Origin of the sequence: Streptosporangium sp. NPDC051022 (assembly GCF_040683035.1) — a bacterium.
Lineage (GTDB): Bacteria > Actinomycetota > Actinomycetes > Streptosporangiales > Streptosporangiaceae > Streptosporangium.
On sequence record NZ_JBFBCF010000003.1, the window covers coordinates 244,339 to 301,500 of the forward strand.

Genomic DNA, 57,162 nt, shown 5'->3' on the forward strand with positions numbered 1-57,162 from the left:
ACGCGGTGCCCTCCCAGCAACCGGACCCGTACGCCGTCTCCTCACAGCAGCCGGACCCCTACGCCGTGCCGTCCCAGCAGCCGGACCCCTACGGCGCGCCGCCCGCCAGGCAGCGGCCCGTCGATCCCTTCGCCCCGCACTCCGACCAGTTCCCGGCCCAGGGCCGCCAACCGGCCGCCGACCCCTACGCCTCCTCCGATCCCTACGCCACGCCGGGAAACTCGACCGACCCGGCCGGATTCCCCGCCTACGGCACGGGACAGGCCGCCGACCCCTACGGCTACCCCGCTCCCTCCCAGCCCGATCCCTACGCGTTCGGGGGCCGGCAGCCGGCTTCACAGGCCGGTCATCCGGCGGATCTGCGCGACCTGTACGGCTCGCCGCCCTCCTACCAGGAACCGCCCTCCTATCAGGAGCCGCCCTCCTACCAGGAGCAGGACGTGGACCCGTCGGACCCGCTGGGCATATTCGGGCAGTCCGACCAGAGGCGGCCGCGTCCCTACGTCCAGGACCCGCCGCACTCGACCGGCGAGCGGCTCCGTCCCGAGCGGGAGGAACGCCGCGACTGGTGAGACCGGTGAGGCGGCGTACCGGGGCCGACGCGGTGGCGGAGGTCCCGTAGTCTGATCTCCCAAAACCGGGCAGGAGTGGGATGAATCAGGCATCAGCCGTACAGCTTCTGGTCGTCCCGATCATCGCGATCGCGGTGGCCGCCGTGGCCAGGCGCAAGGGATGGCCCTCGCCGCTGCTGCTGGTGTCGGCGGGGCTGGTGCTGTCGCCGCTGGTTCCCGGCTACGAGCTGGACCCCGAGCTGGTCCTGCTGGTGTTCCTGCCGCCGCTGCTCTACTCCGCCGCCATCGACAGCTCCTACCTGAGGCTCAAGGCGGTGCGCCGCCCGGTCGCCCTGCTGTCGATCGGGCTGGTGCTGTTCACCACGCTGGTCATCGGCTGGGTCGTCCACCTGCTCCTTCCCTTCCTGCCGCTGGCGGCCGCGTTCGCGCTGGGCGCGATCGTGGCGCCCCCCGACGCGGTCGCCGCCGTCGCGGTGGCCCGCAGGCTCGGGCTGCCCCGCAAGGTGGTCGCCATCCTGGTGGGGGAGAGCCTCTTCAACGACGCCACCGCGCTCACCGCCTACCGGGTGGCCATCGCCGCCGCGCTGGGGGAGGGGATCAGCTGGCTGGACGCCGTGGGCCGTTTCCTCTACACGGCGGCGGGCGGCGTGGTGGCCGGACTCGCGCTCGCCTGGTGCCTGACCTGGATCCTGCTGAGGGTGCGGGACGCGCTGGTCGAGAACACCGTCATGCTGCTCATCCCGTTCGGCGTCTACCTGGCGGCCGAGGCCGTCCACGTGTCCGGCGTGATCGCCGTGGTGGTCGTCGGCCTCTACGTCGGCCACCACATGCCCAGCGCGGGCTTCGGCACCCGGCTGCTGTCCGACGCCGTCTGGCGGGTCGTGGACTTCTTCCTGGAGACGGTCGTCTTCGTACTGATCGGCCTGCAGCTATGGCCGATCATGGAGGCGCTGCGGGGAGCCGATCCCTGGAAACTCGCCGGGATGGCGCTGGCGGTCTTCGCCGCCGCGGTGCTCTCCCGGATCGTCTGGGTCGTGCCCGGCATCTACCTTCCCCGGATCCTGTCCGAGAGGATCCGCAGGCGCGAGCCGAACCCGCCGCCCTGGCAGTACGTGGCCGTCGTCAGCTGGGCGGGCATGCGCGGGGTGGTCTCCCTCGCCGCCGCCTTCGCCATCCCGCCGGACTTCCCCGGCCGGGCCACGCTGCTCTTCCTCACCTTCGTGGTGGTGATCGGCACCCTGCTGGTCCAGGGGATGTCGTTCCCGGCGCTCATCCGGCGGCTGAGGATCTCCAACCAGGAGGAACTCTTCAACGACAACCTCTCCGAGGCCGCGGCGCAGCAGGCGGCCGCCGCCGCCGAGCTGGCCCGGCTGGAGGAACTGGTCGCCGAGGGCGTCTCCGACGTGCACCAGGAGGTCGTCGAGCAGCTCAGATCACGGGCCGAACGCCGGGCGCTCACCGCCTGGGAGCGTCTGGGCGGCGGTACGGGGCCGCAGGGCGAGGAGACACCGAGCGCCCTCTACCGGCGGCTGCGCAGAGAGATGCTGGCGGCAGGGAGAGAGGTGTTCGTACGCCTCCGCGACGAGGGGCGCATCGACGACGAGGTGCTCACCAGGGTCATGCACGAGCTCGACTTCGAGGAGGCCACCCTGGAGCGCGACTGAGGAACGTCTCCCGCGACGCCCGGTGGCGTCGCGGGAGACGCGCCTCAGCCGATGACGTTGTCGACGTAGCACCAGCGCCAGTTCTCACCCGGTTCGAAGGAGGCGACGACCGGGTGGCCGATCTCCTTGAAGTGGGCGGTCGCGTGCTTGCTCGGTGAGGAGTCGCAGCAGCCGATGTGCCCGCACGACAGGCATCTGCGCAGGTGGACCCAGCTTCCGCCGGAGGCCAGGCACTCCTCGCACCCTTCGGGGGTGCGAGGGGACGGGTCCTGGGCTTGTGCGATGTGATCGCAAGTGGACATTTTTCCCCTTATATGGATCTTTGACGCTGATCGTACGACCGGAGGCGTCATCCCGCTCGGGTGCCCTCTATGCCGAATATAAACCCCCCAAAGCTCAACATAACGGGCTTCCGTTTCGCCGTGGGCCCTCCCGATGTCCCCTCGCCGTCCGTCCGCCGTCCGTCCGCCGTCCGTCCGGCCCCGCTCCCGGCTCCCGCTCCCGGCCGGGCGGCAGGTCCGCGCCTCCGGCCTGCGCGTCCGGCCTGCGGGTCCGGCCCGCGGACCCGGTTCGCGCACCCGGTGGAACGACGCGGTGGCCGTGTTTCCCCGATGTCCTCTCGGTGACCGTTCGCTGTCCCCTCGGTGCCTGCCCACTGCCCGCCCGGCGCGATCGCGCTCGCCGTACCGGTCCGTTGGGTAGGGTCTGACCATGCGCCCCCTTCCGCGACGAATTCCCGCTCTCGCCGCCTCCGCACTGGCCGCTGTTCTCGTCACCACCGGATGCTCGGAGCTCCAGCAGGTCTCCGACGGCGTCGACAAGGCCCAGCAGTGCCTGCAGGCCGCGGGCATCGTCACCGACACGGTGAAGAAGATCACCGGTCTGGCCGACGACCCGGCCGCGATGGAGAAGGCGCTGAACGACGGGGCCGCCAAGCTGGGCGACCTGGCGGACAAGGCATCCAACACCACGCTCAAGCAGGCCGCCGACGACATCGCCGGCACCCTGCAGGATCTGAACGTCACCGACGCCAACAGTGCCATCGACGCCCTGCAGAAGGCGGGGAACGAGTCGGTGAAGTGGGTCCAGCAGCTGACCGACGCCTGCTAGCCGGAGCTTCACGCATTCCCGGGTTCTCGATGGGAAATGGTGCTGAAATAGCGTCGGCGATATGGACGCATCTGGGAATGAACCAGACCCCCGCTTCACACTTGCGAACGAACGAACCTTCCTGACCTGGCTGAGCACGTCGCTCGCGCTGAGCGCGGGCGGCGTCGCCATGGCCGCCGTCTCCGCCGACGTCTTCGTCCCCTGGATGCGGAACGCGCTGGCGCTCACCCTGGTGTCGCTGTCGGCCCTGTGCGCCGCGATGGCCTACCCCCGCTGGCGCAGGGTCCAGCGTGCCCTGCGCCGTGCCGCGCCGCTGCCGGAGCCCGCCCTCGCCCCCCTCCTCGGGTACGGCGTGGCGGCCGTCGCCGTGCTCGCCATGGTCCTCATCCTCATGGGCCGATGATCCCCATCTGGGACGAGGGCCTGCAGAACGAGCGCACCCGGCTCGCCTGGGTCCGCACCGCCGCCGTGCTGGCGGTCGGCAGCCTGGGTGCGGGCGGCATCGTCCTGCGCGCCGGAGTCTCCCCGCTCGTCCTCATCCCCTTCGCCCTGGCCTCGGTGAGCGGCACGCTCCTGCTGACCCGTACCGGCGTCCGCTACCGGCGCGTCCAGCGCGCCCTGCACGAGGGCGATCCCCTCGACGACAGGGTCGACGCCGTCGTCGCCTGGCTCGGCACCCTCACCGTCGTCGTGGGGGCGGCCCTCTTCGTCGTCGTCCGGTAGATCCGCCCGCTGGGAGCTGGTCGGGAACAAGACAGGAGCGACACGTCCGGGCTCAGCCCGCTGCCGAAGGTCTTCGAGCAGGAGGGCCGGTTCCCCCGCCATGGCCGCACCACGCGCCACCGGGCACCTGTTCGTCGACCGCGACAAGCGGATCCGGCGGAGCTCATCAGCCGGCGGTACCTGGCAGGCGGCGCGGTCCAAGCGCCCTCTCCCTGTCCGCTCGGTCCTGGCGGCTCACGATGGCCGGGCGGATTCGGTTTCGGCGGCTCCTGCCCGGCCATCGCGTCTGCCCGGCCCCGTCAGGCGGCCTCGAAGTCGGCTCGGTGGTCGGCGGCCCACTCCGCCAGAGCGCGGCCCGGCCGCCCGGTCACTGCCGTAACGGGACGTGGGACGTCGGGGACGGTGAGGGTGTCGTGCCAGTAGTCGAGCAGCATCTTCATCACGGGCTCGGGGATGAACTGTGCGGTCTCGGCGCGGAACTCCCCGGGCGTGATCTCCACCAGCGGGATTTCCAGTCCCAGGGTCTCGCCGATGATCGCCACCTGCTCGGAGCGGGTCAGGGCTTCCGGGCCGGTGAGCGGGATCGCCTCCCCCAGATGATCGTCGGAGAGCAGGGTCCCGGCGGCGGCCTCGGCGACGTCGTACTCGTGGATCGGGGCCTGTGCCGATGCGAGGTACGGCGCCCGGATCGGTGCGCCGGAGCGGATCTGCCAGGCCCAGGAGAGCAGGTTGCTGGCGAAGGTGCCGGGCCGCAGGATCGTCCAGGCGTCGGTGCGGTCGGTCACGGCGGCCTCGACCGCGGTGTGGTGGAGCTGGCTCGCCGAGCCGTGGTCGCGCTGGAACTCCTTCGCGGCGGCGAGGGAGGACAGCACGGTGAAGCGGTGGACGCCGTGGGCGGTGGCCGCGGTGACGAACGCGTCGACGCCCTGGGCGGGGAAGACGAAGGCGCGATCGACATCGTCGAACACCTCCGACCCGAGCGTGGTGGCGTCGGCCAGGTCGCCGGTGACGACCTCGACCCCGGCTGGCAGATCCGCGTCATCGGGCTTGCGGGTCAGCGCACGTACGGCGGCGCCGCGGGCGAGCAGGGTCGTGACGAGGTGACGGCCGACAGCGCCGGTCGCGCCGGTGACGAGGATGGTCAAGATGGCTCACCTTAGGGAAGTGGTGCCGGTCCGTCCGGCTTGAACTCCAACCTAAGGAAGGTTTAGGACATTTTCTGTCCGTATTTCTACTAGCCTTGATGAGTATGTCGGAACAGAGCACGACCGAGCGGGCGCTGCGCCTGCTGGAGCTGCTGCAGGCCCGCCGGTCCTGGAGCGGTGGCGAGCTCGCCGACCGCCTCGGCGTCGACGGCCGCACACTCCGGCGGGACGTGGAGCGGCTACGGGGCCTCGGCTATCACATCGAGGCACGTCGCGGCCCCGACGGCGGCTACCGGCTGTCCACGGGCAGCGACCTGCCGCCGCTGGTGTTCACCCCGGACGAGGCACTCGCCGTGGCCGCCGCCCTCGCCTCGTCGGCTGCCAACGGCGCTGCCGGCGGGGGCGAGGTCGCGCTCACCGCTCTGGCCAAGATGGAGCAGGTGATGCCCCCGGCGGTGCGTCGGCGGGTGCGGGCGCTGCGTTCCTCGGTCGCCTTCGGCGGCACACCGAATGCGGTGGCCGGCGCGTATCCGGCTCCGATGAACGCCGACGTGCTGGCGGTCCTGGCGCTGGCGTGCCGGGATGCGGAGCGGGTCCAGCTGCGTGTGATGAGCACCGGGGGCGCCGACACCGGACGGGAGTCCCCGAGCCACGTCGAGCCTGCCGCCCTGGTGCCCCGGCAGACCCGGTGGTTCCTCGTGTGCCGCGACCTCGACCGTGGCTGGCGGGTGTTGCGCGTCGATCGGATCACGCGAGCGTCGGCGACGGGCGTGCGCTTCGAGCCGCGGGAGGTCCCCGGAGGCGATCCGGTCGCGTTCGTCACCAGCCGGCTCGGCGCTCCGCCTCGGAGACATACGGCGACGATCCTGATCCACGCCCCGATCGAACAGGTACAGGCGTACATGGGTGGCTTCGCCGCGGACTTCGCCCCGACGACAACGGCCACCGGTCAGGCGGCGACCCACTGGCGCATCGCCGACGTACGTCTCGAGGTGCTCGCCGGCGGCCTGCTCTGGGTGCGATGGCCCTTCGAGGTGATCGACTCTCCCGAGCTCGCCGCCCTGCTGCGGGACCGAGCCGCAGCCTTCGCCTTCGCCGCCGACCCGCGCTGAAGCCGACCCACGCTGGCCGATTCACCGGGCCGTCACGACCAAGGGTCTCTCGCGGGCAAGGGGACACGCGTTCGGAGCGGAGGGTCAGCGAGCACCGCTCGACCTACTTCGGGGCCGGGGACACGTTCGGGAGCGGAGGGCCGGCAGGGAGAGGACCGAATGGGAGCGGGCGAAAAAGGCGTAGATGTATGTACATATCCAGCCGATAGGACGTCCAGCGCGTCGTTATCGGGCCTGAGTGCTCCTGATCCGAGGAAAATGGGGCAGGATATCGCAGCATGTCACGCTTCGATGATCTGCCCGGTTACGCGGCGTCGATCGCTCCGCTGATCGACGCCGTCCACCTCGGCGTCCACATCGCGAGCCGGCCGCTCGGACGGGAGCTCGCCGAGCGCTGGGGACTTCAGACGGACCTGCTGGTCGATCTTCGATGCGTGCTTCCGCTCCGGCCGCTCACCCCCGGCGGGCTGACCGCGCTCTACCGCTACAACCCCTTCGACGGCACCGAGCTCGACATCCAGATCGCCCAGGGCGCGCTCGTCGCGGGTCACGGCGGAACGCTGCACGCGACGGACAGGGCGCTCGGCTTCATCGCGGAGCTGTACGAGCTGCACGCTACGGTGATCGGGGAGATGTGGGCGGCCCACGCCGACCGGCTGTCCGAGCTGGCCGGTCTCGCCGGACGGCTCGTCGCGGCCGCCGAGGGCAGTGCCGGTGCGGCCTTCACCCAGGCGGCGCCGCCCTACGAACCGGAGGGAACGCCCGGCGGAGTGCTGCTGTTCAACCGCCTGGCCGCGCTGCGCTACCACCGCGCCGACGCCCACGCCTCCGCCTGGCGGGACGCTGGTCTCACCGCCGGCCAGATCGTCGGCCTGCCCTCGGGGCCGCTCCGCGACGGGATCGAGGCGGAGACCAACCGCGGGGCGGCCGTGCCGTACGAGAGCCTGACCACGAGGGAACGCCAGGATCTGCTGGTGGGCCTGAGCGCCCTCGACCACTCCTAGTGTCCTGCGCCTGAAATTGTGTCCTGCGCCTGAAATTCGTCGGCGATATCGTGCGGCTGAACTTCAGGTGCAGGACACCGGCGTCTCTCCCCGGTCCCGCCCCGGCGACGGGCGGGGCAGACGCGTCTCAGCGGGCGGTCTCCCGCCCGGAGGGCCGCCCTTCCTGCTGTTTCCGGTACGCCTGGTCGCAGTTCTCCCAGTGGCTGAAGTCCCGGTTCTGGCTCCACAGGCGACGGGCCGCCTGGATGTTCCACTCGGGATCGAACGCCTTGAGGGGGGTGCCGCCGAGCTCTTCCAGCCGGTGGTCGGAGATCTGGAAGACGCCCCAGTTACGCGTGCCGTTGACGTTGGGCAGCGAGTAGAAGGGGTCCAGGAACGACATGCACCGGGCGATGCCGGCCGCGCGGTCGGGCTCCTCGGGGAAGACCTGCCTGATCCGCTGCTCGACCCTCTGCGGAGGCCATCTCCGCATTTTCACGCCCCCCGCGTAGAGCGCCTTCTTCGTGGTCTCGTCCACCAGCCCGTTCGGGCGCAGTCCCGCCACCACCTGGAAGGCCACCACGTTCCTGAGGGTGCCGGGGCCGAAGTCGGCGTCCGCCTCCAGCAGCCCGCCGGTCCCGATGAGGAGTCTCTGCAGTTCCCGGACGCACTCGTCGTGCTCCCCCAGCGCCATCGCCGGCGGGCAGGCGCGGGACAGCAGAAGGGGCTGCTCGCCCGACGGCTGCGCGACACCCTCCGTCGAGGTGGACGTCATGGCCGTGATCACCATCGCACCGGCGACGGCCACGGCACAGCCCACCGCGGCCACCAGGACGAGCCGCCACCGCGGGGAGAGGGCGCGGAGAAGGGCCTGAGCCGGACGGCCGGCCTTCTCCGTCTTCCTCCCCGCCTCCTCCGTTTTCCTCTCCGCGTCCGCGGAGCCCGGATCCCGCTCGTCGTCCCGGCTCTCGGGCTCCTCCTCCGGGGAACGCCCGCCCTTCGCGTCTTTCTGGCCCGAGGGCGTTCCGGCCGCCCTGAGCCGTGTCTGCGCGGTCTCGGCGCGAATCCATAGGCGGTGGAGTTCGAAAAGCTCTTCAGAGGTCGCTCCGCACGCCTTCGCTATGCGCTCGGCCGTGCCGAAGTCGGCCGGCACTCCTTTTCCTGAACAGTAACGATGCACGGCTGAGCCGCTTATTCCCGTGCGTTTGGCAAGCGCTTCGTAGGTGCGTCCCGCGTTTTCCTTCATGCGCCGCAGGCAGTCGGCAAACTCCTCAAGATCGCGCTCAGTCATCACACGCTCCTCGGGACCGGCAAATCGTCGACTTATCCCACCACGACATCCCATGGTCCGCCAAAACAGCAGCTCAAAGACCATTTCTCATCCCATCGTCCCAACTCGAAGATCCCCCTTGACCTCATGGGATGGCGATCACAAATCTGGTTGTCAATGCGACGGGCGCACCAGGAAGAAAGGATCCGGAACACAACGGGGGCGGATATCGCCAAGCAGGAAAGCGAGTCCGGCGCACAGCGACGCCCCTCTCCCCCCGTCGGCCTCCGGCCCCGGACTGAAACGGCGGTGATGGCCGCCGAAACCCGGAGAGGGCGACCTCCCTTTTCAGCCGGACACCTTCCCTGGCCGGAACACCCCGATCCCGTTCACGCGACCACCGGGCGTGCACAGAACGCCGCCCGGACCCACAAGAAGGGAAATTTCATGCGGAAAATCATCAGAATGCTCGCAGTAATCGCCTCCGCGTCGGCGGCTCTCGCCGTCCCGCTCACGGCGGGATCCGCGCACGCCGACCCGGTCGTCCCCCTGGCCGACCCCAGCTCGCCGGCTCCGGCCGCGGTGTCCGCCCCGCTCACCGTCGAGGACGTTCTGCGGCTGAACCCCGCCGCCAAGCCCGCCGGCCCCAACCGGGTCGAGATCGCCGACGGCCTCTTCCTGTTACTCCCCGTGAAACCCGGAAGCGACGCGGTCGGCGCCTCCCTCGCCGCCTCCTGCGCCTACAAGAACCTCTGTGCCTGGGAGCACTCGGACATGACGGGATATGGACTCGCCTGGGAGAAGTGTGGTGAGTACAACCTCGGCGGCGCGCGTTACCCCGACGGCGCCTGGGTCGGGACCGGAGCCTCCGGCCCCAAGTGGAACGACCGCCTCTCCTCCGAGATCAACAACCAGACGCCCGGGCGGCGGGCCGAGTTCTATAACTGGGAGGGGCACTGGCAGCAGGTCTTCTGGACGTACGCCTATGACAGAAGGGCGAACTTCGCCATCGACAAGCGCATGGACAACGGCGGGCAGCTCAACGACATCATTGACATGGTCAAGCCCTGCTGACCGTTCCCCGTGAAGGCTCCGGCCGCCCTCCGCGGCCGGAGTGTGGGAAAGCCAGCCTCTCGGCGCCGCCGGCCCCGGCTCCTCGCGGGTCCCGGCGGCGCCGCCGTACGGTGCGCGCCGCAGTCTCCTCCGCCGGGTCCGGCCCGCCGATCCCTCCTGCAGGCCCGCCTCGTCGAAGACGCCGACCGCGTTCCGCGGGTCAGGACACCAGGGACGGTGTGGCGGTCCACGTGTCGCAGGCGGCGGGGGAGAGCGCGCGGCGGCCGCGCTCGAACCAGCGGACCCGGTCGGCGCCGGTGCCGTGGGTACGGTACTCGCCCTCGTCGCCGCTGGCCCTGATCGCCTCGGACAGCTCCCGCCAGTCCTGCCCGGTCCGTGACAGGGAGTGCCGGACGCTGCCCAGGAACACCCCCGCCAGGCAGTCCGCCTGAAGCTCGTAGCGGCGGCCGAGCTCGGCCCGGCGGGTGCGATCGGAGCGGGCGCGGGTCTCGTAGTCGTCCCTGATGCCGGTGAGGCTCTGCAGGTGGTGGCCGTATTCGTGGGCCGCGACCTTGAGGGGATACAGGTCGGTCCGGTTCTCGATCCAGGCGCCGGTCAGCGGGAACACCAGCGTGCCCCGTTCCGTGCAGTAGAAGGCCGCGGCTCCGGTGGGCCAGGGCACTCCGCACACGCGCTCGGCGGGCTCCTCGTAGAAACGGACCGCGGGCCTGCGAAAGCGCAGCCCGGCCTGGGCGAAGTGGGCGGACCACGATCCGTTCAGGCACCTCACGGCCGCCGTCAGGTACTCGCGCGTCCGGGGGACGCCTCCGTCGACGATCGGCGGCTCCGGGCACGAGGTGGCCGCCAGCCTGCCGGTCTTCAGCAGCGGGCTCCTGAACGGGGCGGCCTGCGCGACCCCGGAGGGCAGGACGGCGAGGGCGAGGCAGGTGGTCGCCAGGGCGGTTCGCAAGGCGGGGGAGGCCGGGCGTCGGGCGGGCCGCCGGACACGGGCGCCGGACAGGAGGGAGCGCATGGTCGGACAGCTTAGAACTCCCGGGAGCGGGCCGGGAGGTGTCCGCCGGGGCCGCGGACGGCTCGGGCGGAGTGGGTGGTGACGCCCGGGACCCGGTGGTCCCGGGCGTCCGGGGAGTGCTCCCTTCCCCTGGACACTCCCCGTGCGGTCAGTACCAGTTGCTGGACCGGAAATGACCCCAGGCGCCGCACGGTGACCCGTAACGGCTCTTGATGTAGCGCAGACCCCAGTGGATCTGCGTGACCGGGTTGGACCGCCAGTCCCCGCCGCTGCCGCTCATCTTCGAGCCCGGCAGCGCCTGGGGAATGCCGTAGGCACCCGATGACGGGTTGTGCGCCTCGTGGTCCCAGTTGCTCTCCCTGGTCCAGAGACTGTCCAGGCACTGGAACTGGTTCTGGGACCACGAACGGCGGGCGACGAGGCGAAACGCGATCGCCTTGTTGCTGCTCCTCGAAGGAGCCGCCGCTCTTCTGACCTTCGGTTTCGCCCGGGTGACCCAGACGGCCCGGTGGATTCTCATGGCCGGGACTCTCGCGGGCGGCGCCGCGATCTCCTGGGCTTCGCTGATCTCCCCGGTCGTCGTGGCCTCTCCCGGCAGACCGGTTTCGCCGATCCGGCCGGTATTCCCGGCGGACCCGCTCTCCTCGGCCGCCTCGATCTCCTCGATCCGGCCGCTCTCCTCGGCCCGGCCCACCGCCGTGGATCCGACCACGGTCGAGGCGGCGAGAACGGTCAGAACGGTGTTGCGCAGAACGCGGTAGCTGTTCACATTCATCCTTGTCCGCTGGCCGCGTGCGGGAGGGCGTGGGAGACCTGGATCCCCCGCGCGCTTGACGATCCGGCGCCCGTGGCTCGGGCGGGGACGCCCGCGTGGTCTCGCCGGCCCGTTTCCGGCATGAGACACCGCGACGTGTTTCTCTAGGCGGCTTTCTAGTACGCCGGGGGAGCGGCGACGGGTGCCTGTGACACGCGGAGAGAAGGTGTTTGCCCGATCTTCGCGGACTACGAGTGGTTCGGCGGGGAGCGCCTGACGGTGAGCGGTTCACCGAGGGAACAGGAGGATGTGAAAATCACCCCGTCTTGGGGTTTGGATCTAGTACCAGCCGCGTGACTGGAAATGCGCCCACGCTCCGCACGGCGAGCCGTAGCGCTGTTTGATGTATCCCAGACCCCATCTGATCTGCGTCCTGGGGTTGGTGCGCCAGTCACGGCCGGCGCTGGCCATCTTCCCGCCGGGCAGGGCCTGGGGGATGCCGTAGGCGCCGGAGGAGCGGTTGTGCGCCCGGTGGTTCCAGTTGCTCTCCCGGGCCCACAGCCTGCTGAGACAGCCGAACTGGCCCTTGCTCCAGCCTCGGGCGGACACCATGGGCGCGGCGATGGCCCGGTTGCTCAGCTGGGCGGAGGACGCCGCCGAGGCGGCCTGCGTGAACGTGACGCCGGTGCTGACGGCGAGCGCCGAGGTGACCAGCAGCGCGCTGGTGCGGCGTAGCGTCGGCATAGGAAAGTGACCTTTCGCCGGGTTCGGGGGACGTCGTCACGATGCCTCAGCGACTCCCGGCGGGCCAGCCGACAGGGTTTGTCAATGCTCTTGTCAAAGATTGGTTAGAAAACGATCAGTTCGCTGGTGAGGGGCTCGGCGTCTCACCTGTGGCGTCCATCACATTTCACTTTTTGGACTACATAACTCTCAAACGTGACAGCGGGATTAGGCTGCAGATCATGAGCATCCGTGATATTCCAATCCGCACTCTCGCCGACGCGCCCACCACGCTCGCCGAGCTGGCGGGGGACAAGAGCGTCCTCGTCGTGAATGTGGCCTCCCGGTGCGGCCTTACCCCGCAGTACACCGGCCTGGTCGAGCTCCAGCGGACCTACGGCGAGGCGGGGTTCACCGTCGTCGGAGTCCCCTGCAACCAGTTCATGGGGCAGGAGCCGGGCAGCGCCGAGGAGATCCAGGAGTTCTGTTCGACCACCTACGGCGTGGACTTCCCGCTGCTCGCCAAGACCGACGTCAACGGCGACGAACGGCATCCGCTCTACGCCTCGCTCACCGAGACGTCCGACGCCGACGGCGAGGCCGGGGACGTCCAGTGGAACTTCGAGAAGTTCCTGGTCTCGCGGGACGGAGAGGTGCTGGCCCGCTTCCGCCCGCGCGTCGAGCCGGGAGACCCCGCCGTCATCGCGGCGATCGAGAAGTCCCTCTAGGTCCGCAGCTGCCCCTGACGATCAGCTCGGTGGGCAGCAGCACGCCGCGCGGGCGCCTGGCGCCCGCGCGCAGGACCAGCTCGGCCGCGCGGTAGCCGATGTCCCGCGCCGGCTGGGCGATCACCGTCAGCGGGGGAGAGCACAGCTCGGCCCAGGGCACGTCGTCGAACATGATCAGTGACAGGTCCCTGGGCACCCGCAGGTCCAGTTCCCTGGCGGCGAGCACGGCCGCCTCGCCCAGCAGGTTGCCTCCGGCCAGCATGGCGGTCAGGTCGGGCCGGTGCTGGAACAGCCCGGCCGCGGCCGCGTACGCGGAGTCCCTGGTGCCGCGCGCGAGCACGATGAGATCCTCGTCCACCAGGGGGCCCAGCGCCCGGCGGAACGCCGACAGCCGCTGCTCCTGCCCCGGACCGCCGAGATAGGCGATGCGGCGGTGGCCCAGCCCCGTCAGGTAGTCCACCGCGGTCAGCACGCCGGCGCGGTCGTCGGCCAGCACCGAGGGCACGTCGTCACGCCCGGCCGCGGCCCGGTTGGCGAACACCGTGGTGATTCCCGCGCGCAGGGTGGGAGCCCAGCTCTCGCCGTCGCCGGAGGGCACCGCGATCACCCGGTCCACGCCCTGCTCCAGCAACATGCCGATCAGCTCGGCCTCGCGCTCCTCGTCGTCGCCGGTCGCGCCCAGGATCACCGGCTCGCCCGCCGAGCGCGCGCAGGCGAGCACGCCGTCCGCCAGCCGGCCGTAGAAGGTGTCGGTGATGTCGGGCAGCAGCAGCCCGATCCCGCCCGAGCGCTGCTGGCGCAGATTACGGCCGAGCGCGCTGGGGCGGTAGTCGAGCTGGGTCGCGACGTTCAGCACCCGCTCCCTGGTCTCGGGGCTGGCGGAGCCGCCGGACAGGACCCGCGACACCGTCGCCACCCCGACCCCCGCCGCCTCGGCGACATCCTTGATGGTGGTACGACGTATGTTCATGGAAACGATTCCAGCATATTTTCCGTGATCGTTCCAGCGCGGAGAGGTAACAGGTGCGCCGTTGACTAGGCTGTACCGGGGAAAGTCTTGACACGGATGTCCCTTTCCGGTGAGATGCATGAAAACGTATCCACATCGGGTGAACGCGGGGTTGGCCCGAGGCGCTAAGGACTGTCATGGCATCCATCGTTCTCAGCAAAGTCGACAAGATCTACGCAGGCGGTGTGAAAGCCGTGAACGGCCTTGACCTTGAGATCAAGGACGGCGAGTTCATGGTGCTGGTCGGCCCGTCCGGCTGTGGCAAGTCCACCGCGCTGCGCATGATCGCCGGCCTTGAGGACATCAGCGGCGGAGAGATCTCCATCGGTGGCCGGGTGGTCAACCACCTGCCCCCGAAGGACCGTGACATCGCCATGGTCTTCCAGAACTACGCGCTCTACCCGCACATGACGGTCGAGGAGAACCTGGCCTTCGGCCTCAAGCTCCGCAAGATGCCCAAGGCGGAGATCTCCAAGCGGGTCAACGAGGCCGCCAAGATGCTCGGCCTGGAGCAGTACCTCAAGCGCAAGCCCGCCGCCCTGTCCGGCGGTCAGCGCCAGCGTGTCGCGATGGGCCGCGCCATCGTGCGCGAGCCGCAGGCCTTCCTCATGGACGAGCCGCTGTCCAACCTGGACGCCAAGCTCCGCGTCTCCATGCGCGCCTCCCTCAACACCCTGCACGACCGTCTCGGCGTGACCACCGTCTACGTCACCCACGACCAGGTCGAGGCCATGACCCTCGGCGACCGCGTCTGCGTCCTGCGCGACGGCCTGCTCCAGCAGGTCGACACCCCGCAGAACCTCTTCGACAACCCGGTCAACCTGTTCGTCGCGGGCTTCATGGGCTCCCCGTCGATGAACTTCGTCAACGCCGAGCTGGTCCGCGGCGACGGCGGCGCCTTCGTCTCCTTCGCCGGCCTCAAGCTGCCGGTGCCCAACGAGACCTTCGCCGAGAAGATCGGCCTCGACCAGTGGATCGGCAGGAAGATCATCCTGGGCATCCGCCCCTCCGACTTCGACGACGCCACCGCCGCCAACGGCGCCGCCGGAAGCTGGAGCCGCCTGCAGGTCCGCGCCGAGGTCACCGAGGAGCTCGGCTCCGAGATCAACGTCCTGTTCCTGATCGACGCCCCGCCGGTCCAGCACCAGGACACCGTCGCGGCGGCCGACGCCGGTGACGAGGAGGAGGCGACGCTGCCGCTGGTCGGCGACAAGTCGCTGTGGACCGCCCGCGTCAACTCCCGCAGCCACGTCCGCCCCGGCCAGAACGTCGAGCTGGTCGTCGACACCCGCAACCTGCACTTCTTCGACCCGGTCTCCGGCCTGGCGATCGGCCACCCGGCCAACATCCACATCTGACCGATCCCGCGGACCGGAAGGGCCCGCGCCGCGACCCCCTCCCGCGGCACGGGCCCTTTCGCCGGTCGCGGGCCCGTGCACGGACGGCGGCCTCGCCGGCCGCGGGCGTCATCGGCCGCGGGCACCTCCGGGAGGGACGCATTCCCTCCCGGCCCGGGTCACCGTGCGGGAGGACGGCCCGGTGGCGTCACTTACGGCCGAGACGGCGGGAGATCCGGCCCGCCAGGTTGCGGGGGACGAGCCTCCCCGCCCCGACGATCACCTTGTAACGCAGGTCCGGTACGCTCACCCGCTTGCCGAGGGCCAGGTCCCGCATGGCCTCGTTCACCACGTCGTCGGCCGACAGCCAGAGGAAGTCCGGTATGCCGGAGGTGTCCATCGAGGCGCGGGAGTGGAACTCGGTCCGGACGAATCCCGGGCACAGGGCCATCACCCGTACGCGGGTGCCCGCCAGCTCCGCGGCCGTGGACTCGCTGTAGTTGACCACCCACGCCTTGGACGCGCTGTAGGTGCCCCGGGTGAAGAACGCCGCGACCGACGCGACATTGATCACCGCGCCCCGGTCGCGCTGCCGCATGCCGGGCAGCGCGGCCATCGTCAGCCGCAGCACCGCCTCGCAGTGCACCTTCAGCATCCGCAGCTCGTCGGAGACGGGGACGTCGAGGAACGAGCCGTGATGGCCGAAACCCGCGTTGTTGACCAGCAGGTCGACTCCCTGGCGGAGCCGCTTCTCCACCTTCTCCAGCCCCTCCTCCGCCGCCAGGTCCGCGGCGAGCACCTCGGCCTCCACCCCGTAGCGCAGGCGCAGGTTCTCGGCGGAGGCCGTCAGGCGGTCCTCGTCGCGGGCGACCAGGACGAGGGAGAATCCGTCGGCGGCCAGGCGGCGGGCGAACGCGGCACCGATGCCGGCCGTCGCGCCCGTGATCAGTGCTGAGGGCATGCCCGAAGTGTAGAGACCGCGGACCCCGGTCCGGCAACTCGCCCGGCCGGTGGGGGAGGCCGCCGCGCTCCCTCCGGGTCGTGGCGGATCCGATCCGCGTCCGGCTCCGGAAGCGTTCATGATGGGGGCATGAGGAACGTGTCGATCTCCCGCCGGACCGGGATGGGAGCGGCCGCGCTGTGCGCGGTCCTGGCGGCCGGCGCGGTGGCCTGTTCCCCGTCAGGCCCCGCCACGTCCACCGGATCCGCCGCGCGGTCCCCGGCCGCCCCGCAGGCCGTGACCCCGGTGCGGTTCACCGAGATCGCGCGGCTCGACATGCCGGTGGCGATGGCCGTGCGCAAGGGCGACCGGACCCTCTACGTGGCCGAGCAGAGCGGACGGCTGCGCGCGGTGACGGACGGCAGGGTCGCCCCGGAACCGGTCGTCGACCTCTCGGCGGAGGTGAGCAGGGGAAACGAGCAGGGACTGCTCGGCGTCGCCTTCCACCCCGGAGGCGACTTCCTCTACCTCGACTGGACCGACGCCGAGGGACACACCCACGTCACCGAGTGGGCCTTCGCCGGCGGCAAGGCCACCGGGCGTAGGGACGTGCTCTTCCAGCGGCAGCCGTACGCCAACCACAACGGCGGGCAGCTCGCCTTCGGGCCCGACGGCCACCTCTACGTCGCCTTCGGCGACGGCGGCAGCGGGGGAGACCCGGACGGCAACGGCCAGAACACCGGCACCTGGCTGGGGAAGATCCTCAGGATCGATCCGCGCGGCACGCCGTACCGGGTGCCCGACGGTAACCCGTTCGCCGGCAGGCAGGGCGCCAGGCCCGAGATCTGGGCGTACGGCCTGCGCAACCCCTGGCGGTTCAGCTTCGACCGGAAAACGGGGGACATGTGGATCGGCGACGTCGGCCAGGACTCCTGGGAGGAGGTCGATTTCGCGCCGCGGGGAAAGGGCGGCCAGAACTACGGCTGGAATCGCAGGGAGGGTAATCACCCGTTCCGCGGTGAGGCGCCCGCGGAAACGGTCGCTCCGGTCATCGAGTATCCCTTGCGTGAGGGCGGGAACTGTTCGGTGATCGCCGGATATGTGTACCGTGGAGAGCGCATTTCCGAACTCGCTGGACATTTCCTTTATGGCGATTTCTGTGCCGGATGGGTGAGATCCGTCGCCGCCGACCGTCCCGGGCCGGGAATGGAGATCGGTCGCGTCGAGCAGCTGTCGTCCTTCGGCGAGGACAACGAGGGCGAGCTGTACGCCCTCAGCCTGACGGGTCCGCTCTACCGGCTGGACGCACGCTGATCCTCGGCCCCGCCTGACGTCTCACGGGGCGTCCCCCGTGCCGCCCCTCCCGTGCCGCGCGCCGTTCCGCGTGATGTTCCGCGTGCGGTGGGCCCGATCCGTATGACGTCCCGCGCCGGTTCCGCGCGCCGCCGCTCCGGCGTGCGCAGCGTTTCATGTCGCGTTTCGTGCGGCGCGCGGTGTGCCTCCGGTGGAGGCCGGTTCGCCCAGTGTCAACGGACGTAGAACAGTCGGCGATCCTTCGGTAAGGCCCGCAGGTTGCGGGGACCGCCCTTTGTGGTGGTCGATATAACGGGTTCCGTGGAGATGCCACTCATATTACGGATGTCATCTTCCGGAGCCTGAATTCAACGCTGGCGGGGAGTTTGAAATGGCTGGAAAACGCACGATACCTGTTCTGCTCGGGGTGGCCCTGGGAACCGCCGGGCTCGTACCCCTGACCGCGGGAACGGCGGTCGCCGAAATACACGTGTCCGCCTCGGCGGCCGCCACGGACATGAAACCGCCGCCGCCCTACCCGCCACGTCCACGCCACCGCCACCATCACGATCACGATCGCGGTGGTGACGGAGGCAACGGCGGTAACGGCGGCAATGGCCATGGCGGCCGTGGCGGTCGCGGTGGCGGCGGCGGTGGTGGCGGCGGTGGTGGCGGTCGCGCTGGCGGTGGCGGTGGCGGTGGCGGCGGTGGCGGCGGTGGCGGGTTCCGCCTCGTAACGCCCAAGCACGGGTTCGCCGACCGAGACTTCACCGACAACCTCAAGAGGTTTGCCCGCAGCCACCTTTCCAGTGCCGACTAGGAACAGACGAAGAGTCCTCGCGGCCGGTCTGCTGGTCCCCGTCTCCGTCTTCGCGCTGGCCGGGGGCTGGTCGGTCCATTTGGGGCTGAGCGTGCGCGATCGTCTGGAGGAGACCAGGACCGCGCTGCTCCGGCTCCGTGCCCTGGCGGACGCGGGCGACCTCGGCGCGCTGGCCGGGGCGCTCGCGGACGCGCGCCGGCCCGCGGCCGAGGCGCGGCGGCTCACCGGCGGCCTGGACTGGACGATGCTCGCACATGCGCCCCTGGTGGGAGCGGGCGCGACCACCGTGCGCGGGCTGGCCGAGACCGCGGCCGAGTTGACCGACGTGCTGGCCGGCGTTCAGACGGCCGGGGCGGCGCTCACGGCGGCGAGGACACGCTCCCTGGGCGACATACGGCGGACGCTGGCCGATCTCGCCGCCGCGGCGCCGGTCCTGGACGCCGCGACCGTCCGGCTCACCCGGGCGGGTTCCCGGCTGGCGGACACCCCGGCGCGGACCGGGCTGGAGCCGCTGGACCGGGCGCGCGAGACCGCGCTGCGCGAGACGGACAGGCTGCGCGAACGACTCGGCGACGCGGCCGTCGCCGCCGCCCTGCTGCCTCCGATGCTCGGCCACGACGGCCCGCGCCGCTACTTCCTGGCCTTCCAGACCAACGCCGAGGCCCGGGGCACGGGAGGGCTGGTCGGCGCGTTCGGCGTGCTGGAGGCCGACCACGGCCGGATCGGCGTCCACGGGCTGGCCGCCAACACCGGCCTCGCCGAGAGCGCGACCCCCGTCACCGACTACGGCCCGGACTACCGCGCCCGCTACGGGCCGAGCGCGACCAGGCTGCTGTCCGTCTCCAACCTCTCCCCGCACTTCCCCTACGCCGCGGGCACCTGGGCCGAGCTGTGGGAACGGCAGAACCGGGGGCGGCTGGACGGCGCCGTCGCGACCGACCCGGTCGGCCTGTCCTACCTGCTGGAGCTCATCGGGCCGGTCACCCTCCCCGGCGGGGAGACGCTGACCGCGCAGAACGTCGTCGACCTCACCGAACGCGCGGCCTACGCCCGCTATCCCGACCCGGGGGAGCGCAAGCGGTTCCTTGTCGGCGTCGCCGGCGCCGTCGCCGACGCGCTGCCCGAGTCCTCCGCCGGGCCGACCAGGCTGTTGTCCGTGCTGTCCCGCATGGTGGGCGAGCGGAGGATCCAGATCTGGAGCCGCAGGCCGGCCGAGCAGCGGCTGCTGTCGGCGACCCCGCTCGCCGGTGTACTGCCGCGGCGCCCCGGCCCGTTCGCGGGACTGGTGGTCAACAACTCGGCGGGCGGCAAACTCGACTACTACCTGGATCGCTCCCTCGACTACGAGCTGGGCCCCTGCCAGGCGGGCCTGCGTCCCGCCCGGGTGCGCGTCCGGCTCGCCAACGACGTGCCGGGCGGCGAACTGCCCTCCTACGTCACCGACCGCCTCGACTCCCCGGGGCGCGAGCACGTGACCGGATCCAACCTGCTGTGGGTGTCGCTGTACGCCGGAGTCGGCGCCAAGCTCGACGCCGCGCGTCTCGACGGCCGCCGCGTGCGGGTCATCAGCGAGGTCGAGCGTTCCCACCCCGTCTACTCCGTGCTGCTGGAGCTCGATCCCCGGAAGTCGAGGACACTCGAGCTCGACCTGACCGAACCCGCGACATCCGCGGACGCCGTGCAGCCGCTGACCCCCGTGCAGCCGCTGGTCCGTCCCCAGCGCACCACGGTCACCCAGGACCCGCGGGGCTGCGCGCCGGCCGGCGCCGCCGTCCCCACCGCCGTGCCCACTGTCACCCCCGCCGTGCCCACTGTCACCCCCGCCGTCCCGGGCGGCGCTTCCGGCACCCGCTGAGGTCTCCGGCGGACGCCGCGCCGCCGTCCTCGCCACCTGGGCGGACCGTCCCCGGTGGAGGCTGCGCGGACGAGGCACGCGGACGAGGCACGCGGGCGAGGCGCGGCAGGAAAACGTAAAGCCCGGCGTGCCGTGGGCGGCGGCCGGGGCCGGGCGATCTACCGTCGCGCTCGCCGGTGTGCGGCGGGTCTCCCGCCCCGGCGGGCACGCTCCCGCGCCGCCGGGAAGCGGGAGACAAGGCCGGAGACAAGGCCGGAGACCGGAGAGACCGAGGAGAACCGAGGAGAGAGGTGAGCGATGCCGACTTCGGAGGACGACGCCGGTTTCCACATCCTGTTCGTGTGCACCGGCAACCTCTGCCGCTCTCCGCTGGCCGAACGGCTGGCCGCGGCGGCGCTCGGACGGTATCCCGCGTTCCGGGTGAGCAGCGCGGGCACCCGCGCGGAACCGGGAAGACAGATGGCCGAACACACGCGGCGGGTCCTGGTCCGTCTCGGCGGAGACCCCGAGGGGTTCGTCTCCAGGCCGCTGACCACGGAACTCGTCGCCGCCGCCGACCTCGTGCTGACCGCGACCACCGGTCACCGGGCCGAGTCGGTGGCCGGGCACCTGCCGGCCGCGGGGCGGGCCTTCACCGTCGCCGAGTTCGGCGCGCTCGCCCGGGCCGTACCGCCCGAGGCGGTCGTCGGCCACGACGACCCCGTACGGCGCGCCCGCGCCCTGCTCGACGAGGTGCGGGCGCTGCGAGGGCTGGTCAGGGTGGAGCGGCCCGACATCCCCGACCCCTACGGACGTTCCCGGTGGGCCCACCGGAGGGCGGGACGGACGATCGAGTTCTCGCTGGCCGTCCCGCTCCGGTTGCTCACGCGTTCGTGAGCACCTTGACCTGGGGTTCGTAGCCGTAGTCGTAGCCGTAGCGCCGGCTGTTCCTGGACGGGGTGAAGTTCAGCACGCTCCCCACCACGCGGCCGTTGACCGACGAGAGCGTCTCCACCGCGCGGGCCAGGTGCTCGCGCCGGGTCCTGCCGTACCGCGCGACCAGCAGCGTGCCGTCGGTGATCGCCGCGAGCGTCGCGGCGTCGGTGACGGGCAGCAGGGGCGGCGCGTCGATGATCACCATGTCGTACGTCTCCGTGAGACTGCCGAGCACCTGGCGCATTCCCTGGGAGCCGAGCAGCTCGCTCGGGTTCGGCGGGATCCGGCCGCTGGGCAGGATCGACAGGTTCGGCTCGTGCCAGGTCTGGATGACGTCCCGCAGCCGGGCCTTGTCGATCAGCACGTCCGTCAGGCCGACCGCCCCCTCGATCCCGAGGTAGCCGGGGATGCTCGGGCGGCGGAGGTCGCCGTCCACCAGGACCACCCGCCAGCCGGCCTGCGCCAGCGTGATCGCCAGGTTCGCCGAGGTGGAGGACTTGCCCTCGGCGGGCAGGCAGCTGCTGATCACGAGGGAGCGCGGCTGCCGGTCGACGCCGATGAACTGCAGGTTGGTGCGGAGCGAGCGGAACGCCTCGGAGCGGGAGGACCTGCCCCGCTCCCGGACGATCAGGGGGTGGCGCCGCGCGTCCCGCTCGTAGTCGATGATTCCGAGCACCGAGCTCTGCGACGCCCGCTGCAGTGCCTCGCTCGTCTTGATGGTCGTGTCCAGGCGGTCGCGCAGGACGAGCGAGCCGACGGCGACGAACAGCGCGATCGCGACGGCGAGCGCGATGTTGACCAGCGGCCGGGGGCTGACCGGCGCCACGGGCGTCTCCGCCCCGTCGACGATCGTCACCTTGACGGTGGCCCGGCTGTTCGGGGTCGGCCGTTCGATCTGGTCGATCAGCCGGGTGAACGTGTCCCCCAGTGAGTTGGCCAGCTGCGCGGCGCGCGAGGGATCGGTGTCGGTGACCGTGGCCCGCAGCAGCACGGTCTCGGGGACCGCCTCCGCGGTGATGTTCCGCTGGAGACGCTCGACGTCCTCGGCGCCGGTGATCTGGCTGACGACCCTGCGGCTGGTCAGCAGGTTGGCGTAGGACTTCACCCGCTGCGCCGACAACATCCCCGCCTGGTAGGCGGTGGACAGGCTGCCCTCCCTGTCCTGGCCCGAGACCAGCATGGAGATCGTCGAGACGTACTTGGGCGGCGTGTTGGCGGTGACGACGAGTGCCGCGGTCACCGCGATGACCAGCGCCAGCAGGATGAGCAGCCAGTTCCTGCACGCGAGCCGTATGTAGGAGAGCACGTCCACCGATCTATCGCCGCCTTTCGTGGATGATGGTCGGAGGGTTCCCGGGCTGGGCCTGCGGGCGGGCTCGCACGCGCTGCGGCAGGTCGATGAGGATGAGCGCCGGTCCGGCGGCGGCGATCGTCGCGATGAGCGGCGAGACCCAGCCCAGCGCCACGGTCAGGCCGAGCGCGCCGGCGACGGCCGCGGCCGCGGCGAGCAGGGCGGCGGTCAGCCTCGTGCCGAGGCCGAGGTCGCACAATCGGTGGGAGACGTGGTCCCTGCCGCCCCGCAGCAGTGGCCGACCGGCCCTCTTGCGCGACAGGAGCACGACCCCGGTGTCGACGGTCGCCACGAAGGTCGGCAGCAGCAGGCCCGAGACCACGGTGGTCGTGTCCCGGCCGGTGATCAGCAGGGCGGCCGTGCAGGAGAGGACGAACCCGATGAACAGTGACCCGGCGTCCCCCATGAACACCTTCGCCGGTGCCCAGTTGAACAGCAGGAAACCCACGCTCGCGTGGGCCAGGGTCAGCAGGAGCAGGCCGGCGACCGGCTGGCCGTACACGAAGGCCGTGCCCGCCAGGAAGGCTGCGGTGACCGCCGTGACGGACCCGAGGGCGCCGTCCATGTTGTCGAGCAGGTTGAACGAGTTGGTGACCACGACGATCCACAGGAGGGTGAGCGGAGCGTCCAGCCACGTTCCGGTCACCGACGCCTGGACCCCGCTCAGCACGACCCCGCACGCGGCCACCGCCTCGACGGCCAGGCGGGTCAGCGGGGACAGCGGGGCGAGGTCGTCGACCAGGCCCAGCAGACAGACCGCGACGGCGGCGATGACGATGGCGGTGACCTGGTCGTCGACCAGGCCCAGGAGCCCGAGCGGAGGGGCGACGGTGCCGAGCATGATCGCGACGCCGCCCAGGTAGGGGATGGGGCGCGCGTGTGCCTTGTAGCCGCCCGGCCGGTCGGTGAAGCCCCAGCGCAGCGCGAGGCGCCCGAGCTCCCTGGTGGCCCCGGCGCTCAGCAGGCAGCCGGCCGCTCCCGCGATGAGGACGGTGGCGCCGTTCACCGCTGCGACGCCGCCAGATCGGCGCGGGCCTCGGCGACGGTCTCGGTGAGGATGTCGTGGAGCGAGAGCCTCGGCACCCATCCGGTGAGCTCGCGCAGCTTCGTGGTGTCGGGCACCCTGCGCGTCATGTCCTCGAACCCCCGCTCGTAGGCGTCGGCGTAGGAGATGAGGTCGATTCCCGAGGTGGTGCCGGTGAGCTCGATGATCTGCTTGGCGAGATCCAGGATGCTCACCTCGTGATTGGAGCCCACGTTGAAGGTCTGGCCGATCGCGTCGGGGTGGTCGAGGAGCCGCAACAGCGCGTCGATCACGTCCCTGACGTGGGCGAAGCACCGGGTCTGCATGCCGTCGCCGAAGACGGTGAGCGGGGTGCCGTCGAGCGCCTGCCGGATGAGACGGGGGATGACCATGCCGTAGGCCGGGCTCTGGCGCGGTCCCACCGTGTTGAAGAGCCTGACGACGATCGTCGGCAGGCCGCGCTCCTTGTGGTAGGCGTTGGCCAGGATCTCGTCGACGGCCTTGGCCGTGCTGTAGGCCCACCTGACCACCGCGGGGCTGCCCAGGATGCGGTCGGAGGACTCGGTGAGCGGCCCGCCCGAGTTCTTGCCGTAGATCTCGCTCGTGCTGGTCAGGAGGATCTTCCGCCGGTAGCGGTGCGCCGCCTCGATGACGATCTCCGAGCCGCGGATGTTCGTCGTCAGGGAGCGCAGCGGCTGCTCGACGATCAGCTTGACCCCGACGGCGGCCGCCAGATGGACGACCACGTCGCACTGGTGGACCAGCTCGTCGACCATGAGCTCGTCGAGGACGGAGCCCTGGACGACGCGCAGGCGGGGGTCGGTCGCCGACCGGTGCAGGTTGGCCGCGCGTCCGGTCGACAGGTTGTCCAGGACCACCACCGAGTCACCGCGCGCGAGCAGCGCGTCGGTCAGGTGGGATCCGACGAAACCACTTCCCCCTGTTATCAGGTAGGTATTTGCTGTTGAGGTGCTCACCGAACTTCTCCCGATTCATGTGCGGTAGGTGGGGCTGGGTACTTGCGGATGGCGAGGACGCGGCGTCAGACGCGCGCGCCCGGTCCCTGCTCGTGGCCGGGACGTGACTCCACGGCCTTCTCGAACCACGTCACGGTCATGCGGAGCCCCTCGTCCAGGGACAGGGGGCGGACACCGGGGAACAACTCGGCGAGCAGGTGAGGAGAGGCCTGGGACTCCCGGATGTCGCCCCTGCGCGGCGGCAGGAAGGCCGCCTCGATCGGCCTGCCGAGGACCGCGGCGAGGGCGTCCTTCAGGGAGAGCAGGGAGACGCGGGTGCCGAAGGCGAGGTTCACCGGTTTGCGGCTCGTCACCCGCCGCACGGCCGCGTCGACCAGGACGCCGGTCACCGAGCCGACGTAGGTGAAGTCGCGCGACTGCCTGCCGTCGCCGTGGATCGGCACCGGCAGTCCCCGGGTGGCCGCGGACACGAACATCGGGATGACGGCCGCGTAGGCGTGGTCGGCGCCCTGCAGCGGGCCGTAGACGTTGAAGAAGCGGAACGGCAGGACCGGCAGGCCGTAGCTCTCCGCGTACGCCAGGGCGTAGGCCTCGGTGGCGAGCTTGCTGGCGCCGTACGGGCTGAGCGGACGGGTGGGCAGGTCCTCGTGCTTGTGCGGCTCCGGGCAGTCGCCGTACACCGAGGAGGAGGACGCGAGGATCAGGTGCGGCACGGTCCTGCGGCAGGCCTCCAGGACGTGCAGGGTGCCCGTGGCGTTGACGGTGTGGGAGGCCAGCGGGTCGGCCAGGGAGCGGGGCACGGAGGGCAGCGCGGCGAGGTGGACCACGTGGGTGGCGTCGGCCACCAGCTCCGCCAGGAGGTCCCGCTCCAGGATGCTGCCCTTCACGACGTTCACCCCGAGGCCGTCGAGGTTGTGCGGATCCCCGCTGCTCATGTCGTCCAGCACCGTGACGCTCTCGGTCTCGGGCCTGTTCGTGAGCGCCTGGCAGAGGTTGGCGCCGATGAATCCGGCGCCGCCGGTGACGAGGATTCTCATCGGGGTGTTCCTTCCGGGATCGGGCCGCGCCGCGCGCCGCGCGCCGCGCCGGACAGTGACCGGTAGAGGGACTCGGTGTCCGCGACGAGGCGTTCGACGCCGAACGAGGTGGTCGTCCAGTCGAGGGCCGACTCGCCCATCCGGCGCGCGAACGCCGGGTCGGACAGCAGCCGCACGGTGTGCGCGGCCAGTTCCCCGACGTCGGGCGCGGAGAGCAGCCCGGTGTGGCCGTCCCTGACGATCTCGGCGACGCTTCCCACCCGGGTGGAGACGACCGGGGTCCCGGCCATCCCCGCCTCGATGAGCGTCAGGGGCGTGCCCTCGTTGTCGGAGGTCAGCAGGACCACGTCGGCCGCGGCGTAGACCGTCTCCACGTCCCTCCTCCACCCCAGCAGGTGGAAGGAGTCGCGGACGGGCTCGATGCTCCGCTCGACCTCCCCGGACAGCTCGCCGCCGCCGCAGACGACGAAGTGGCATCCCGGTATGCGCCGCAGTACGGCGCTCGCGACCGACAGGAAGCGGTCGGGGCGCTTGATCCGGGTGAGGCGTCCCACGTACGCCACGATGGGCGCGTCCATCGGAAGCCCCAGAGCGGCGCGGGCCGCCGCGCGGTCGGGGACCGGGCCCAGCCGGACGCCCGGCGGGATCACGGTGTACTGCCCGGGACGGCCGATCCCGGCCGCGAGCAGGTCGTCGCGGACCCTGGAGCCGACGGTCACCAGGCGGTCGGACATGGTGGCCAGGAGTCGCTCCGCCCGCACGTAGAGATAGCGCTTGGGCGGTGAGAAGTATCCGTACAGGAGATGGCCGTGGAAGACGTGTGCCCTGGCCGAGCCGACGCCCGCCAGCCGGACCGCGGTGCGGCCGAGGGCGCCCGCCTTCGCCGTCTGGGTGTGGACGACGTGCGGGCGGAACTCACGCATGACGCCGACCAGGTGCTTCAGGGCCCGCAGGTCGTCGGTGGGCCTGACCGCCCGGCCGAGGCCGGGGACACGGTGGATCGGCACGTCGGCGTCTCGCAGCCGCAGATGGTCACCCTCCCCGGAGTCGACGTCCCCGGTGTAGAGCCGGTGGTCGAACTCCTCGCGGTTCAGTCGCTCGTACACCTCCAGGACCTGGTTGGCCGGGCCGCCGACATTCATGCGTGCGATGATTTCCATGACACGAATCCGTCTATCCGGCTTCATTGCTGGCTCCTCAGTGATGGGCCTGGTCACCTCGGAGAAGCTAGCTGGCCGTTTGACCTGTTCGCCGTCACCGTCACGGTGGCGGCGAAATGTTTTCCCGCTCCCTACCTACGCATGATCGAGCCGTTCCGCTCGGCGCGCGCACCCGCCCGGATACGGTCGTGGTCCCGACAAACCGCGATACCTCGTCGCCGCCGGATCGGCGTTTCATGGGATTGACGAATGATTGGCGGATGAACCGCCGGGTTCGGGTATTTCGCTGGTTTATCGGTGACATGTGACGGCCGTCGGCCTTTGCGGAGGCGGCCGGACCGCCGCCGGGCGGGAGGGGAGCGGAAAGAATCCGTATGCGCCGGTAATCGGCAGGCCATGGGCGGCCGCACGGAACGATCTCCCGCGCTCCCGGCGCTAGCGTCGCCGTTGCGAAATCGCCTGCCGGTGATCCGGTGAACCGGGCCGGGCGCCGGTCCCCGGGGCGTGATGAGAGAGCGGCTGAAGGTGACTGCCAGTGGAATATCTCGTCGTTGTCGTCGCCGCGATGGTGCTCGTCCTCGTCGTTCACGCGAGCCTGGAGACGAGGGTCGCCCGGCGGGTGCTCGTGGTGCTGCTCGCCGCGTTCGCCGTCCGCCTGGTCGTCCACGTCCTGGTGCTGCGGGGCGCCATGATCGGGTACGGCGGGGACAACCTCGGCTACGAGGCCAGGGCCATCGAGGTCGTCGGATACTGGCGGCACGCCGGGATCCAGTACGTCACCTCCGAGCAACTCGGCACCGTCTACGGCGCGAGCCTGCCCTGTAACGTCTTCGCGCTCGTCATCTACCTGTGCGGCGGGCCGGCGCCCCTGGCCTGCACGGCCGTGATCGCCCTCCTCGCCTGTGCGCTCTGCGTGGTCATGTACAGGTTCGCCAGGCTCGTCGGCGCCGATGAGGACGCGGCGGTCCGGCTGCTGCACATCACCGCGTTCATGCCCGGGTTCCTGCTGCACACCTCCGACACCTTCAAGGACGGCTTCAACGCCCTCCTGGTCGTCGGCTGCCTCGGCCTGGCCGCCTCCAGCGCGCGGCGTTTCTCCGTCGGCAAGCTGCTCGTGCTCGGGGTCATGCTCTGGGCCCTGTGGTACGTGCGCCCGTACATGGTCTTCATGTGCGCGGTGCCGATGATCATCGGCATCGTCAACCCCAGGCGCGTCTTCTCCGTGCGCGGCCTCCTCATCCTCGCCGCGCTGCTGGCCTCCGTCTCGACGTTCGCCGGAGGTGGTGAGGAGACGGCCGCCGGAAGCATTCAGGAACAGCTGGAGCAGGGCCAGTCCGGGATGGTCATCAGGTCCAACAACGACGGCGGCTCGGGCGTCGTCTTCGACGACGGCGGAAACCCGTGGAACGCGCTCGGCAGCAAGCTCCTGTACACCCTGCTTTCCCCGTTCCCGTGGACCGGGGGAAGCATGGCCCTGCAACTCGGCAAGGTCGACGTGCTCGTCTGGTACTACCTTCTCTGGAGCGCCGTCCGCGGCACCCGGAGACTCTGGGCCACCGACCGGGTGATGCTGGGCGCCCTCGTGCTGTTCATCGTCCCCAGCGCGGTCGCCTACGCGACCACCATGGCCAACATTGGGCTGATCTTTCGCCAGCGCATGCCGATCGTCATGATTACCAGCCTGCTGGCGGCAGTAGCCTGGAACAGAATTCCACAGGAAAGCCGGGAGCCTGAGAATTCGCCTCCGGAAGGACGGCCGGTCCCGCTTTCCGCCGTGAACGAATGAGGCTCCCGGTCCAGGACTTCCATTCACACCTTCTGTCCTGCGCGGGACGCCTTGCCATCTTTCGTGCATTCTCCAGAATCGGAGTCAAGCCGTGACGATGAGTCGGATGGAGACGGTCTCCCGTGATCGCTTCGCCTTCGGCGACAACTGGCTTAAATTCATTGAACTCATGGACGACCGGCGGATCGACCAGGCCGTCTCCTCCCTGAGGGAGGCGCTCGGCGTCGCCGACCTGGCCGGCCGTACGTTCCTCGACATCGGCTGCGGCAGCGGCCTGTTCTCGCTCGCGGCCCTCCGCCTGGGCGCGAGGGTCCACTCGTTCGACTACGACCCCGACTCGGTCGCCGCGTGCGGAAGGCTCAGGGAGAGGTACGCCGGGGACCGGCAGGGCGAGTGGACGGTGGAGCAGGGGTCGATCCTCGACGACGCCTACGTCCAGGCGCTGGGCACCTTCGACGTCGTCTACTCGTGGGGGGTCCTGCACCACACCGGTGAGATGTGGCGCGCGATCGCGAACGCCTCGGTCCTGGCCGCCCCCGGCGGGACGCTGTTCATCTCCATCTACAACGACCAGGGCGCGGCCAGCCGCCTGTGGTGGAAGGTGAAGCGACGCTACGTCCAGGGCGGGCCGCTGACCAGGCGCGCGCTCGTCATGGCCGGTGAGGCGTACTTCGGCGCCCGGAACACCGGGGGGAGGCTGGTGAAGGCGGCGTGCGGGATCGGCGGGCCGCGGGGCGACCGCCTCCCCCCGAGGGGGATGTCGCTCCGGCACGACCTGGTCGACTGGATCGGCGGCTTCCCGTTCGAGGTCGCCACGCCCGAGCGGATCTTCTCATTCCTCAGGGAACGCGGCTTCGCGCTGAGCTTCCTGAAGACCTGCGGGGGCGGCATCGGCTGCAACGAGTACGTGTTCACCGCGCCCCCGCGCGCCTGAGGAGACCTCGCCGGTCCGGGCCCGGCCGGTCACGGCCCCGCCGTCCCCGGCGCGGCCCGCCGGCCGGAGCACCCGGCCCGCTCCGGGCAGCAGCGAGAGCAGCGAGAACAGCGAACGCAGATCCTCGGCCCGGGGCAGCAGCGCCCGCGTCCCGATCCCGGCCGTCCGCGCGAACCACAGGACCTCGGCCGCCGCCAGCGCCGCGTAGCTCAGGCTGGACGACGTGGCCGCCCCCGAGGCGCCCCAGCGAGGGATCAGCACCGCGTTCAGCGCGAGGTTCAGGAGGAGGGCGCCGGCGGGGAGGGCGGTCATGCTCATCGGGCGGCCGAGCCGTACGAGGTACTGCTCGGCCGGCCGGATCAGCGCCAGCGCGACCGCCCCGGGGGCCAGCAGCAGCAGCGGCCTGATGCTGCCGGTGTAGGCGGTGCCGTACAGGAGCGGGATCAGCACGGGCGACGCGACCGCCAGCGCGGCGGTGACGGCCGACGACAGCAGCAGGCTGAAGCGGATCGCGCGGGCGGTCGCCTCCTGGGCGGCCTCCTCGTCCCCGGCGGCCTGGCGCCCCATGACGACCTGCGCTATCGCGTCCGTCGGCACCCACGCCAGGGCCATGAACGCCCCGGCGGCGGCGTACAGGCCCACCTCGGCCGTTGAGACGAAGATCTTCAGCAGGAACGTGTCCGCGGTCAGCAGCAGGTGCTGGGCCACCAGTCCGATGTGGTAGCGCCCGGACAGGGAGAGCTGCCCGCGGGCGAGCGCCACGTCACCCCGCAGCGCGGCGGGGCCGAGCGACCACGCGAACAGCACGAGCGGCGCCGTCGTCGAGGCCGCCCAGCAGACGACGGCCGAGGAGACGGTCAGGTGCCCGGTGACGGCCATGGTCAGCACGGGCAGCGACAGCACCAGGGCGGACAGGACGACCCCCTGGCTGGCCAGGCCGGTGCGCGACTGCAGTGACAGGATCCCGGTGAGGTTGATCGCCGCCACCCCGAACGGTACGGCCAGCAGCGCCGTCCCCAGCGCGCCCGGCGCCGTTCCGGGGGCGAACAGCGTCGTGCCCACGAAGGTGAGCAGGGCGGAGACGCCGCCGGTGAGCAGCCCGAGGATCAGCCCGTTGCCGGTCAGGGCGCGGTGCCGGGAGGTGTCCTGCCAGAGCGCGATCTGCGACTTCGTCACCGACAGGTGGCCTGCGACGATCGAGATCGTCGCGGTGGCCACGATCATCGCGTACAGGCCCCGCCCCTCCGGCTGCAGGGTGCGCGCGATGAGGACGGTCGTCACGGCGGCCAGCCCCAGCCGCAGCCCGTTGCCGACCGTCGCCTGAAGGACCCTGGCGGCGGTCAGGTTCATGGCAGGGGCGCGGGGCACGCGGCCGCCGCCACGGTGGCGCCGCCGGCGACCGCGTGCGCCCTGTGCCAGAGCTCGAACTGCAGCAGCGTCCACAGCCGGCCGCTGTGGTCGGCGCCCTCGATGTGCCGTCTGAGCAGGCCGCGGACCGCGGCCGGCCGGAACACGCCCCTGTTCCTGGCGGTGTCGTCGGTGAGCACGTCGTGGGCCAGCTCCCGCAGCTCGCCGCGGAGCCACGAGGCCAGCGGCACGCCGAACCCCTGCTTGGGGTAGCGCAGCAGCTCCGCCGGCAGCCAGGGGGCGACCGCCCGCTTCAGCAGCAGCTTGGTCTGGCCGCGGCGGAGGTTCAGCGCCGTGGGAAGGCCGGCCGCCCACTCCATCAGGTGGTGGTCGAGGAAGGGGGAGCGGGCCTCCAGGGAGTTGGCCATCGTGCTGATGTCGACCTTCACCAGCAGGTCGCCCGGCAGGTAGGTGACGGTGTCGACGTCCATGATGCGGCCGAGGTGGGTGTCGGCCGTCGAGCTCTCGAAGACCGTCTCCAGCAGCGCGTAGCTGTCCACCTCCGCCAGCCGTTCACGGAAGGAGTCGGTGTAGACCTCGAGCTTCTGCTCCTGCGTGAAGCAGGACATCAGGTCGGGGTAGCGCCGTGCCGGTCGCTCCGCGGCGAACCGCAGCAGCCTGCCGAGCCGCCGGGGCACCGACCCCGAGTCGTTCCGCTCGGTCAGCAGGGTGCCGATCCGGGCGGACAGGGCCGCCAGGGCGGGGGGCAGGGCCGGGATCCGGCCGGCCAGGTTCATCAGCGCGTAGCGCTGGTAGCCGCCGAAGCACTCGTCGCCGCCGTCGCCGTTGAGCGCGACGGTGACGTGGCCGCGGCTCAGCTTCGCCACGTAGAAGCTGGGGACCGCGGAGGAGTCGGCGAACGGCTCGTCGAAGTGCCAGGCGAGCCGGGGCAGGATGTCCAGCAGGTTGGTCGTCACGACGAGCTCGTGATGGTCGGTGCCGTACCGTTCGGCGACCATCCGCGCCTTGTGCCGCTCGTCGTAGCGGCTCTCCTCGAAGCCTATGCAGAACGTCTTGACCTGCTCGCGGCTCTGCATGGCCATGGCGGCCACGACCGCGGAGGAGTCGATCCCGCCCGACAGGAACGCCCCGATGGGCCGCTCGCTCACCATGCGGATCCGGGTCGACTCCAGCAGCAGTTCGCGCAGCCTCTCCTCCTCCTGCCGCTCGTCGGTCACCTTGCGCGGGGTGCGGTCCAGCTCCCAGTAGCGGCGCACCTCGATCCGGCCCCGCTCCCAGACGAGCAGGTGGCCGGGGGGAAGCTTGTGCACGTCCTGGTAGATCGACCACGGCGCCGGGACGTACTGGTAGCTCAGGTAGTGGTGCAGGGCGACCGGGTCGAGCTCGCGGTGCATCCCGGGGTCCCGCGTCAGGGATTTCAGCTCGGAGGCGAACCAGATGGAGGTGTGGTCGGCGCGCCAGTAGAGCGGTTTCTTGCCCACCCGGTCCCTGGCCAGCACCAGCCGCTGCCGGTCGCGGTCCCAGACGGCGAAGGCGAACATCCCGCGCAGCCGCTGGACCATGTCGGCGCCGTGCTCCTCGTAGAGGTGGACGAGGCAGTCGGAGTCGCCGGCCGCGCGCAGCCGGTGCCCCCGCAGCGCCAGGTCCCGCCGGAGCTCGGCGAAGTTGTAGATCTCCCCGTTGAAGACGGCGACGATCCGCTCGTCCTCGTTGTAGACGGGCTGGTCGCCCGTGGCCACGTCGATGATCGCCAGCCGGCGCATGCCGAGCGCGGCGTGCTCGTCGTCGTGGAAACCGTCACCGTCCGGGCCGCGGTGCGCGATGACGTCGCACATGCGCCGGACGAGCGCCGGATCGGGGTGCAGCGTCGACACCATTCCGGCTATCCCGCACATCTGGTCTCCAGGAGTCGTCGGTACAGAGCGATGTGCTCTTCGACCATGAGGGTCACATCGAGGTTCTTGGCGGCCCAGGCGCGGGCGGCGGATCCCAGGTGGGCGCCGAGCTCCGGGTCGCCGAGCAGGCGCAGGAGCGCGTCGGCCAGCGCCTCCGGGTCCGCGGCGGGGACGAGGAGACCCCGCTCGTCGAGCAGCTCGGGGGTGCCGCCGACCGCGGTGGCGACGATCGGCCTGCCCGCGGCCATCGCCTCCATGACGGAGTTGCTCAGGCCCTCGGAGAGCGAGGGGAGGACGACCACGTCGGCCCGGGCCAGCAGGCCCCGGACGTCGGTGACGCATCCGGCGAAGCGGACGTCGAGGCCGAGGGCCGCCGCCCGCGCGGTCAGCGGGCCGCGCTCCGGCCCCTCACCGGCCAGGACGAGCGTGCACGGGCGGCCCCGCCGGGAGAGCGAGGCGGCGGCCTCCAGCAGGAAGCGGTGTCCCTTGACCGGGTTGAGGTTGGCCACGCAGACGACCACGGGCAGGCGCGTCTCGATCGGCTCGGGCTCGATCGGCTCGAACGCCGTCCCCGGCAGGCCGTTGTAGATCACGCTCAGCTTGTCCGCCGGCATCCCCTCCAGCGTGCGGGCGTCCTGCGCGACGGCGACCGCGTTGGCCACGACGTGGTCGGTGAGGCGGGTCACGGCCCGCTCCACGGCGAAGACCCACCGCCGCTCCCGCTTGAAGTAGCTCAGGCTGCGCCGGCCGGCCACGACGACCGGGACCCGCGCCAGCCGGGCGGCGACGGCGCCCAGGACGTAGTCGACGTAGAGGAACGCGTGCAGCACCTGCGGCCTCAGCCGTCGCAGCAGACGGACCAGGCGGACGCCCGCCCGGAGGTTGTGGACGAGCACCCGAGGCGACGGCGACGGGACGAGCCCGATCTCGTGAATCCCGACCCCCGCCGCGCGCAGGGCCGCCGCGTGCGGCCCGCCCCCGCAGGTCAGGACCACGTGCGTCTCGACGCCCCTCGCGCGCAGCCCGCGCGCCAGCAGGGACAGCTGCGCCTCCGCGCCGCCCCTGCCCAGCTGGTTGATGACGAGCACGACGCGCCGGAGCGTCGTCCGCTCTTCCACCGCCATGGCCGCACCCCCTCTCGGCGATCACTTTAGGTGATTGCCATCTAACCAAGGGTGTTGACGCGCCTTCGAGGTCAAGGGCGGGGCCGGGCGTGTCGCGCGGTCCCGGCGGGGAGCGGCGGGAGTCGGCAGGAGTGGGGAGGAGCGGGGAGGGGGGCGGGCGAGGGTGAGAAGACCGGGCGGGGAAGGCCGGGGAAGGCCGGGAAGTCCGTCTTGGTCAAGGTCGGGCCATCGGCCAGTGGCAGCCCCCGGTCCCGGGGAAAGGACGGGCAAAACATCGCGGAACGTGATCGTCCCAGCACGGCTGGGATGCTCGGATCGCCAGACTTGCGATCATGATCAAGTCTTCGCTCCGTCATGACCCCGCGGCGGGTCCGTCCAGGCCCGGTACCGACACCGGGACGGCCGCACCTCCGGGAGGACGGGCGCCCGCCCCGCCCCATCCGGGACCGTGGCGCGCCCGCGTCTCCGGATGGGCGCCCGCGGCGGCCGTGGGCGCGTTCGTCCTGGCGGTGCTGGGCCGCTACGGCGTCTCCGCCGCCGACGTGGCACTCTTCGCCGCCTACGTCGCGCTGGGCCTGACACTTCCCGGGCTGCTGTTGCTGCGGGCCCTGTACGGCGGCTCGCGCACCGCGGCCGAGGAGGTCGCGCTGGGCACGACGCTCGGCTACGCCGTCGAGGTGCTCGCCTACGTCGCGGCCAGGGCCGCCGGGGCGCCGCTGCTCGTGCTCGCCTGGCCGGTCGCCGTCTACGCGGTCTTCCTCGCCGTTCCCCGGCTGCGCCGGCACTGGAGAGGGACACACCGCCCGCGGCGGTCCCCCCTGTGGTACTCGTGGTCCCTGGCGCTGGTCGTCGCGTTCCTGGTGGCCTGGAGCGCCCTCGCCGTCTTCGGCAGGCAGGGCCTCGCCTGGCCCGCGCTGGGGGTCTCCACCGTCGACATGCCCTTCCACCTGGCCCTGGTCGGTGAGCTGCGCAACCACGTGCCGCCCTCGGTGCCCTGGATCGACGGCGAACCGCTCCTGTACCACTGGTTCGTCTACGCGCACCTGGCGGCGGCGAGCTGGGTGACCGGGGTGGAACCGGAGGTGCTGCTGCTCAGGCTGGGGATGCTGCCCATGCTGGCGGCGTTCGTCGTCCTGGTGGGAATGACGGGACGGCGTGTCACGAACTCGTGGCCGGCCGCGTCCGCGGCCGTCTTGTGCGCCGTCCTCGTCGCGGCGCCGAACCTGTACCTGGGGGCCAACCCCAACTTCACCTGGGGAGGCATCCAGGAGACCGCCTGGCTGAGCCCCACCCAGACGTTCGGGGCACTGCTGTTCGCCCCGGTCGTCGTCATCCTCCTCGATCTCTTCGAACGGCGCTCGCACGGCGCGGGCACGTGGGTCCTGCTGGGGGTCCTGCTCGTCGCGGTCATGGGCGCCAAGGCCACCTACCTGCCCATGCTCGCCGCGGGCCTGCTGGCCGTGACGGTGCTGGAGGCGCTCAAGTGGGGCAGGCCGCACCGGTCCTCGCTCGTCGCGCTGGGGATGACCGCGGCCTGCCTGCTGTTCGCGCAGTTCGTGCTCTTCGGCCATGTACGCCAGGGAACGGTCGTCCAGCCCCTGGACCTCATGCGCCTGACGTGGGCGGAGCTGACCGGCCGGGACCAGGCGGCGGAACCGCCCACGGCCTCGCTGCTCGGCCTCACCCTGGTCTACCTGTCGTGCTGGGCCGTCGCGTGGGGCGGAGCCCTGGGGCTGCTGAGCCGGCTGCGGCTGCTCGTCCGGCCCGCGGTCGTCCTCATGCTCGGCATCGGCGCGGCGGGCCTGGGCGCGGCGCTCTTGCTGGCCCATCCCGGCCTCAGCCAGCTCTACTTCCTGCGGGGGGCCTATCCCTACCCGGTGATCGTCGCCGTGTACGGGCTCCTCGTCGTGCTGCGCCGGGCGCGGGTGTCACACCGGGCGACGCTGCTCGCCGCCGGTGCCGGTGCCGCCGTCGCCCAGCTGATCCCCTTCGCCTGCGGCGTCCGGGTTCCGCTCGCCCCGGGGCAGGGGGACACCGCCCTGTACCGGCCCTACCTCGTCCTGGCGGTCGTGGCCGTCGTGGTCTACGCGGTCCTGGTCCGCGCCGGGCGGCGGAGCGGGGACGATCCCGCCGGAGATCCCATCGGAGGGGGCCGGCTGCGCGCCCGCGCCCTCGTGCTCGTCATGCTCGCGGCCGTCGGCCTGCCCGCCGCGGCGCACGCGCGTGTCCTCTCCCTCGTCCACGGCGGCTCGCTCGCCTACCAGGGAGGCGGCGAGGCCGCCCAGGGAGGAGGCGCGGACCTGGTCCCCGCCGGGGCCCTGGACGCGGGGCGGTGGCTGCGTGACCACTCGGATCCGGACGACCTGATCGCCACCAACGTGCACTGCCGCTGGGGACACGAGAGTCCCTGCGACAGCAGCCAGTTCTGGGCCTCGGCGCTGACCGAGCGGCACGTGCTGGTCGAGGGCTGGGCCTACACCTCGACGAACATGGACCGCTGGCGGCCGGGGGAGCTGCCCCAGCATCGCCCGTTCTGGGACGGCGAGCGGATGCGGGCGAACGAGGCGGTCTTCGACGCGCCGTCGGTGGCCTCGGCCGGGCTGCTGCGGGACCGCTACGGCGTGCGCTGGCTGCTGGCCGACGAACGCCGTCTGCGTCCGGGCACGCGGATCGGCGAGGTCGCCGACCTGCGCTTCCGCTCCGGTGACTACGCCGTCTACCGGCTGCCCGAGGGAGCCTGAGAGCCTGGCTCCCCGCGCGGGGAGCCAGGCTCGGGTCAAGGCCCGGACGGGCGGACGTCCGTGTCTCTCGGAGACGGGCGCCTCTCGGAGACGGCCGAATCAGAGGACGGCCGGATCAGAGATAGTCGAACACCACGTCCACCCAGTAGTTGGCCGACAGGCTGTCGCCGGTGGGGAAGGAGGACGTGGAGCCGTATGTGTAGACCCCGTTGTTCCCCTGGATGCCGTTGGCGAACGCGGTGAGCGGTCCGTTGACGCGCGACGAGATGAAGTACGGCCTCGACAGCGAGTAGTACCCGGAGGAGGTGTAGTAGGAGGCGACGTAGGTGGTGCCCGCGGTGACCTGGACGGGTGTCGAGAAACTCACCTGTTGCCAGCCGGACGGGGTCTCGTTGGTGAAGGTGGCCGTGGCCAGGAGCTGACCGCCGGAGGTCCACAGGCTGCCGACGTGCGTGCCGGTGTTCTGGGGCCCCTTGAAGAACCGGATCCCCCTGACGATGCCGGTGGTGGACGAGGTGAACTTCACCCCCAGCGTGACCGGCTGCGGGTCGTTGTTGGAGGCGATCGCCGGTGTGTCCAGGTTGCTCCACAGGGTGGCCGACGGCGCGAAGACGACGTCGACCCAGTAGTTGGTGGCGTCGAAGCTGTTGGTGGGGAAGGTGCTCGAGTCACCGTAGCCATAGACGCCGTTGCCCCCGCTCGTGCCGTCGGCGAGCGCGGTGAGCGGCCCGTTCGACAGGGGCGTCGTGAAGTACGGTCTCGACACCGAGTAGAAGCCGGAGGGGGTGTAGTAGGAGGCGACGTAGGTGGTGCCCGCGGTGATGGGCACGTTGCTGGAGAAGTTCACCTGCTGCCAGCCGGAGACGGTCTCGTTGGTGAACGTGGCCGAGGCCAGGAGCTGGCCGTCGGAGGTCCACAGGCTGCCGACGTGGGTGCCGGTGTTGAGCTCCCCCTTGTAGAACCGGATCCCCCTGATCGTGCCGGTCTGGTTCGCGGTGAACTTCACCCCCAGCGCGGCCGCCTGGGAGTCGTCGTGGGACGCGTCGTCCGGGACCGCGGTGTTGTCCCAGAGGCTGTTCGACAGCTCGAAGACCACGTCGACCCAGTAGTTGGTTGCGTCGAAGGAGCCGGTGGGGAAGGTGGTGTTCGCGGCGTAGGCGTAGACGCCGTTGCCTCCGCTCGTGCCGTCGGCGAGCGCGGTGATCGGTCCGTTCGACAGGGCGGTCGTGAAGTACGGTCTCGACACCGAGTAGAAGCCGGAGGTGGTGTGGTAGGAGGCGACGTACGTGGTGCCCGCGACGATCTGGACGGGTGCCGAGAACTCCACCTGCTGCCAGCCCGAGGCGGTCTCGTTGGTGAAGGTGGCCGTGGCCAGGAGTTGCCCGTCGATGGTCCACAGGCTGCCGACGTGCGTGCCGGTGTTGAGCTCTCCCTTGTAGAACCTGATCGAGGTGACGAAGCCCGAGCTCGCCGTCGTGAACTTCACCCCGCCCTCGACCGGGGTGGGGTCGTCGTGCGAGTCCTCGTCCGGCGTGGCGGTCGGCGACCAGAGGCTGCACGGGCATCCCACGGTGACGTTCACGGTCGACGTCGTCAGGGGCGACTGGATGTTGCCGCTGTCGTCGACCGCCCGCACCGTGATCGTCGCCGGTCCCGGGACGGTCGGCGTCCAGCCGTAGCTCCAGCTGGAGCGGCCCGTCGCCTGGAACCACGTGGTGCCGTTGTCGAAGGACACCTCGACGCCGCCCACGACGCCGCCGCCGGTGTCGGTCGCCGTTCCGGTGACCGCGACCTCCGTCCCGGTCGGCACCGACGCTCCGTTCACCGGGGTGGTGACGGCCGAGGTCGGGGGAGTGGTGTCCGTCGACGGGGTCGCCGGCACCAGGCCCGCCTGCAGGGTGACGGGCTGGGTGTTCATGTCGGCGAGCAGGTTGACCGTCGCCTGCTGCATGTTGATGTCGGTGGGTGAGCCGGCCCTGTCGTGGTTGGCGTCGAGTCCCCACGCCCACTGGGTGGTGCCGGCGCCGAAGACGAGGGCTCCGCTCGGCTCCTTGTACAGCGTCAGGTGGTGCACCGCGGAGCCGCTGCCGTAGGTGCCGCCGAAGTCCAGCAGGTAGGTCGAGACGCTCAGCGGGGTCTGGGAGTACCTCACCAGCCCCGGCGGGGTGGTGGCGTTCTCCGGCGCCTCGTCCCATTCGTAGCCGAGCGTTCCCGCGGGGAAGGACGCGATCTGGCCCGCGGGGAGCGTCGCGATGGACGTGTTGCGCCACAGCCGCATGTCACCGTATTCGGCGGGTACGGTCATCGTGTCGTTGACGACGCCGTTGACCTGGAAAAACGTCCCCGTCACGGCGTTCTCCGGGCGGCCGCCGTCCGACGGCGGGGAGAAACGCGGGTCGCGCCAGGTCCCGGTCCACTGGCTGCTCGGGTCAATCTTGGCGTTGGCCAGCGTCTCCTTGTAGCAGACGATTGTCCGGTACGGCGTGCTCGTCCCGTCGATGCTGTTTTCCCATCTGGTCTTCCAGAAAGTCTCGTTCCCGGACAGGAAGATGACGTTGATCCCGTTGGCCTGGGCGTTCTGGACGTTGGCCCGCATCTCGTTCGACCAGTACTCGTCGTGCCCGGAGGAGATGAAGATCTTGTGCTCCAGCAGCTCCGCCGGTTGCGAGGCGGTGTCGATGCTGCTGGTGTAGCTCACGTCGTAGCCGTTGGCCTCCATCCACCTGACCAGCGGGTACTCGGAGTTGAAGAACCAGCTTTCGACCGAGCCGTTGCAGCAGCTACTGCCGCGCGTGGTGAACGGGCGGTTGTAGCTGACCTTGAAGGCGCGTCCCGGTGAGGCGCTGCTCTGGTACAGGCTGCTGCCGCCGTAGGTGTTGTAGGCCTGCCAGGTGGCGTCGGAGGTCTGGATGAGGACGTCGGCTCCCCGGCTGTCGTCCCGGACCACGAAGACCATCTGGCTGGCGCCGGTGGTTCCGTCCTGCCGGATCAGGTTGGCGATGTAGACGCCGGACACGGCGGTGGCGGGCACCGCCCAGGAGGCGGACACCGCCCAGTTGCCGCAGTCGACCAGCTGGGTCGCCGAGTCGGTCACGCACGCCGGCTGGGTCTGGGGTAGGGAGGCGGAGGGCAGGATCGTCGTGATCTGCCGCGCGCCCATCCCGCCGTAATATCCGATGCGGTAGATGTCGATGCGGTAGTTGGTGGAGTTGGTCTTCACCTTGAACTGGACGGTCTGCCCTATGTTGACGCTCATCTGCGTCGTGTATCCCTGAATGTTGCTGCTGCCCGCTCCCGGGATGTCCCACTGGCTGGACGGGTTACCGGGGAGGCTGTTCTCCAGGCATATGACGGAGGTCGGCGGGCAGGCGAGCCGGAGCCCTCTTTTTATGACCTCCGCTGTTCCTTTCTCCGTTTCCGGAGAAAAGGGGGTGGGGGTCGGGGCCTTCTCACCGGAAGGCGTGTCGCCGGCCGGTGCCTCCTGCGGGGCGGGCGCGGACGGTTCGGGGACGGTGGCCGCCGGTGGCGTCTGGGCCGGTTCTGCGGCCGGTTCCGTGGCGGGTTCCGAGGGAAGGGCGGTTTCGGGGGCGGGGGATCCCTGCGAGGGCTGTTCCTCCCGTGTCTCCCGCGAGGCCGGGGCGTCGTCCGTGGGGTCGTCATCCCGTGGGCCGTCGCTCTTGCGCGCGTCGCTCCTCCCGCCGTTCTCCGAGGTGGCGGCGCCCGTCGCGGGGGATGCGCCCTCAAGCCGGAGTGGATTGCCCGGAGGCGAGGGGCCGTCCGTCGTGATCGTGGTGACCGGTCCGGGTATGTCGTCCAGTCGTTTCTCTCCGGCGGGCCGGACGGCCCCCGGATCGCTCCGGCCTCCCGGGGGAAGGGGCGTCAGCCCCCATGCGGCCCCCGGGACGCCGGTCGCGGCGACCGTGCAGATTCCCAGGGTGAGTACCGCGATCCGGAACATCCGCCGTCTCATCGACCTCTCCTCGCTGTGTGCCACGTGAAAACGCTGATCGTGGCCTTCCGGCCAGCCCGTGGGCCGAGCCGGAACAGGGGCGGGCGAAAGGCGGTGATCTTGGGGTTCCGGCCAACATTACTGAGCGGGAAGGGGAATTCCCCGGGGTGCGGACGCCCGCGCCGTTTCTCGTCTCCGAAGATCATTCATGGCGGGGCGATGCCGTTCCCGTAGGGTTCGGGACATTGATGGTCTGCCATTTCCGACAATCGATGTTTTGCCGGGCGCCGGATGGCTCGCCATTATGCAAGGCTTACGTAATTGTTCGCCAGGAATAAGGGCGTCATGCGTGTCGGCCGTTCCCCCGGGTGTTCACTGCGGCCGTGAGCGCAACCGATCTGAAGAGCATTCCATTCAACCGGACGCACGTCGCGGAGAACGAGCTCGACTACCTGGTCGAGGCTCTGCACCAGGGATCCACCTGCGGAGACGGGCCCTTCACCCGGCGGGCGACCGCGCTGCTGAGAGAGCTGACCGGCGCGGGAGGGGCACTGCTGACCACCTCGTGCACGCACGCGCTGGAGATGTCGGCGCTTCTGCTCGGCCTGCGGCCCGGCGACGAGGTGATCGTGCCCTCCTTCACCTTCATGTCGACGGCCAACGCCTACGCCCTGCGCGGGGCGGTACCGGTGTTCGCCGACTGCAGGCCCGACACCCTGAACGTGGACGAGCACCTGCTGGAGGCCGCGGTCACCGACCGCACGCGGGCCGTCGTGGTCGTGCACTACGCGGGCGTGGCGTGCGCGATGGAGGAGATCGGCGCGCTCTGCGAGCGGCACGGCCTGACGCTGATCGAGGACAACGCCCACGGTCTGGGGGGCTCCTACCGGGGCAGGCCCCTGGGGTCGTTCGGACGGATGGCCACCCAGAGCTTCCACGCGACCAAGAACGCGCAGTGCGGGGAGGGGGGCGCGCTGCTCGTGAACGACCCCGGCCTGGTGGCCCGCGCCGAGATCGTCAGGGAGAAGGGCACCGACCGGGGCCGCTTCTTCCGGGGCCAGGTCGACAAGTACCGATGGGTCGACATCGGTTCGAGCTACCTGCCCTCCGACGTCCTCGCCGCGCAGCTGACCGCCCAGCTGGAGTCGTTCGGCCGGATCCAGCTCCGGCGCCACGCCGTGTGGAACGCCTACCACGAGCGGCTGGCGGACTGGGCCGCCGGCAACGGGGTCGCCCAGCCGATGGTCCCGGACGGCTGCGCCCACCCGGCGCACCTGTACTACCTGCTGCTGCCCGACCTGGACAACCGGCAGGCGTTCATCGGGCACCTCGCGGAACGGGGCGTGCAGGCGGTCTTCCACTACCAGCCGCTGCACACCGCGCCCGCCGGGACCCGGTACGGCCGGCCGGCCCCCGGCGGATGCCCGGTGACCGAGGAGGTCGCCGACCGCCTGGTACGGCTGCCGCTCTTCGCCGACCTGGACGAGGACGCCGTGACACGGGTGGTCGAGGCCGTCCAGAGCTACCGGGTCCGCTGATGGGGTGGGACGACGTGATGGAGGCGGAGGCCGTACGGGCGCTCCCCTCCCCGCTGGAGTCGGCGAGGTTCGGCCGCTCCGTGGAACGCCTGACCGTCTCAGCGGCGGCGGGTTCCCTCCTCCCCGCGGTCCGCGAGGCCGTGCTGGGGTCGGCCGCCGACGTCATCGTGCTGCGCTACCCGGCCGAGCACGTCGGCTGGTTCGCGGAGCTGACCTCGCTCGGCCGGACCGCCCTGTTCGCCGACTCCCTGGTGTACTGGCGCCTGCGCGCGGGACGGGGCCGGGCCCCCGAGCCGTCGCGGAGCCTGCGGGCGGCCGGGCCGCCGGGGCCGGAGGCGGTCAGGGAACTGGTCTCCGCCATCTTCGCCGCCTACGGCAACCACTACCGCGCCAACCCCCTGTTCGCCGCCGCCGACGTGCTCGCGGGATACCAGGAGTGGGCGACGGCCTCGGCCGCGGGGGGAGGGTGCCTGGCGCTGCGCGACCAGGACACCGAGGAGGTCCTCGGGCTGGCCACGCTGGAGGAGGAGGCGGCCCGGACGGAGATCCTGCTCGCCGGGGTCGTCCCCGAGGCGCGGGGGCGCGGCGTCTACGCCCACCTGCTGAAGGCCGTCGAGGACCGCGCGCTGACCCGCGGCGCCGCCGAGGTCGTCATCTCCACCCAGGGGCACAACACGCGGGTGCAGCGGGCGTGGGCGAGGTACGGGTTCGAGCCCGCGCAGACCATGCTCACCGTTCATCTGCTCCGGAGCCGACTCCCGCGTGCGCGGGCACACTAGGACCGTCGGACTGCCGGGGAACGTCGAGGGCGCCCGGCAGCCCGACGCGTTCGCACACCACGTAGGCGGGCCGTCCCATCCCGCTCGCGTGCACCCGGCCGACGTACTCGCCGAGGACGCCGACGGCCATCAGCTGGGCGGAGGAGAAGAGCGCGACCATCGAGGCGATGGTCGTGAACCCGGCGACCGTGGTGTCCCCGGCGGCGAAACGCCACAGTACGGCGCAGCCCAGCAGCAGGCCGACGACGCCGGCGACGAACCCGAGGTAGCTGGCCGCGCGCAGCGGGGCGGTGCTGTAGCCCAGGAGCATGTTCGCCGTGTGCCTGACCAGCAGGCGCGGGGTGTAGTTGGACCGGCCGTCGCGGCGCTCGTTCATGTGCACGTTGACCGAGCCCACCTTCGCGGTGCCCCACGACAGGGCCACGTCGATCGACACGTGCGGCCCCGACAACCCCTCGAACCCGTCGCGCAGCCGCGTGCGGAAGGCCCGGAAGGCACTGATCGTCCGGGCGCCGTGGACTCCCAGTGCGCCGGCCAGCGCCGCCTTCACCGACCGGGAGGCCAGGCTGCGCAGCATTCCGTGTTCCTCGTCGTGCGGGACCCCGTACACCAGGTCGAGGCGGTCCCCCTCGAGCGCGGCCAGCAGCAGCGGGATCTGCTCCGGCGGGTGCTGCAGGTCGTCGTCCATGGTGACGACGACCTCGAAGGCCGCCTCCCTGATCCCGGCGGCCAGCGCGTTGTGCTGGCCGTAGTTGCGGGACAGGTGGACGGCGCGGACGCCGTCGATCCCGCGGGCCAGTTCGGCGGCCGTCGCCCAGGTGTCGTCGGGGCTTCCGTCGACGACGAGGATCACCTCGTATCGGACGGACATGTCACAAAGAACCTGTACAAGTCTGGTCACCAGCACCGGAAGAGTCCGCGCTGAGCGGTAACACGGAATAACCACCGACACCGACATTGATCCCCCGATTATTATCCGGAGCCGACTACAATCCTGTCGATTCCGCTGTCCTAATGCGATCCGGAGTGACCGCCACATGGTTGACGTCGAAAGCCGAACCGCCCGCGATCGGGATTCACATTTTGGGCGGAGAGCCGTGATCGCGGCTCTTGGGGGCAACCGCATCACATACCTGCTGTCCGGCGCCATGACGGGCGCGCTCTATTGCGCTCTCCTGGGTCTAGGATTGCTGGTCGCCCAGGGTGCGGTTCCCTATCTTTTACTGGTCGTGGTCAGCCATTTGGTCACCGTGGTGATCGTGTACCCCTGGTACCGGCTGGTCGTCTTCCGTGTCTCCGGGGAGCCGTGGCTCGCCGGCTACCTGCGGTTCTACGTGGTCGGGGCGGGTTTTCTCGCCGCATCCCTCACCGGGATCCCCGTTCTGGTGGAATTCTTTGGAATTCCCATCATGGTGGCGCAGGGGATGGTGATAGTGATGAGTCCCCCGCTGAGTTACGTGATCCACCGAACATGGACTTTTCGGGACCGCGGAAACGTGTGAGCCCGGCAACTTCTCCCACGCTCTTCGGCAAAGGCGCAGGACGGCGAAGAAGCGCCGATTCGGGCTCTCCCTAAACTCGGACGACGGATGGTCGCTCCGGCCATTTTTTCCTCGCGAAAGGATCCGTGGAGCGTGAAGGCACTCGTTCTGGCGGGCGGCAAGGGGACGAGGTTGCGCCCGCTGACCCATACCTCGGCGAAACAACTGGTCCCCGTCGCCAACAAACCGGTGCTCTACTACGGGCTCGAGGCGATACGGGAGGCGGGTATCACCGATGTGGGCATCGTCGTCGGCGACACCGCCCAGGAGGTCCGCGAGGCGGTGGGCGACGGCTCGGCGTTCGGTCTCGACGTCACCTACATTCCGCAGGAGGCCCCCCTCGGGCTGGCCCACTGCGTCCTGATCGCCCGGGAGTTCCTCGGCGACGAGCCCTTCGTGATGTACCTCGGCGACAACTTCCTGGTCGGCGGCATCGCCGACCTGGTGAACGCCTTCCGGGGAGGCGGCCACGACGCCCAGATCATGCTCACCAGGGTCGCCGAGCCGCAGTTCTACGGCGTCGCCGAACTCGGCCGGAACGGCGAGATCGTGGGGCTGGAGGAGAAGCCGGCGCATCCGCGGAGCGATCTCGCGATCGTCGGGGTCTACATCTTCTCCCCGGTGATCCACGAGGCGGTCCGGGCGATCACGCCGTCCGCGCGGGGCGAGCTGGAGATCACCGACGCCGTCAAATGGCTCATCGACCACGGCTACCGGGTCCACTCGCACCCCGTCGACGGCTACTGGAAGGACACCGGGCGCCTGCAGGACATGCTGGAGTGCAACCGCATCGTTCTCGAACGGGTCGAACCCGACATCAGGGGCGGGGTGGACGGCCTCAGCGAGATCATCGGGCGGGTCGTCGTCGAGCGGGGCGCGGTGGTGGAGAACTCGATCCTCCGCGGGCCGATCGTGGTCGGCGCGGACACGAAGATCATTTCTTCCTACGTGGGCCCCTTCACCTCGATCGGATCGAGGTGCGTGGTGGCGAACGCCGAGATCGACTACTCCATCGTGCTCGACGGCTCCTCGGTTCACGGCGTCTCGCGTATCTCGCACTCCCTCATCGGGCGCAACGTCGAGGTCAGCCGCGCCGCGGGCGTGCCCAACACCCACGAGCTCATGGTCGGCGACCACAGCAGGATCCAGGTGGGCGCGTGAGAATCCTCGTCACCGGCGGCGCCGGATTCATCGGCTCGCACTACGTCCGCTCGCTCCTGCTCGGCTCGTACCCGGGATACGAGGACGTCCGCGTCACCGTTCTCGACAAGCTCACCTACGCCGGAGACCTCGCGAACCTCGCCGCCGTGGCGGGGCATCCCGGCTACACCTTCGTCAGAGGGGACATCACCGACCCGCGGCTGCTCTCGGAGGTCGTCCCGCGGTGCGACGTGGTGGTGAACTTCGCGGCCGAGACCCACGTCGACCGGTCGATCACGGGGGCGGGCGACTTCGTCACGACGAACGTACTGGGCACCCAGCGGCTGCTGCAGGCCGCGCTGGAGGCGGGGACCCGGACGGTCGTCCAGGTCTCGACCGACGAGGTGTACGGGTCGATCGCGCGGGGGGCCTGGACGGAGGACGAGCCCCTGCTCCCCAACTCGCCCTACTCGGCCTCGAAGGCGGGAGCCGACCTGCTCTGCCGGGCCTACCACCGGACCCACGGGCTCGACGTCCGCGTGACGCGCTGCTCGAACAACTACGGTCCCGGCCAGTATCCCGAGAAGCTCATCCCGCTCTTCGTCACCACCCTCCTCGACGGCGGGAGGGTCCCCCTCTACGGCGACGGCCTCAACGTGCGCGAGTGGCTGCACGTCGACGACCACTGCCGGGGCGTCCAGCTGGTGCTGGACAAGGGCTCGCCGGGGGAGGTCTACAACATCGGCGGCGGTGTCGAGCTCACCAACCGCGAACTGACCGGGCGGCTGCTCGCCGCCCTGGGCGTGGGCTGGGACCGGGTCGAGCACGTGCCTGACCGGCTCGGGCACGACCAGCGGTACGCCCTCGACTGCGGCAAGATCCGGAGGATCGGCTACGAGCCGCTGGTGGACTTCGACGAGGGGCTGGCGGCCGCCGTACGGTGGTACCGCGATCATCGGGACCGCTGGCGTCCGGGGGGAGGAGCGCGCTGAGGCCGGAGGCTCCCCGGTTCTCCGTGTTCCGGCGGCTTCCGGCCGCCGTCCCGGGATCCGCGACGGCGGCTTCCGGCCGTCGTCCCGGGATCCGCGCCCGTCGCCCGGCCGGCTCCCGGTACGGGGCCGATGTGTCAGGGGCCGACGACCTGGAGCACGGTGTTGGACACGCTCGGGGCGAAGTCTACCCAGGCCTCGTTGATCGCGGTCTTGGCGTTGCCCAGGAAGACGGCGGTGACCGAATGCGTGCCCACCCCCAGGCTCGACGTCGTGAACACCGCCGCGCCGTCGGGGCCCTGCTGGGCCGAGCCGAGGACGGTGGTTCCGTCTCTGAAACGCACCGTGCCGATGGGAATGGTCGAGCCGACGACCGCGCGCACCGTGGCGGTGAAGGTGACCGCCTGCCCCGAGAGGGAGGGGTTGGGAACGGAGGTCAGGGTCGTGACGGTCGGCGGGCGGAAGGGCAGGGCCAGACGGGTGTCGGGCGGACGGATCATGCCGTCGATGATGACCGTCTCGTTGATGGCCAGGGCGTGGCCGTGCAGGACCGCTCCCGGGCGCACCCTGATCGACTTGGACGCCAGGACGGCCCCCCGGAAGACGGTGTACCTCCCCAGGAGGGCGCTGTCGACCGCCCAGAAGACGTTCTCCTCCTGGGCGCCGTTCACCAGGCGGACGTGGGAGACCCTCGCGGAGGTGAGGGTGGTGGCCTGGAAGATGAAGACCGCGTCCGGGTCGCCCTGCGCGTCGAGGGTGAGCACTCCGGTCACCTTGAACGTCCCGTCCACGGACGCGTAGGCCCCGGGGGGTTTGACGGTCCCGCCCAGCTCCGACGGCACCGTGGCGTCGGGCGTACGGCCGGCGGCGTCGGTGTAGGCGGCGGACACGTCCGCCAGGACCGCCGCCGCCGTGCCGTCGCCCCGATGCACCTCTCCGAGGACGACGCCGGGCGGGAAGCCGGTCACGGAGGTGCCGGGACTCACCGCGACACTTCCGGCGATCCGGGTGTGATTCGTGCTGATGACGGCGGTTCCGGCGGTGACCGCGTAGGTTTTGGCGCTGCCGAGGGTCACGGGCGGCTGCTGCGCGCTCGCGACGCCCGGCGTCCCGGCGACCACGCCCGTCGCGAGAACGACGGCGAGAATCGCCGAGGGCAGGGAAAGCCCTGTCTTTTTAAGCGTGACACCGGAATTGGTGATGACCATCATGAGATGACCCTTTTCGTCCACTCTTCAGAGTCAATTAAACCGTCGGTGCGGTTCTTGGTATTCGACCATACTGGTCGCCGACACGGTTTTCCTGAGCTGACATGCGGGCGGCCGGGTCATCTCCGATGGGTTTCCGCGCTTCGCCGGAAGGCTGTTGGCGGGGTGCTGCCGGACGGTGGTCAGGCGTGGAAAATCACGTCGACCCAGTAGTTCGTGGACTGGTAGCTGTTGGTCGGGAAGGTGCTGCTCGCGCCGTAACCGTAGACGCCGTTGCCGCCGTCGGTGCCGTCGGCCAGCGCGGTGAGCGGACCGTTGGTGTGCGCCGAGGTGAAGTACGGCCTGGTCGTGGAGTAGAAGCCCGACGCGGAGTGGTAGGCGGCGATGTAGGTGGTGCCGGCGCTGATGGCGACGGGCGGATCGAAGAGGACCTGCTGCCAGCCGGAGGCGCTCTCACCGGTGTAGGTGGCGTCGGCCAGGAGGTCGCCGGTGTCGTCCCACAGGCTTCCGATGTGGGTGCCGGTGTTGTCCGGTCCCTTGTAGAACCGGACACCGGTCACGGTCCCGGCCGTGGACGACTGGAACTTCACCCCGAGCGTGATCGGCTGGGAGTCCTGGGACTCGGAGTCCGGGGTCGCTATCTCGTCCCAGATGCTGTCCGAGGGCGCGAACACCGGGTCCACCCAGTAGTTCGTGGACTGGAAGCTGTTGGTCGGGAAGGTGTTGCCCGCGCCGTAGTTGTAGACGCCGTTGCCGCCGTCGGTGCCGTCGGCCAGGGCGGTGAGGAAGCCGTTGGTGTACGCCGTGGTGAAGTAGGGCCTGGTCGTGGAGTAGTACCCCGTGTCGGTGTGGTAGGCGGCGATGTAGGTGGTGCCGGCGGCGATGGCGACGGGCGGATCGAAGTCGACCTGCTGCCAGCCGGAGGCGCTCTCACCGGTGTAGGTGGCATCGGCCAGGAGGTCGCCGCTGTCGTCCCACAGGCTTCCGATGTGGGTGCCGGTGTTGTCCGACCCCTTGTAGAACCGGACACCGGTCACGGTCCCGGCCGTCGACGCCTGGAACTTCACCCCGACCGTGACCGGCCGGGAGTCCTCGTAGATCGAGGTCTCCGGAGTCGCCAGCCCGTTCCACAGGCTGTCCGAGACGACCTGGTCGACCTCGGCCGACTTGCTCGGAGCGAAATGGATCAGCTGCTCGCCGTTGAAGGTGTCGCCGCCCAGGTAGACGGCGGTGACCGGGTGATCTCCGGTGTCGAGCCCGGAGGTGGTGTAGACCGCCTGCCCCGAACTGTCGAGGAAGTCGGAGCCGAAGATGGTCGTCCCGTCCTTGAAGACCACCTCGCCCTGCGGGATCACCGAGCCGGAGACGGCCTGCACCGTGGCGGTGAAGGTGACCGGCGCGCCCTTCCAGGAGGGGTTGGACGCCGAGACCAGGGCCGTCGTGGTCGGCGGGTCGTTCGGCACCGTGACGCGCGTGGCCGGCTGGCTCGTGGTGCCCTGGGTGGTCACCGTGGAGTTGAGGGAGAAGAGGCGGCCGAAGACCGCCGCGCCGCCGCTGACCGTCACCGAGCCCTGGGCGAGGACGTTCCCCCGGAAGGTGCAGAATGTGCCCAGCGACGCCGTACCGCTGACCTGCCAGAAGACGTTGTTGGCCTGCGCGCCGCGAAGGAGGTTGATGTTGCTGACGTTCGACGCGGTGAAGGTGCTCGCCTGGAAGACGAAGACGGCGTCGGGGTCGCCCTGGGCGTCGAGGGTGAGCGTGCCGGTTATCGTGAACGACCCGGTGGCCGAGTTGTACACCCCCGGAGTCTGGGTCGTCCCGCCCAGCTGCGCGGCCACGGTGGCGTTCGGGGCCCGCCCGGAGACGTCGGCGTAGGCGGAGTTCAGGTCCGTCCTGGCCTGCGCCGCGGTCGGGTCGCCCGCGTGCACGGCGCCCGACACGGTGCCCGGCGGGAAGCCGGTTATCGACGAGCCCGGGCTGACGCCGACGTCCCCGGTGATCGAGGTGAGGTTGGTGTTGTTGACCGCCGTCCTGGCCAGGACGGCGAAGGAGACCGCGGTACCGAGGCTCACCGGCGTCGCCTGCGCCGTCTCCGGGGTCGCGGTGACGACGCCCGCCGCCAGCACGGCGGCGACGGAGGCTCTCAGCCAGTGGCGTCCCGGGTGGCGCTGGGAGCCGCCCTCCTGCTCCGGGCCCGTGGCCGGGGTGGAGGGCTCTTGTCCGGGACCCGGGTTCGCGGCGGCCTCCTGCGGCCGCGTCACGGGCCGTCCGGGGCGGGCTTGCGGGGTGGGCTCTGTCGGCGCAGCCGTACCGGCTGCTTGGTCGGGTGCGTCGCCGTGGGGATTGGACATGCGACACAACTCCTTACTTCACTCATCGTGCGCGGTGTTGGGTGTCCGGCTCGGTGGCGGGCCGGGACTCGGCCGGAATCGGCCTCGTGGCCTTTACGCCGCCGCCGGGGTGGTCGCGTTTCCTTCGTCGGCGTGGAGGCTTCGACGGCGAGAGGTGTCGCCGTTTCGGCGGACGGGGTCACGTCACGGGCGGTCGGCCGGGATTCGCGGGGGAGAGGAGGGCGGGATGCCTTTGATCGATGTGCCTCCTTCGCGGCGACATTGGAACAGATTTTACTTGGGAATGCGTCCGGCAATTACTTACCCGGGGGATTTAAAATGCTCCCTGATTTCTCTTTCCGAGGGTATTCCGCGGGGTTCTGCGGGGTGGCGATTTTGGGTGAAGTCGGCCTATCGTGATTTATTGTCATCTCGCCTGACTTTTTCGCCTTCCGGTGAAATGTGTTGTTTTTTCGGTGGTTGTTCGACGGTGACGGGGTGATCGCGGAACCTGCCACCGTCCCGGCCCGTCCTTCCGGGCCGCGTCCGGACTCCGGCCGGAGGCGACACGCCCGGACGGCCGCCGAATCTCCGGTGTGAGAACTCCGCACTCCTACAGTCGGGTCGTATCTCATCTCGAAGCGACGGGGGTCCCGACATGGGAGAGAAGCTGGTCGTTGTTGGCCAGGGATACGTAGGCCTGCCTCTGGCGATGCGGGCGGTACAGGCGGGATTCGACGTCGTGGGGGTCGACGTCGACGAGTGGCGTGTCAAACGGCTCAACGCCGCCGAGTCCTACGTCGAGGACATCGGCGACGACGTGCTGGCGGCCGCCCACCGTTCGGGCCGCTACCTCGCCAGTACCGACTACGCCGACGCGGAGAACTTCGACATCTGTGTCATAACGGTGCCGACACCTCTGCGAGAAGGGGTGCCCGACCTGCGGCACATCGGCTCCGCGGGCGAGTCGGTCGCCCCGCTCCTGCGGCCGGGCGCCACGGTCGTCCTGGAGTCGACCACCTATCCGGGGACCACCGAGGAGTATCTCCGGCCCCTGCTGGAAGAGGGGTCCGGGCTGCGCACCCCGGAGGACTTCCTGCTGGGCTACAGCCCGGAACGGATCGATCCGGGCAACGCCCGGTGGCGCCTGGAGAACACCCCGAAGATCGTCTCCGGGATCGACGAGGCCTCCCTGGAGAGGATCCGCGGGTTCTACGGGCGGATCGTCGAGGAGGTCGTCCCCGTCTCCTCGCTGCAGGTGGCCGAGCTGTGCAAGCTCCTGGAGAACACCTTCCGGCACGTCAACATCGCCCTGGTGAACGAGCTGTCGATCTTCGCCCAGCAGCTCGGGATCGACGTCTGGGAGGCCATCGACGCCGCCTCGACCAAGCCGTTCGGCTACATGCGCTTCACGCCGGGGCCCGGGGTGGGCGGCCACTGCCTGCCGATCGACCCGTCCTACCTGTCGTGGAAGGTCAAGCGCAGCCTCGGGCACAACTTCCGGTTCGTGGAGCTGGCCAACGACATCAACGACCACATGCCCGAGCACGTCGCCCACCGGCTGATCCTCGCGCTGAACCAGCGGTGCAAGCCGATCAGGGGAAGCCGGGTGCTCCTGCTCGGGCTCGCCTACAAGAAGAACGCGGGAGACTGCCGGGAGTCGCCCGCGATCGAGGTGGCCAAGATCCTGTGCAAGCTGGGGGCGGACGTGCGGGCCGCCGACCCCTACGTGGACGACTTCCTGCTGTCGGAGAGGATCGAGATGGTCGAGCCGACGGAGAGGGAGCTGGCCCGGGCCGACGCGGTCGTCGTCCTCACCGACCACGACTGCTTCGACTACGAGCTGGTCCAGCGGACCGCCCCGTTCGTCTTCGACACCCGTGACCGCTGCCGGGGTGCGAGCGTCGAGCGGCTCTGAACACCGCGCGGCCGGGACGGGGACGCGCGCGGCCCCGCCCCGCCCGCCTCGGCGATCCGCGACAGGGGAACCGGGCGGCCGGTTCCCCCGGAGGGGCTCAGTCGAACTCGCCGTCCTTCACACCGCCGACGAAGGCGTCCCACTCGCCCTGGGTGAACGCCAGTGCCGGACCGAGGGGGTTCTTGGAGTCCCGGACGAGGTAGAGCTCGCCGGCGCCCGCCTTGTGAGCGGCCAGGACCGGGTCACCGGACACGACCGCGACCTCCACGCAGTCGCCTCCGTTGGTGCTGTGGCTGCTCTTGCGCCATACGACGCTGGACAGATCCATCGATGATCCTCGTACTCTCTCTTGCTCTCTCTTGCTATGGGCTGGAACATCGCCTTGCCGTCTGGGCGATGAAGGTGGCCGACGCCTCCGCGCCGAGAGCCATTGCCGACAGGCTCCCGAACATGAGGGTGTATCGGCGCACCTCCTCCGGGTCTTCGGGCATGAGCCCGCTCGTGGCCTGCTCGAGGTAGACCAGATCGGGGTCCTCGGGCTCGGGGAAGCTGAGCAGGCAGAACTTGCCGTCCATCGCGGCGTGCGCCCCGGCGGAGAACGGAATGACCCGGATCTCCACGTTGGGCAGCCTGCCGAGATCGACGAGGTGTTCCAGCTGCTCGCGCATCACCTCGCGGTCGCCGATCTGACGCCGGAGTACTGCCTCGTCGAGTAGCGCGACGAGCTGGATCGGGTCACCGGGGCCGTGCAGCAGTTGCTGGCGCGAGATGCGCACGGAGACCTTCTCATCGACCTCTGAGGGGGCCTGGGTCATGGCGGTCGCCTCGATGACGGCGCGGGCGTACGGCTCGGTCTGCATCAGGCCGGGGACGACCAGTGGCTCGTAGGAGCGCACCACCGACGCCTCCGCCTCCAGCCCGATGTAGGAGTCGAAGCCAGGTTTCAGCGCCTGCCGGTGCCGGTGCCACCAGCCACGACGGCGGGCCTCCCTGGCCATCTGGATCAGGGAGTCGCGGGCCTCCCCGGTCACGCCGTACACATCGGTGAGGACCGACACGTCGGAGGGTCGGGGACGGGTCAGGCCCGTCTCGTATCTCCAGAGGGTGGTGTCGGTGGAGCCGATCCGTTCAGCCACCTCCACCCGCGACAGTCCGCTGTTCGCTCTCAGACGGCTCAGCTCCGCCATCAGACGGCGATGCCGCGCCGTGGGACTGCGCCGGGGAGCCATGCGCATACCTCCGTCCAAAGGCAACGAAACTGAGGAATCTCAATATGAGCTATTGAAGTCCCTGATAGAACAGTTCACCGTGAGTGAGTGTGCCATCTCAGAGCGCGACGCGCATGGGAATGTGTGTGTCGGGGAGCGAGGCAAACCATGGCGGTCGTGCACCGGACCTTTCCACCCCGGTCGACGGTGACCCTGCGGGGCGCGCCGGAGTCGGTGTCGGTGGCCAGGCGCCGGGTCAGGGGGTTCCTCGGGGAGGGGCATCCCGCCTCCGAGGACGTCGTCCTGCTGGTGAGCGAGGTGGTGACGAACTCGGTCGTCCACTCCGCGTCCGGCGGTGGCGGCGGGAAGGTCGCGATGACCGTGGCGATCGACTCGGGGGCCGTGCTGGTCGAGGTGTCCGACGCGGGATCGTCGGCCTCGGCGCCCCACGTGCGCAACGATCCGCAGGCGGAGAACGGGCGGGGGATGTTCCTGGTCGACCTGCTCGCGAGCCGGTGGGGGATCAGGGACGCCGGGTCGGGTGGTTCCAGGACGGTCTGGTTCGAGGTCGACTTCTGACCTCCGGCCGATCCCGGCGCCCGGTTCCGGTGCCGCGGCCGTACGTCCATGTCCGGAAATTTGGGCCTTTGCGGATCGACATCCTTGCCTGACTCTCAGTGCAGGCGCGCGACAACCCCCCTAGAGCGTGCCTGAGGAGGACACAGGTGAGACGCCGTCTGATCGTGATGCTCGCGATCCTGACGCTGTCGTGCCTCGGCGTCACCGCCGCGGGAGCGTCCGCGGAACCACCGCCGAACGGCCGCTACAGGGTCCAGGGTCCGAGCACCTCACAGCAGCGAAGCGCCGTCGCGGCCACCGGCGCCGCGATCGACCAGGTCGACCCCACCTCGGTCGTGGTCACCGCGAGCGGGACCGAGGCCGCCGCGATCAGGAAGCTCGGCTACTCGGTCACGAGGATCCCCGACTCCCCGTCCAGGCAGGCGAGTCCCTTCGACTTCCCTCCCGCCGACTCGGGCTACCACAACTACGCCGAGATGGTCGCGGAGATCAACCAGATCGTCGCCGCCCACCCGGCGATCGCGAGCAAGAGCAGCTACGGCACCTCCTACGAGGGCCGTGACCTGATCGCCGTCAAGATCAGCGACAACGTCGGCACGGACGAGAACGAGCCCGAGGTGCTGTTCACCCACCACCAGCACGCCCGGGAGCACCTGACCGTCGAGATGGCGCTGTACCTCCTGCGCCTGCTCACCGACGGCTACGGCACCGACGACAGGATCACCTCCCTGGTGAACTCGCGTGAGATCTGGATCATGCCGGACCTCAACCCCGACGGCGGTGAGTACGACGTCGCGAGCGGTTCGTACCGGTCCTGGCGCAAGAACCGGCAGCCGAACGCCGGCTCGTCCTACGCGGGCACCGACCTGAACCGCAACTGGGCCTACCAGTGGGGCTGCTGCGGCGGCTCGTCGGGATCGACCTCGAGCGAGACCTACCGGGGGCCGGCCGGAGAGTCGGCGCCGGAGGTCAGGGCGGTCGCCAACTGGGTGCGCGGCCGGGTGGTCGGCGGCGTGCAGCAGATCAAGGCGAACATCGACTGGCACACCTACGGCGAGCTGGTCCTGTGGCCGTACGGTTTCACCTACAACGACACCGCCCCCGGCCTGACCCAGGACGACCACGACGCCTTCGCCGCGCTCGGCCGGAACATGGCCTCGACCAACGGCTACACCCCCGAGCAGGCCAGCGACCTCTACATCACCGACGGCTCGATCAACGACTGGATGTGGGGCACCTACAAGATCTTCAGCTACACCTTCGAGATGTATCCGACCGGCGCCTCCCCGGGCTTCTACCCTCCCGACGAGCAGATCGTCCCGCAGACGACCCGCAACCGGGAGGCCGCGCTCCGCTTCCTGGAGTACGCCGACTGCGTCTACCGGATCATCGGCAAGGAGTCCCAGTACTGCGGCGGCACGGGCACCCCGCCGGTGACCGTCTACTCCGACACCTTCGAGACGGAGACCGGCTGGACGGTCAATCCCGCGGGCACCGACACCGCGACCCTCGGCCGCTGGGAGCGCGGTGACCCGGAGGCCACCACCTCCGGCGGCGCCAAGCAGCTCGGTACCGCGGTCAGCGGCGACAACGACCTGGTGACCGGGCGGCTGGCGGGCTCCGGCCCGGGCGACCACGACATCGACGGCGGCGTCACAAGCATCCGGTCACCCGCCATCACGCTGCCCTCGACCGGCACGCTGAGGCTGGGCTTCTCGTGGTACCTGGCCCACGGTTCCAACGCCTCCGGGTCGGACTTCCTGCGCGTCAAGGTGGTCGGCTCGACCACCACCCAGGTGTTCCAGCAGCTCGGCGCGGCCGCCAACCGCGACGGTGCCTGGGCCGCCGCGAGCGTCGACGTCTCCGCCTTCGCCGGGCAGACGGTCCGGATCCTCGTCGAGGCGGCGGACGCCGCGGAGACCTCGCTGGTCGAGGCGGGAATCGACGATGTGAGGATCACCCAGCAGATCCAGTCCTGACCGCCCGCCCAGACCGCCACCGGTCCTGACCGGCGTCGGCCCTGACCGCCGTCCGATCCCGGTCGCCGTCCGTGGGGCGCCCCGTTCCTTCCGGGCGTCCCACGGACGGCGTTCACCGGCGTTCACCCGCGGCCGTCGGCGGGCGCCGTGAGCCGGCCTCGGGAGCGGGCGCCGGGGGCACCCGTCAGGGACGGCAGATCAGCTCGCCGTGCAGGATGGACAGCCAGCCGTCCCGCTCGTCGGCCCAGGCCAGCCAGCCGCGGGAGATGCGGCGCAGGTCGTCCTCGGTCGCCGCTCCGGAGGCGAGGGCCTGGCGGGCCATGTCGGACTTCAGGATCCGTTCCGCCCACATGCCGCCCCACCACCGCCGGTCCTCGGGCGTCGCGAAGCACCAGGTGGAGGCGGTGGGGGTGACGTCGGTGAAGCCGGCCTCGTGGGCCCACGACAGCAGCCGCCGCCCGGCGTCGGGCTCGCCGCCGTTGGCCCTGGCCACCCGCTGGTAGAGGTCGCCCCACTCCTCCAGCTCCGGCAGCAGGGGGAACCAGGTGAACGCGGTGTAGTCGCTGTCGCGGACGGCCACGATCCCGCCCGGCCTGCAGACCCGGCGCATCTCCCTCAGGGCCTGGACGGGATCGCCGACGTGCTGCAGCACCTGGTGGGCGTGGACGACGTCGAAGCTGTCGTCGGGGAAGTCCAGGGCGTGCACGTCGGCGACGGCGAACTCGACGTTGGACAGGCCCCGCCGCCCGGCCTCGGCCCTGGCCAGTTCGAGCGCCTCCGCCGTGACCTCGGCCGCGGTCGCCACTCCCGGGGCGATCCGCCCGGCCAGCTCGGCGGTGATGGTACCCGGCCCGCATCCCACGTCCAGCAGTGACATCCCGGGCCGCAGGTGCGGCAGGAGATAGGCCGCCGAGTTCTCCACCGTGCGCCATCTGTGGGACCGCAGCACGGACTCGTGATGGCCGTGGGTGTAAACGGCGTCCCTGGTCGTCATGGAAGCTCACTCCTTCGGTCGGCTCGCTCCACCGTAACATCCATCTCATATTTTAAGAGAAATCATCTCAAAATATGGACATTACGGATTTAGTATGGCGCGGATACTTGCTGTGACGGCGAAGGGCGCGCACACTCGGGGCCGGTGCCGGGGTTCCGGCGCCGGTGTCGCTGTGGGGGTGATCCTCGTGACCGAGGAGTTCAGCACTCGTGAGACCTGGCCGATGGAGTGCCTGCGTTGCTGGCACGTCTGGCAGGAGGAGTACATCGTCCGCCACCTGACCGACGGGCACGGTCATGACGTCGTGGTGTGGCTGAGATCCGGCGCGCCGGTCCAGCCGCCGTGGTCGGGGGTGAGCTGCCCGGACTGCGGCAACAGCCGCGTGACGGCCTTCCCGCCGGGCAGCCGTTCGGACCGGGCCGCCGCGAGCAGCCGGTCCGTGCCGCGTCCCGTCGCGGGCGTCGCGGGGCGCGGCGCGCATCTGGATCCGGAGGCCGGGGCGGAACCCGGCGTCCCGGCTCCCGGGCGGGCGGGCGCGCCGGGGGAGCGGGTTCCGGCGGACCGTACGGTGCCC

General features: G+C 70.6%; 47 protein-coding genes and 2 pseudogenes (1 of these 49 only partly in view). 26 read left to right on the top strand and 23 right to left on the bottom strand.

What is annotated here, in order from left to right:
• Both AB0N02_RS07795 and AB0N02_RS07800 read left to right on the top strand, forming a co-directional pair.
• A pseudogene (locus AB0N02_RS07795) lies at nt 1-572 on the top strand (hypothetical protein); the annotation flags it as partial.
• A gap of 80 nt (nt 573-652) precedes the next feature.
• Nucleotides 653-2,236 carry a Na+/H+ antiporter gene (locus AB0N02_RS07800; RefSeq protein WP_363943781.1) on the top strand — a complete coding sequence of 528 codons (1,584 nt, stop codon included), beginning with the start codon at nt 653-655 and terminating at the stop codon, nt 2,234-2,236.
• Between the two features lie 44 nt (nt 2,237-2,280).
• Here AB0N02_RS07800 and AB0N02_RS07805 read toward each other — a convergent pair whose 3' ends face one another.
• Nucleotides 2,281-2,538, bottom strand: coding sequence for a UBP-type zinc finger domain-containing protein (locus tag AB0N02_RS07805; RefSeq protein WP_363943783.1), 258 nt, complete (start codon nt 2,536-2,538; stop codon nt 2,281-2,283).
• A gap of 409 nt (nt 2,539-2,947) precedes the next feature.
• Here AB0N02_RS07805 and AB0N02_RS07810 point away from each other — a divergent pair, with 409 nt between their 5' ends.
• From AB0N02_RS07810 to AB0N02_RS07820, 3 genes are all read left to right on the top strand, one after another.
• Entirely contained in the window at nt 2,948-3,346 is a 399-nt protein-coding gene (locus tag AB0N02_RS07810; RefSeq protein ID WP_363943785.1) for a hypothetical protein, read from the top strand.
• A gap of 61 nt (nt 3,347-3,407) precedes the next feature.
• On the top strand, nt 3,408-3,749 hold the full coding sequence (locus AB0N02_RS07815) for a DUF202 domain-containing protein (RefSeq protein ID WP_363943787.1): 342 nt from the start codon (nt 3,408-3,410) through the stop codon (nt 3,747-3,749).
• The gene (locus AB0N02_RS07820) at nt 3,746-4,069 is read left to right on the top strand and encodes a DUF202 domain-containing protein (protein WP_363943789.1); all 324 of its coding nucleotides are present in this window, start codon (nt 3,746-3,748) and stop codon (nt 4,067-4,069) included. The genes AB0N02_RS07815 and AB0N02_RS07820 overlap by 4 nt, the downstream gene beginning before the upstream one ends.
• A gap of 299 nt (nt 4,070-4,368) precedes the next feature.
• Here AB0N02_RS07820 and AB0N02_RS07825 read toward each other — a convergent pair whose 3' ends face one another.
• Entirely contained in the window at nt 4,369-5,214 is an 846-nt protein-coding gene (locus AB0N02_RS07825) for an NAD(P)H-binding protein (protein ID WP_363943791.1), read from the bottom strand.
• Nucleotides 5,215-5,312: 98 nt separating this feature from the next.
• Between AB0N02_RS07825 and AB0N02_RS07830 the strand changes: the two genes are divergently transcribed.
• The gene (locus tag AB0N02_RS07830; RefSeq protein WP_363943792.1) at nt 5,313-6,326 is read left to right on the top strand and encodes a WYL domain-containing protein; all 1,014 of its coding nucleotides are present in this window, start codon (nt 5,313-5,315) and stop codon (nt 6,324-6,326) included.
• Nucleotides 6,327-6,604: 278 nt separating this feature from the next.
• Entirely contained in the window at nt 6,605-7,330 is a 726-nt protein-coding gene (locus tag AB0N02_RS07835) for a hypothetical protein (protein ID WP_363943794.1), read from the top strand.
• 127 nt (nt 7,331-7,457) lie between these two features.
• Here AB0N02_RS07835 and AB0N02_RS07840 read toward each other — a convergent pair whose 3' ends face one another.
• Nucleotides 7,458-8,684 (bottom strand): helix-turn-helix domain-containing protein, encoded by a 1,227-nt coding sequence (locus tag AB0N02_RS07840; protein WP_363943796.1) that lies wholly within the window; start codon nt 8,682-8,684, stop codon nt 7,458-7,460.
• Between the two features lie 342 nt (nt 8,685-9,026).
• Between AB0N02_RS07840 and AB0N02_RS07845 the strand changes: the two genes are divergently transcribed.
• Nucleotides 9,027-9,653 (top strand): hypothetical protein, encoded by a 627-nt coding sequence (locus AB0N02_RS07845; protein ID WP_363943798.1) that lies wholly within the window; start codon nt 9,027-9,029, stop codon nt 9,651-9,653.
• Nucleotides 9,654-9,852: 199 nt separating this feature from the next.
• On the opposite strand, the gene AB0N02_RS07850 is transcribed toward AB0N02_RS07845, so the two are convergent.
• The 3 genes and pseudogenes from AB0N02_RS07850 to AB0N02_RS07860 form a co-directional block, all read right to left on the bottom strand.
• Nucleotides 9,853-10,665, bottom strand: coding sequence for a neutral zinc metallopeptidase (locus AB0N02_RS07850; protein WP_363943800.1), 813 nt, complete (start codon nt 10,663-10,665; stop codon nt 9,853-9,855).
• 148 nt (nt 10,666-10,813) lie between these two features.
• Complete coding sequence (locus AB0N02_RS07855; protein ID WP_363943802.1) at nt 10,814-11,434, bottom strand: lytic transglycosylase domain-containing protein; 621 nt, start codon at nt 11,432-11,434, stop codon at nt 10,814-10,816.
• A 324-nt stretch (nt 11,435-11,758) separates the two neighbouring features.
• Nucleotides 11,759-12,049, bottom strand: a pseudogene (locus AB0N02_RS07860) (transglycosylase SLT domain-containing protein); the annotation flags it as partial.
• A gap of 335 nt (nt 12,050-12,384) precedes the next feature.
• Between AB0N02_RS07860 and AB0N02_RS07865 the strand changes: the two are divergent.
• Nucleotides 12,385-12,870 (top strand): glutathione peroxidase, encoded by a 486-nt coding sequence (locus AB0N02_RS07865; RefSeq protein WP_363943804.1) that lies wholly within the window; start codon nt 12,385-12,387, stop codon nt 12,868-12,870.
• Here the strand turns inward: AB0N02_RS07865 and AB0N02_RS07870 are convergent.
• Nucleotides 12,842-13,840, bottom strand: coding sequence for a LacI family DNA-binding transcriptional regulator (locus tag AB0N02_RS07870; protein WP_363943806.1), 999 nt, complete (start codon nt 13,838-13,840; stop codon nt 12,842-12,844). The two genes, AB0N02_RS07865 and AB0N02_RS07870, sit on opposite strands and share 29 nt — an antisense overlap.
• A gap of 176 nt (nt 13,841-14,016) precedes the next feature.
• Between AB0N02_RS07870 and ugpC the strand changes: the two genes are divergently transcribed.
• Nucleotides 14,017-15,237, top strand: a complete 1,221-nt coding sequence (gene ugpC / locus AB0N02_RS07875) for a sn-glycerol-3-phosphate ABC transporter ATP-binding protein UgpC (RefSeq protein WP_363943808.1) — start codon at nt 14,017-14,019, stop codon at nt 15,235-15,237.
• A 187-nt stretch (nt 15,238-15,424) separates the two neighbouring features.
• Here ugpC and AB0N02_RS07880 read toward each other — a convergent pair whose 3' ends face one another.
• A complete protein-coding gene (locus AB0N02_RS07880; protein ID WP_363943810.1) occupies nt 15,425-16,177 on the bottom strand; it encodes an SDR family oxidoreductase in 753 nt (250 codons plus the stop codon).
• Between the two features lie 129 nt (nt 16,178-16,306).
• Here AB0N02_RS07880 and AB0N02_RS07885 point away from each other — a divergent pair, with 129 nt between their 5' ends.
• From AB0N02_RS07885 to AB0N02_RS07900, 4 genes are all read left to right on the top strand, one after another.
• Nucleotides 16,307-17,470: a PQQ-dependent sugar dehydrogenase gene (locus tag AB0N02_RS07885; RefSeq protein ID WP_363943811.1), complete on the top strand. Its 1,164-nt coding sequence runs from the start codon at nt 16,307-16,309 to the stop codon at nt 17,468-17,470.
• Between the two features lie 563 nt (nt 17,471-18,033).
• On the top strand, nt 18,034-18,186 hold the full coding sequence (locus tag AB0N02_RS07890; protein WP_363943812.1) for a hypothetical protein: 153 nt from the start codon (nt 18,034-18,036) through the stop codon (nt 18,184-18,186).
• 72 nt (nt 18,187-18,258) lie between these two features.
• The gene (locus AB0N02_RS07895; protein WP_363943814.1) at nt 18,259-20,124 is read left to right on the top strand and encodes a DUF4012 domain-containing protein; all 1,866 of its coding nucleotides are present in this window, start codon (nt 18,259-18,261) and stop codon (nt 20,122-20,124) included.
• A 297-nt stretch (nt 20,125-20,421) separates the two neighbouring features.
• Nucleotides 20,422-21,000, top strand: coding sequence for a hypothetical protein (locus AB0N02_RS07900; protein ID WP_363943815.1), 579 nt, complete (start codon nt 20,422-20,424; stop codon nt 20,998-21,000).
• Here the strand turns inward: AB0N02_RS07900 and AB0N02_RS07905 are convergent.
• The 5 genes from AB0N02_RS07905 to AB0N02_RS07925 all read right to left on the bottom strand — a co-directional run bounded on the left by AB0N02_RS07905 (nt 20,987) and on the right by AB0N02_RS07925 (nt 26,588).
• Nucleotides 20,987-22,351 (bottom strand): polysaccharide biosynthesis tyrosine autokinase, encoded by a 1,365-nt coding sequence (locus AB0N02_RS07905; RefSeq protein WP_363943817.1) that lies wholly within the window; start codon nt 22,349-22,351, stop codon nt 20,987-20,989. The two genes, AB0N02_RS07900 and AB0N02_RS07905, sit on opposite strands and share 14 nt — an antisense overlap.
• Before the next feature lie 4 nt (nt 22,352-22,355).
• Entirely contained in the window at nt 22,356-23,396 is a 1,041-nt protein-coding gene (locus AB0N02_RS07910) for an MraY family glycosyltransferase (protein WP_363943819.1), read from the bottom strand.
• Nucleotides 23,393-24,391, bottom strand: a complete 999-nt coding sequence (locus tag AB0N02_RS07915) for an NAD-dependent epimerase/dehydratase family protein (protein WP_363943820.1) — start codon at nt 24,389-24,391, stop codon at nt 23,393-23,395. Before AB0N02_RS07915 ends, AB0N02_RS07910 begins: the two co-directional genes overlap by 4 nt.
• A 65-nt stretch (nt 24,392-24,456) precedes the next feature.
• A complete protein-coding gene (locus AB0N02_RS07920; RefSeq protein ID WP_363943822.1) occupies nt 24,457-25,428 on the bottom strand; it encodes an NAD-dependent epimerase/dehydratase family protein in 972 nt (323 codons plus the stop codon).
• Nucleotides 25,425-26,588, bottom strand: a complete 1,164-nt coding sequence (locus tag AB0N02_RS07925; RefSeq protein WP_363943824.1) for a glycosyltransferase — start codon at nt 26,586-26,588, stop codon at nt 25,425-25,427. Before AB0N02_RS07925 ends, AB0N02_RS07920 begins: the two co-directional genes overlap by 4 nt.
• A 535-nt stretch (nt 26,589-27,123) precedes the next feature.
• Between AB0N02_RS07925 and AB0N02_RS07930 the strand changes: the two genes are divergently transcribed.
• Nucleotides 27,124-28,374 (top strand): hypothetical protein, encoded by a 1,251-nt coding sequence (locus tag AB0N02_RS07930; RefSeq protein WP_363943826.1) that lies wholly within the window; start codon nt 27,124-27,126, stop codon nt 28,372-28,374.
• 97 nt (nt 28,375-28,471) lie between these two features.
• Nucleotides 28,472-29,308, top strand: a complete 837-nt coding sequence (locus AB0N02_RS07935) for a class I SAM-dependent methyltransferase (RefSeq protein WP_363944225.1) — start codon at nt 28,472-28,474, stop codon at nt 29,306-29,308.
• Here AB0N02_RS07935 and AB0N02_RS07940 read toward each other — a convergent pair.
• The 3 genes from AB0N02_RS07940 to AB0N02_RS07950 are packed head-to-tail and all read right to left on the bottom strand — an operon-like array spanning nt 29,207 to nt 33,695.
• The gene (locus tag AB0N02_RS07940; protein ID WP_363943827.1) at nt 29,207-30,676 is read right to left on the bottom strand and encodes a polysaccharide biosynthesis C-terminal domain-containing protein; all 1,470 of its coding nucleotides are present in this window, start codon (nt 30,674-30,676) and stop codon (nt 29,207-29,209) included. The genes AB0N02_RS07935 and AB0N02_RS07940 overlap by 102 nt on opposite strands.
• A complete protein-coding gene (asnB, locus tag AB0N02_RS07945; RefSeq protein WP_363943828.1) occupies nt 30,655-32,553 on the bottom strand; it encodes an asparagine synthase (glutamine-hydrolyzing) in 1,899 nt (632 codons plus the stop codon). Before asnB ends, AB0N02_RS07940 begins: the two co-directional genes overlap by 22 nt.
• A 5-nt stretch (nt 32,554-32,558) precedes the next feature.
• On the bottom strand, nt 32,559-33,695 hold the full coding sequence (locus AB0N02_RS07950) for a glycosyltransferase (RefSeq protein ID WP_363943830.1): 1,137 nt from the start codon (nt 33,693-33,695) through the stop codon (nt 32,559-32,561).
• A 332-nt stretch (nt 33,696-34,027) separates the two neighbouring features.
• On the opposite strand from AB0N02_RS07950, the gene AB0N02_RS07955 reads away from it, so the two are divergent.
• Nucleotides 34,028-36,436 (top strand): hypothetical protein, encoded by a 2,409-nt coding sequence (locus AB0N02_RS07955; RefSeq protein WP_363943831.1) that lies wholly within the window; start codon nt 34,028-34,030, stop codon nt 36,434-36,436.
• Nucleotides 36,437-36,551: 115 nt separating this feature from the next.
• Here AB0N02_RS07955 and AB0N02_RS07960 read toward each other — a convergent pair whose 3' ends face one another.
• The gene (locus AB0N02_RS07960; RefSeq protein ID WP_363943833.1) at nt 36,552-40,406 is read right to left on the bottom strand and encodes a DUF4082 domain-containing protein; all 3,855 of its coding nucleotides are present in this window, start codon (nt 40,404-40,406) and stop codon (nt 36,552-36,554) included.
• A gap of 362 nt (nt 40,407-40,768) precedes the next feature.
• Here AB0N02_RS07960 and rffA point away from each other — a divergent pair, with 362 nt between their 5' ends.
• Both rffA and AB0N02_RS07970 read left to right on the top strand, forming a co-directional pair.
• A complete protein-coding gene (rffA, locus tag AB0N02_RS07965; RefSeq protein ID WP_363943835.1) occupies nt 40,769-41,923 on the top strand; it encodes a dTDP-4-amino-4,6-dideoxygalactose transaminase in 1,155 nt (384 codons plus the stop codon).
• Entirely contained in the window at nt 41,923-42,702 is a 780-nt protein-coding gene (locus AB0N02_RS07970; protein WP_363943836.1) for a GNAT family N-acetyltransferase, read from the top strand. The genes rffA and AB0N02_RS07970 overlap by 1 nt, the downstream gene beginning before the upstream one ends.
• On the opposite strand, the gene AB0N02_RS07975 is transcribed toward AB0N02_RS07970, so the two are convergent.
• Nucleotides 42,653-43,660, bottom strand: coding sequence for a glycosyltransferase family 2 protein (locus AB0N02_RS07975; protein ID WP_363943838.1), 1,008 nt, complete (start codon nt 43,658-43,660; stop codon nt 42,653-42,655). The genes AB0N02_RS07970 and AB0N02_RS07975 overlap by 50 nt on opposite strands.
• A 79-nt stretch (nt 43,661-43,739) precedes the next feature.
• Between AB0N02_RS07975 and AB0N02_RS07980 the strand changes: the two genes are divergently transcribed.
• The 3 genes from AB0N02_RS07980 to rfbB all read left to right on the top strand — a co-directional run bounded on the left by AB0N02_RS07980 (nt 43,740) and on the right by rfbB (nt 46,375).
• On the top strand, nt 43,740-44,204 hold the full coding sequence (locus tag AB0N02_RS07980; RefSeq protein WP_363943839.1) for a GtrA family protein: 465 nt from the start codon (nt 43,740-43,742) through the stop codon (nt 44,202-44,204).
• 132 nt (nt 44,205-44,336) lie between these two features.
• Nucleotides 44,337-45,404 (top strand): glucose-1-phosphate thymidylyltransferase, encoded by a 1,068-nt coding sequence (locus AB0N02_RS07985; RefSeq protein ID WP_363943841.1) that lies wholly within the window; start codon nt 44,337-44,339, stop codon nt 45,402-45,404.
• Complete coding sequence (rfbB, locus tag AB0N02_RS07990; RefSeq protein ID WP_363943842.1) at nt 45,401-46,375, top strand: dTDP-glucose 4,6-dehydratase; 975 nt, start codon at nt 45,401-45,403, stop codon at nt 46,373-46,375. The genes AB0N02_RS07985 and rfbB overlap by 4 nt, the downstream gene beginning before the upstream one ends.
• Before the next feature lie 134 nt (nt 46,376-46,509).
• Here the strand turns inward: rfbB and AB0N02_RS07995 are convergent, their stop codons facing one another.
• Together AB0N02_RS07995 and AB0N02_RS08000 are read right to left on the bottom strand one after the other, a co-directional pair.
• Nucleotides 46,510-47,583: an ice-binding family protein gene (locus AB0N02_RS07995; protein ID WP_363943844.1), complete on the bottom strand. Its 1,074-nt coding sequence runs from the start codon at nt 47,581-47,583 to the stop codon at nt 46,510-46,512.
• Nucleotides 47,584-47,762: 179 nt separating this feature from the next.
• A complete protein-coding gene (locus tag AB0N02_RS08000) occupies nt 47,763-49,931 on the bottom strand; it encodes a DUF4082 domain-containing protein (protein WP_363943846.1) in 2,169 nt (722 codons plus the stop codon).
• Nucleotides 49,932-50,568: 637 nt separating this feature from the next.
• Here AB0N02_RS08000 and AB0N02_RS08005 point away from each other — a divergent pair.
• On the top strand, nt 50,569-51,828 hold the full coding sequence (locus AB0N02_RS08005) for a nucleotide sugar dehydrogenase (protein WP_363943847.1): 1,260 nt from the start codon (nt 50,569-50,571) through the stop codon (nt 51,826-51,828).
• A 97-nt stretch (nt 51,829-51,925) separates the two neighbouring features.
• On the opposite strand, the gene AB0N02_RS08010 is transcribed toward AB0N02_RS08005, so the two are convergent.
• Nucleotides 51,926-52,156, bottom strand: a complete 231-nt coding sequence (locus AB0N02_RS08010; RefSeq protein WP_363943849.1) for a DUF397 domain-containing protein — start codon at nt 52,154-52,156, stop codon at nt 51,926-51,928.
• 34 nt (nt 52,157-52,190) lie between these two features.
• Nucleotides 52,191-53,015: a helix-turn-helix transcriptional regulator gene (locus tag AB0N02_RS08015; RefSeq protein ID WP_363943851.1), complete on the bottom strand. Its 825-nt coding sequence runs from the start codon at nt 53,013-53,015 to the stop codon at nt 52,191-52,193.
• A gap of 189 nt (nt 53,016-53,204) precedes the next feature.
• Here AB0N02_RS08015 and AB0N02_RS08020 point away from each other — a divergent pair, with 189 nt between their 5' ends.
• Nucleotides 53,205-53,615 carry an ATP-binding protein gene (locus tag AB0N02_RS08020; RefSeq protein WP_363943853.1) on the top strand — a complete coding sequence of 137 codons (411 nt, stop codon included), beginning with the start codon at nt 53,205-53,207 and terminating at the stop codon, nt 53,613-53,615.
• A 146-nt stretch (nt 53,616-53,761) separates the two neighbouring features.
• Nucleotides 53,762-55,594, top strand: a complete 1,833-nt coding sequence (locus AB0N02_RS08025; protein WP_363943854.1) for a M14 family zinc carboxypeptidase — start codon at nt 53,762-53,764, stop codon at nt 55,592-55,594.
• Between the two features lie 184 nt (nt 55,595-55,778).
• Here AB0N02_RS08025 and AB0N02_RS08030 read toward each other — a convergent pair whose 3' ends face one another.
• Nucleotides 55,779-56,588 (bottom strand): class I SAM-dependent methyltransferase, encoded by an 810-nt coding sequence (locus AB0N02_RS08030; protein WP_363943856.1) that lies wholly within the window; start codon nt 56,586-56,588, stop codon nt 55,779-55,781.
• A gap of 187 nt (nt 56,589-56,775) precedes the next feature.
• Here AB0N02_RS08030 and AB0N02_RS08035 point away from each other — a divergent pair, with 187 nt between their 5' ends.
• On the top strand, nt 56,776-57,162 hold the 5' portion of the coding sequence (locus tag AB0N02_RS08035) for a hypothetical protein (protein WP_363943857.1). Its footprint extends 165 nt past the window's final position; 387 of the gene's 552 nt are visible here — the first part of the coding sequence; it begins with the start codon at nt 56,776-56,778; the stop codon falls past the right edge of the window.

Coding starts and splice junctions, on each gene's coding strand:
- AB0N02_RS07800 (WP_363943781.1), top strand. CDS start 653: ATGAATCAGGCATCAGCCGTACAGCTTCTGGTCGTCCCGATCATCGCG.
- AB0N02_RS07805 (WP_363943783.1), bottom strand. CDS start 2,538: ATGTCCACTTGCGATCACATCGCACAAGCCCAGGACCCGTCCCCTCGC.
- AB0N02_RS07810 (WP_363943785.1), top strand. CDS start 2,948: ATGCGCCCCCTTCCGCGACGAATTCCCGCTCTCGCCGCCTCCGCACTG.
- AB0N02_RS07815 (WP_363943787.1), top strand. CDS start 3,408: ATGGACGCATCTGGGAATGAACCAGACCCCCGCTTCACACTTGCGAAC.
- AB0N02_RS07820 (WP_363943789.1), top strand. CDS start 3,746: ATGATCCCCATCTGGGACGAGGGCCTGCAGAACGAGCGCACCCGGCTC.
- AB0N02_RS07830 (WP_363943792.1), top strand. CDS start 5,313: ATGAGTATGTCGGAACAGAGCACGACCGAGCGGGCGCTGCGCCTGCTG.
- AB0N02_RS07835 (WP_363943794.1), top strand. CDS start 6,605: ATGTCACGCTTCGATGATCTGCCCGGTTACGCGGCGTCGATCGCTCCG.
- AB0N02_RS07840 (WP_363943796.1), bottom strand. CDS start 8,684: ATGGTCTTTGAGCTGCTGTTTTGGCGGACCATGGGATGTCGTGGTGGG.
- AB0N02_RS07845 (WP_363943798.1), top strand. CDS start 9,027: ATGCGGAAAATCATCAGAATGCTCGCAGTAATCGCCTCCGCGTCGGCG.
- AB0N02_RS07850 (WP_363943800.1), bottom strand. CDS start 10,665: ATGCGCTCCCTCCTGTCCGGCGCCCGTGTCCGGCGGCCCGCCCGACGC.
- AB0N02_RS07865 (WP_363943804.1), top strand. CDS start 12,385: ATGAGCATCCGTGATATTCCAATCCGCACTCTCGCCGACGCGCCCACC.
- AB0N02_RS07870 (WP_363943806.1), bottom strand. CDS start 13,840: ATGAACATACGTCGTACCACCATCAAGGATGTCGCCGAGGCGGCGGGG.
- ugpC (WP_363943808.1), top strand. CDS start 14,017: ATGGCATCCATCGTTCTCAGCAAAGTCGACAAGATCTACGCAGGCGGT.
- AB0N02_RS07880 (WP_363943810.1), bottom strand. CDS start 16,177: ATGCCCTCAGCACTGATCACGGGCGCGACGGCCGGCATCGGTGCCGCG.
- AB0N02_RS07885 (WP_363943811.1), top strand. CDS start 16,307: ATGAGGAACGTGTCGATCTCCCGCCGGACCGGGATGGGAGCGGCCGCG.
- AB0N02_RS07900 (WP_363943815.1), top strand. CDS start 20,422: ATGCCGACTTCGGAGGACGACGCCGGTTTCCACATCCTGTTCGTGTGC.
- AB0N02_RS07920 (WP_363943822.1), bottom strand. CDS start 25,428: ATGAGAATCCTCGTCACCGGCGGCGCCGGATTCATCGGCGCCAACCTC.
- AB0N02_RS07925 (WP_363943824.1), bottom strand. CDS start 26,588: ATGGAAATCATCGCACGCATGAATGTCGGCGGCCCGGCCAACCAGGTC.
- AB0N02_RS07935 (WP_363944225.1), top strand. CDS start 28,472: ATGAGTCGGATGGAGACGGTCTCCCGTGATCGCTTCGCCTTCGGCGAC.
- asnB (WP_363943828.1), bottom strand. CDS start 32,553: ATGGTGTCGACGCTGCACCCCGATCCGGCGCTCGTCCGGCGCATGTGC.
- AB0N02_RS07950 (WP_363943830.1), bottom strand. CDS start 33,695: ATGGCGGTGGAAGAGCGGACGACGCTCCGGCGCGTCGTGCTCGTCATC.
- AB0N02_RS07955 (WP_363943831.1), top strand. CDS start 34,028: ATGATCAAGTCTTCGCTCCGTCATGACCCCGCGGCGGGTCCGTCCAGG.
- AB0N02_RS07960 (WP_363943833.1), bottom strand. CDS start 40,406: ATGAGACGGCGGATGTTCCGGATCGCGGTACTCACCCTGGGAATCTGC.
- AB0N02_RS07970 (WP_363943836.1), top strand. CDS start 41,923: ATGGGGTGGGACGACGTGATGGAGGCGGAGGCCGTACGGGCGCTCCCC.
- AB0N02_RS07975 (WP_363943838.1), bottom strand. CDS start 43,660: ATGTCGGTGTCGGTGGTTATTCCGTGTTACCGCTCAGCGCGGACTCTT.
- AB0N02_RS07980 (WP_363943839.1), top strand. CDS start 43,740: ATGGTTGACGTCGAAAGCCGAACCGCCCGCGATCGGGATTCACATTTT.
- AB0N02_RS07995 (WP_363943844.1), bottom strand. CDS start 47,583: ATGATGGTCATCACCAATTCCGGTGTCACGCTTAAAAAGACAGGGCTT.
- AB0N02_RS08000 (WP_363943846.1), bottom strand. CDS start 49,931: ATGTCCAATCCCCACGGCGACGCACCCGACCAAGCAGCCGGTACGGCT.
- AB0N02_RS08005 (WP_363943847.1), top strand. CDS start 50,569: ATGGGAGAGAAGCTGGTCGTTGTTGGCCAGGGATACGTAGGCCTGCCT.
- AB0N02_RS08010 (WP_363943849.1), bottom strand. CDS start 52,156: ATGGATCTGTCCAGCGTCGTATGGCGCAAGAGCAGCCACAGCACCAAC.
- AB0N02_RS08015 (WP_363943851.1), bottom strand. CDS start 53,015: ATGGCGGAGCTGAGCCGTCTGAGAGCGAACAGCGGACTGTCGCGGGTG.
- AB0N02_RS08020 (WP_363943853.1), top strand. CDS start 53,205: ATGGCGGTCGTGCACCGGACCTTTCCACCCCGGTCGACGGTGACCCTG.
- AB0N02_RS08030 (WP_363943856.1), bottom strand. CDS start 56,588: ATGACGACCAGGGACGCCGTTTACACCCACGGCCATCACGAGTCCGTG.